This window comes from Sphingopyxis sp., assembly GCF_019459305.1.
In the GTDB taxonomy this organism is placed as follows: domain Bacteria; phylum Pseudomonadota; class Alphaproteobacteria; order Sphingomonadales; family Sphingomonadaceae; genus Sphingopyxis.
Genome location: NZ_JAIBES010000106.1, coordinates 1 through 50,169, shown reverse-complemented (window position 1 = coordinate 50,169; position 50,169 = coordinate 1). Strand labels below are relative to the sequence as shown.

Sequence of the window (50,169 nt, the reverse complement as noted above, 5' to 3'; positions counted from 1 at the left end):
CGCGGCGCGGCCGCCGCCAAAGCTGATCCGTTGCTGGTTCGACCCGTCGATGTTCATCGTATAGATTTGCTGGCTGCCCGAGCGGTCGCTTTCGAACACGATCTTGCGCCCGTCGGGCGAGAAGCTGCCGCCGACGTCGATGCCCGGGGTGCTGGTCAGCCGAACCGGAGTGCCGCCGCTGGACGAGATGCGGTAGATGTCGGTGTTGCCGCCGACCGCCATCGAATAGAGGATCTGGGTGCCGTCGGGCGACCAGCGCGGCGCAAAGGTGGCGTTGCCGCTCTCAGTGACGAGCTTCTGCGACCCTGTAGCAACGTCGTAGATGAACACGCGAACGCGATTGTTCAGATAGCTGACGTACACGATCTTTTTATAGTCGGGCGAGAATCGCGGTGAAATCGCCAGCGCCTGACCATTGGTGATAAAGCGGTGGTTGCCGCCGTCGCTGTCCATGATCGCGAGGCGCTTGATGCGGTTCCCTTTGGGCCCGCTCTCGGCGATATAGGCGACGCGGCTGTCAAAGAAGGGCGCCTCGCCTGACAGGCGCGAATAGATGGCATCGGCGCATTTGTGCGCGGCGCGGCGCCAGTCCGACGGCTGGATCTCGAACCCCTTGCGGACCAGTTCGCTGCCCAGCGCGGTGTCATAGAGGTAACAGCCGACGACCAGCCCACCCGTACCGCTGGCATCGACGAAGCCATGCACGACATTTTCGGCATTGCGCGCTTGCCAGTCGGCAAAACGCGGCGCCTGCACCTCGGCGCGGGTGATCGCGCGGACGCCGCCGGGGCCGACGGGTTCGTACAGACCGCTGCGTTCCAGGTCGGCGGCAATGACTTCGGCGATCTGACGGCCAAGGCTGTCGGTGCGCAGGCCCGCGACGGTCTGCACCGATGAGGTTGCGAGCGAGGGGATGGCGATAACGGTGCGCTCGTTCGACAGCGTGCCTTCGATCGTCTCACGCGGCTCGGTCAGCGCGACCGCAGGCGGCGTCGGTGCGGTCGTCGTTTGCGCGGCAACCGGTGTGGCAGTGAGCAGCAGGGCGAGCGAGAGGCTGATCGGACGGAGGAACATTGGCTTACCTCTTGATGAAATCGAGCGTATAATTCTGCCAGAAGCTGTAATTGTCCTCGGGCAGATCGAAGGGCGCGGCGAGTTCGACGGCGCGTTTGGCGCATTCCTGATGGCGTTGGACCAGATTCTTGTTGCTGTCATTCTGTCCAGTTGTGGTGACGCTGGTGAATCCGCCCAAGGCTCCCGAAGTTGTAAGGCGAAACTTGACTTCGGTCTCCAGTTTATCGGCATCAAAGCCGCTAACCTGGCATCTGTCCCAGCGCGGCCGGACCGCCGATTTGATACTGACGTCGATCGAGCGTTTGACCTCGGCCGCGGTCGCGGCGGCGGGGGCGCCCTTGCTCGCGGGAGTCTTGGGCTGCGACTTCGAAAGCCCCTCGGCGATGCCGTCGAGGCGCCCGGTCGGGCGCGCTGGGCGGTTTTTGGCCGGCGGCGCCTTGGGCGCGGCCTTGGGCTGCGCCTTGGCCGCTGCGGGCGGGGTCTGTTTGGGCTGCGCCTTCGGCCGCGCCACCTGCTTCGGGGTCGGGGCAGGCGTCGGGCGGACGATCGGTTCGGGCAGCGGTGGTGCGGGCGTCGGTTCGGGCGCGGCGATGTCGGTCAGATCCTCTTCGCCCAGCCGCGCCGCGGGCGGGTTTTCGCTGATCACCGGCGCGGTCGATTGCACCGCGGTTTCGGCGATCAGGTCGACCTCCATTGGCGGGTTGTCGAAACGCCGTTCGCCCGCAGTCCACTGCACGGAAAGCAGGGCGATGATCACGACATGCGCCGCCACGGCGATGGCGATGCCGCGTCCCTCGTTCCCCCTCATTGCCCGTGTTGCGGCCATGATGCGACCCTATTGCCCCGTTTCTGAACCGTCGGTGACCGCGGCTGCGGCGGTGGGCGCGCTTTCGGCGGCGCCCTCGGCGCCCGTCGTTACCAGCGAAATGCGGGTCAGGCCGGCGCGGTTGAGCTCGCCCATAACGCGCATCACGCGGCCATAATCGAGCCCCTTGTCGGCGCGCAGCATAATCTGGCGCGGCTTGTCCTCGCCCTGCCGTTCGCGCGCGATCGCGTCGAGCCGCGCCGGAAGCTCGGCCTCGGGCACCACCTCTTCGCCGATATACAGCGTGTCGTCGGCGTTGATCGACAGCTGCACCGGCTCCTGTTCCTCGGTCTCGACCGGCTTGGCGCGGCTTTCGGGCAGGTCGATCGGCACGGCGGAGGCGAGCAGCGGCGCGGTGATCATGAATATGATCAGCAGCACCAGCATGACGTCAACGAGCGGGGTAACATTGATGTCGGCGATCGGGGCGCGGCGGTGGCCGCGACCGCGCCGCCCGCCAATGCCGCCCGAGGGACCGGTCATCGCCATCAGGCGTCCACCTCAAGCTCGCGGCTGAAGGTCGCGTGCAGTCCGTCGGCGAAGCGGCCGAGGCGCGATTCAAGCCGGTTCAGCCGCTGCGAGAAAGCGTTGTAGGCGATGACCGCGGGAATCGCGGCAAACAGGCCGATCGCGGTCGCAAACAGCGCCTCGGCAATGCCGGGCGCGACGACCGCAAGGCTGCTGTTATTCTCGGCCGCAATCGCGGTGAAGCTGCGCATGATGCCCCACACGGTGCCGAACAGCCCGACGAAGGGCGCGACCGATCCGATCGTCGCCAGCGTGCCGATCTTTTCGGCGAGCCGGTCGACTTCGCCCGCGACCGCGCTGTTCATCGCGATGCCGAGACGCTCGCGCGTACCATCACGATCGACATTTTTGGTCTTGGTTGAGCGGCGCCATTCGCTGATCCCAGCGCCCAGCACCTTCGCACTTGGCAGTTCCTCGCTGCCATTCTTGTCGAAAAATTTGTCGATGTTGTCGGCGCGCCAGAAATCGCGTTCGAAATTTTCGGACGCGCGCATCAATTTGCTGACGCTGCGGCCGTGGGTGAGGATCACCGCCCAGACATAGACTGACGCCAGCAGCAGCCCGATCATCACCGCTTTCACGATGATGTCGGCCTGGAGGAACAGCGCGACCGGGGACAAAGTCGCCGCGTCGGCGGCCAGCGAGATATTGTCTAGCAAGGGATTTTCTCTCCATTCATGATGGCAGTAAAGCGGTCGGCCCAGCCCCCGGGCTGGCGGCGCGGCCGACCCTCGGGCGACAGGAAGGCGGCAGTGACGTGCCCGTCGGTCAATGTCTCGCCGCTTAACGTGTCAGTTCCGCGAAGGATGCGCTGCGCGATGATCACGCTGGCGCCGCGCACCGCTTCGACCGTGCTGACGACAAGCAGGTCGTCGTCGAGCCGCGCGGGGCGACGATATTTGATCGTCAGGTCGGTGACCGCCCAGCTGCCGTCGCCCGCGTCCATCGCGGCGCGCTGGTCAATGCCGGCGATCCGCAGCATGTCCGATCGCGCGCGCTCCATATAGCGCAGGTAATTGGCGTGATAGACGATACCCGACAGGTCAGTGTCCTCGAAATAGACGCGCGCCCGATAGTGATGCTCCGCTCCGACGAAAGCGCCGGGGATGAAGGGGGGCGGGGCGTTTACCATGAGGTTGATCGATAGCGGGCCTTCGACTCGTCGCAAACCCCTAACCAACGGTTTGTCGCAGATGGGGGCCGTTTTGTGCGAGTTGAGCGCGGGAATGCGCTACATTCCCGAGTGTTTCATGCCCCTGCGAAGACAGGGGGCCATCACCCGATGGCGCGCCCTGACGCGAACGGCTGGGTTAATCCGGATAGCAGGTGATTGGTCCCTGCCTTTGCAGGTACGCGGCTATTTTCCGTTGTCGAACAAACCGTCCTGCGACCCCGCAGGCGGATTGAGCCCCAGATGCTTCCACGCGCTGGGGTTGAGCATCCGCCCGCGCGCCGTCCGCGCGATCAGGCCGACCTGGAGCAGATAGGGTTCGATCACATCCTCGATCGTGTCGCGCGGTTCGGACAAGCCCGCCGCCATCGTCTCGACCCCGACCGGGCCGCCGCGGTAAATATCGGCGATCATCGTCAGGTAGCGCCGGTCCATCGCGTCGAGCCCCAGCGCATCGACTTCGAGCCGGTTGAGCGCGGCGTCGGCGGCTTTTGCATCGACAATCTCATTCCCTGCAACGGTTGCGAAATCGCGCACGCGTCGGAGCAGTCGCCCGGCGATGCGTGGCGTGCCGCGCGAGCGCTTGGCGATCTCGAGTGCGCCGTCGGACGCGATTGGCAGCGCGAGCAGCCGCGCGGCGCGGGTAATGACCTGTTCCAGCTCACCATGCGTATAGAAATTGAGCCGCACCGGGATGCCGAAGCGGTCGCGGAGCGGCGTCGTTAGCAACCCTTGCCGCGTCGTCGCGCCGACCAGCGTGAATTTGGGCAGGTCGATGCGCACGCTGCGCGCCGACGGCCCTTCGCCGATCATGATGTCGAGCGCGCGGTCCTCCATCGCGGGGTAGAGGATTTCCTCGACCGCGGGCGACAGCCGGTGGATCTCGTCGATGAACAACACGTCGCCGTCTTCAAGATTGGTGAGCAGCGCGGCAAGGTCACCCGCCTTGGCGATCACCGGGCCGCTGGTTGAACGGAAACCAACGCCCAGCTCACGCGCGACGATCTGCGCGAGCGTCGTCTTGCCAAGGCCGGGCGGGCCATAAAACAGCACATGGTCGAGCGCATCCGAGCGCGACTTGGCGGCCTCGATAAAGATGCGCAGATTCTCGCGCGCCGCCGCCTGCCCGACGAACTCCGCCAACGTCTTGGGCCGCAGCGCCGCGTCGGCGTCCTCGGGGGTGCGGATCGGGGTGGTGAGGTCGGTCAAATCAGCATCCCATTTGCGCCGCCAATGCGGTCAGGCTGTCCGCACTAAAGTCCCAATCCTGCGCCGCGTCGGCATCGGGCGCGCGGGCACCGCCATATTCCATGGGCCGGTCGATATAGGCGGAGATCAGCCCGCAACCGCGCGCGGCGGCCAGATCGCTGTGATGCGAAGCGACAAGGCAAAGCTCCCGCGGCGCCAGCCCCAGCGCATCGGCGGTCGCGCGATAGGCGGCAGGTTGCGGCTTGTACGCGCGGGCATATTCGGCGCCGAGGATCGCGTCCCAAATGATCCCGGCGCGGCGCGCCATATCGATCATCAGCGACACATTGCCGTTCGACAGCGTGACGACGGGAAAGGCGGTGCGCAGCCGCGCGATGCCCGCGACGCTATCGGGCCAGGGGTCGAGCCGGTGCCAGGCGTTGGCCCAGTCGGCGAGCAAGGCCGGATCGAGCGCCGCGGGGTCGATGTCCAAATCGTGCAGCAACGCGTCCAGCATCTCGCGGTGCAGGATGTCGAGCTTGACGAAGCCGCGCTGGCCGCCGCTGACGCCTGCCATGGCGGGCAAATAGCGGCGGCGCCACTGGTCGGCGAAATCATGTGGTTCGATGTCGCTGCGGTCGATCTTTGCGAGAAAGGTCGCGGATTCGCGGGCGATGCTGGTGCGCCAGTCAACGACGGTGCCAAAGACGTCGAAGGCAAGGGCTTTGGGGCGGCGGGTGGCAGCGGGCTCAGTCATGATGGTCTATTGCATCGCCAGTGATCGAAACCCAAGGCTCCTTGCGGTCCTCGTACACCGAATAGTCGGGGACGAAGCCGTGGTCCGGCGCGAAATTGCCGAGCGGAATGGCATAGGCGTCATAATAGGGCCGCGCGCGGTACCAGACGCCCGAACCGCAAGTGCCGCAAAAGAAGAAGTCGGCGGTGTTGCCGCTGCCGCCGGTATATTGCCACACCCGCGCATTCGCTTCGCCCTCGATGCGGACCTGCTCGGCGGGGAAACGGACCTGTGCGGCAAATGCACTGCCGCTCCGCGCCTTACACTCGCGGCAATGGCAGACCGACACGCGGATCGGCTCGCCGGTGCAGACGATACGGATCTGGCCGCAGCGGCAGCAGGCGTTGCGGACGCGGTCGGTCACTTCGCAGCTTTCTTGAGCGCCACGCGGACCAGCGCATCGAGCCCGACATCTACACCCAATTCCTCGCTCGCCGCCGCAACGGCGGCGCTCGCTTCGCCGGGTTTGAATCCAAGGCCGGTGAGCGCGGTGACCGCGTCGGCGAGGGGGCCGGGAGTGGCGGATATGTAGGACGCGCCGCTGCCCGCTATGCCGCCAAGCGCGCCGGCCTTGTCCTTCAGCTCGTGCGTGATCCGCTGTGCCAGTTTCGGGCCGACGCCGTTGGCGCGCGCGATCATCGCGCTGTCGCCGCTCGCGAGCGCGCGCTGCAGGTCGGTGATTTCGAGCGCTGAGAGGATCGCGAGGGCGACCTTCGCACCGACGCCCTGGACGCTGGTGAGCAGGCGGAACCAGTCGCGTTCCTCGGCCTTGGCGAAGCCGAGCAGGCGGAGGAAATCCTCGCCGACCAGCATTTCGGTGTGGATGGTGACCTCGCCGCCGGTGGGTCCGAGCGCATCGAGGGTGCGCGCCGATGCCTCGACCAGATAACCGACGCCGCCGACGTCGATCACGGCATGGCCTGCGCCGCTGGAGTCCAGCCGTCCGGTGAGTTTTGCGATCATCTTGCCTGCCTAGCGCGGTGAGAATGAAAAGGGAACAGGGAAGGGAAAGGGGCCTCACGCGAAGGCACAAAGGCGCGAAGAAGGAAGCGAAAGAACTTCTCACACAACGACACAAAGAAGGTCTTTTTCTGTCCTGCAGTTATGCTTTGGCGCGAGCTTGGCATTTGCAGGCGGGACGAAGTCCGGCAGCTCATTCAGCTCCGACCGAGTGGAAGACGCGGACCCGCGGTCGAAATCGCCATCTTTGTGTCTTTATGTGAGCCCTCTTCTTCTCCGCGTCTTCGCGCCTTTGCGTGAGATTCCTCTAATAGCGCGGCCGATGGTTCGCGTGGCAGATAGCGACCGCCAGCGCATCGGCTGCATCGGCGCCCACGACCTTGGCACCCGGGAGCAGCACGCGCAGCATCGTCTGCACCTGTTCTTTGGCGGCGGTGCCCGTGCCGACGATCGCTTTCTTCACCAGCCGCGGCGCATATTCGCCGACCGTCAGCCTGGCGCGGGCGCAGCCGAGGAGGACGACTCCGCGCGCGTGGGCGAGTTTCAGCGTCGATTGGGGATTGTCGTTGACGAACACCTCCTCGACCGCGGCGCACTGCGGCGCATGATCGACAATGACTGCGGCAAGCACCGTGTCGAGATGCGCAAGGCGGTCGGGCAGGGGGGCTTTGGCGTCGGTCTTGATCTGGCCGTTGGCGATGTGGCTGATCCGGCTCCCTTCGACGCGGATGATGCCCCAGCCGGTGCAGCTGAGCGAGGGGTCGAGTCCGAGGATGATCATCGTCCCTCCCCGGAACGGGGAGGGGGAGCGAGCGATAAGGAACGCGCGGGGCGCGTTGCTTCTCGCGAGGCCGAAGGGTGGTGGAGAGGGCTCGCGGCCTCAAGCGAGGTTGCAGGTCGCACCCCCCCTCCGTCAGCGCTTTGCGCTGCCACCTCCCCACAAGTGGGGAGGATTGGGTTCAACCCAATTTCTCCATCACCGCGTCGGGGATCTCGTAATTGCCCCATACGGTCTGGACATCATCGTCGTCGTCGAGCGTATCGATGAGCTTGAACAGCGTCTGCGCGGTCGCTTCGTCGGTGATTTCGCTTTTCAGCGTCGGGCGCCATGCCAGCTTCACGCCTTCGGCCTCGCCCAGCTTGGCTTCGAGTGCCTTGGCAACTTCGTGCAGGCCGTCAATTTCGGTCCAGATGTCGTGACCGTCCTCGGACGATTCGACGTCGCTGGCGCCCGCGTCGAGCGCGGCTTCGAACACCGTGTCGGCGTCGCCTGCCTTGGCGGGATAGCTGATCAGCCCCAAGCGATCGAAGCCGTGCGCGACGCTGCCCGAGGTGCCGAGGTTGCCGCCGTTCTTGGCAAAGGCGGTGCGCACGTTGGTGGCGGTGCGATTGCGGTTGTCGGTCAGCGCTTCGACAATCAGCGACACGCCGCCGGGGCCATAGCCCTCGTAACGGATTTCTTCGTAATTATCGCCGTCGCCGCCGGACGCCTTGTCGATCGCGCGCTGGATATTGTCCTTGGGCATCGACTGCGCCTTGGCGGCGTTGACCGCGGCGCGCAGGCGCGCGTTCGCGTCGGGATCGGGCAGGCCCATTTTCGCCGCCACGGTGACTTCGCGCGCGAGCTTGGAAAACAATGTGCTGCGCTTTTTGTCCTGCGCACCCTTGCGGTGCATGATGTTCTTGAATTTACTATGGCCGGCCAAGCCACCCTCCATCGGTCAATGTATAAGCTGGCGCCGCCCTACCGCGGGCGCCGCCTAGAGACAACCGCGTCAGATGACGACGGCGGTTCCCGACGCGCTGACCATCAGCATCGATCCATTCTGGCCGAGCACTTCATAGTCGAGGTCGACGCCGATCACGGCGTTGCCGCCAAGGCGCGCCGCTTCGGCTTCCATCTCGCCGATCGCTTCCTTGCGGGCGCGGGCGAGGACATCCTCATATTTGCCCGAGCGACCGCCGACGATGTCGGTGATCGACGCGAAGAGGTCGCGGAACAGGTTCGCGCCGACGATCACCTCGCCGGTGACGATGCCCAGATATTCGCGGGCCGGATGGCCTTCGACGCTATTGGTGGTGGTGCTGAACATCGTCACTCTCCTGTGCTGATCGTTGCGGGGGCTCAGTCGATGCCGAGCGCCGATTTATAGACGTCGAGAATCGCTTCCATTTCCTTGCGGTCGTTGACCGGCAATTTGCGCAGGCGAACGATCTGGCGCATGATTTTCGGGTCGTAACCCTGCGATTTTGCTTCGTTATAGGTGTCGCGAATGTCGTCGGCGACGCCCTTTTTCTCTTCTTCCATCCGTTCGATGCGCTCGATGAAAAGGCGCAGTTGTTCGTCGGATACGGTGGCTTCGCTCATTTTATGCTCCGGTGATTGGGATGATGCGGCGCGAGAATCGCGGTTGGCGCGTCCCTAAAGCCCCGGAGGAATTTTGGCCATGTTTTCTTGGTGGCGGCGCGTCACTCGGGCGGAAAGGCCTGGCGCTTGCCGTCCAGTTTGTGGACGACGCCGCGCCGCATAACAAAGTCGACCTTTTCGAGCGCGGTGACGTCGGCGAGGGGGTCGCCGCCAACGGCAATGATGTCGGCTTCGCGCCCCGGCAGGATCGCGCCGATCGGCCGGTCGAGTTCGGCCGCATTGTCGCTGGTCGCAGCCTTGATCGCTTGCTCCGGAGTCATCCCGGCCTTGACCATCAGCGCAAATTCCTTGGCGTTGTCGCCGTGCGGCGCAACGCCGGAGTCGGTGCCGAACAGGATGCGGACATTGCCCTTGATCGCGCGCGCCACGCTTGCGGCGTGCGAGGCCGCTGCTTCCTCGGCCTTGGCCAGCTGCGGACCCGGCGCGTCGCCGCGGCGCGCCTGTGCGAGCGCAGCGATTGGCGCGACCGCGGTCGGCACCAGCGCCGCGTTCGACACCTTGAACAGCTTGACGGTCTCATCGTCGATGAAGCTGCCATGTTCGATCGAATCGACCCCGGCGCGCAGCGCGGCGTCGATCCCCTCCTTGCCATGAGCATGAGCGGTGACCTTGCGGCCGAAGCTGTGCGCGGTGTCGACGACCGACTTCATCTCGGCATCGGACATCTGCTTGCCCAGCCCGCCCGCGACATTGGAGCGCACCCCGCCGGTGGCGGCAAACTTGATGACCTCTGCACCCAGCGAGATCTGCGCGCGGACCGCGCTGGCACAGCCATCCGGCCCGTCGCAGATGTTGGTGCGCTCGGCCGCGACCGCATGCGTCAGGGTGCGGTTGAGGCCGTTGACTCCGCCATGGCCGCCGGTCACCGAAATCATCGTCCCCGCGGGGATGACGGTGGGGCCGACGATCACACCATTGTTGATCGCATCGCGCAGCGTCGTCGTGGTGCGGCCATCGCCGCCCAGGTCGCGCACGGTCGTAAAGCCCGCTTCGAGGGTGCGGCGCGCGTTCCCTTGGGCAATGACGAACACATCCTCGACATCGCGACCCGAGCTTTCGAGGCGGCTGCGCAGCAGATTGTCGTCGCTGGAGATATGGACGTGCATGTCGATCAGGCCAGGGAGTACAAAGGCGTTCTTCAGGTCGACGACCTTTGCGCCGTCTTCGGGCGTGGCAAAGCCGTCGCGTACTTCGGCGATCTTGCCGTTGCGGACGATGATCGTCGATTGCCCGCGCGGCTCGCGGCCCGGCTGGTCGAGCAAACGCCCGGCATGGATATAGGTGGTGGCGGACGGTTGTGCGGCAAGTGGGCCACTGGTCAACATTCCCGCGCCCAGCACGGTTGCGGTCCATAACATGCGCATCGCCCAATTCTCCCCATTTTCCGTGCCCCAGTGGCTGTTGCCAACGTCATGTCCGCAAAGCGCGACCGGAGCAAGATCAGTGATGCGGGTTCTTCGCCATGCTCGCTTCCATCCGCGCGAGCTGTTCGGGCGTCGCGGCGGTGTGATGCAGGGCTTTCCACTCTGCGGTCGGCATGCCGTGGACGATCGTCCGGCCGGCTTCCTTGTCCGTGCCGCCCGCCTCAGCGATCCAGTCGCCCAGGCAGTTGCGGCAGAAACCGGCGAGGCCCATCAGGTCGATGTTTGCAGCGTCGCTGCGATGCTGGAGCAGCCGGACGAGGCGGCGGAAGGCCGCGGCAGCGACCGCATCGTCGAGCGTGTCGAGCCCGTCATTTGGGGCGGCCTGATCGTCGCTACAGGACATGGGGATTTCCTTCTGGTGATGGCATGAATAGCTATACGCAGCTTGCCTTGCCGGGGGCAACGCGCCTACGCAAGCGGCCCCAGCTTTTTATCGGTTCGGAGCATTTGTGGTCCAGAGTTTTACCCCCCGCCAGCGCAAGGTGCGCATCCTGGCGACGCTTGGTCCTGCCAGCGCGAATCCTGAGATGATCGCCGCGCTGCACCGCGCCGGTGCCGACGCCTTTCGCGTTAATATGAGCCATGGTGATCACGCCGGCCATGCCAAGGTGATCGCCGCGATCCGCGCGCTGGAGAAGGAAACCGGGCGTCCGACGACGATCTTGGTCGACTTGCAGGGGCCGAAACTGCGCGTTGGGACATTTGCCGATGGGCCGGTCGAGCTGATCAAGGGCGCGCCGTTCGCGCTTGATGCCGACACGGCACCGGGCGATGCGACGCGGGTTCACCTGCCGCACCCCGAATTATACGCTGCGCTCGAGGCGGGCACCCGGCTGCTGATTGATGACGGCAAGCTGGTGCTGCGCGTGCAGGCGGTGTCGCCGAGGCGGATCGACACGGTGGTCGAGGTTGGCGGCAAGATTTCGGATCGCAAAGGAGTGAATGTCCCCGACGTCGTCGTTCCGCTCGCGGCGCTGACCGAAAAGGACCGCAAGGATCTGACCTTTGCGCTCGAACAGCATGTCGACTGGATCGCGCTGTCGTTCGTGCAGCGGCCCGAGGACGTCGCCGAGGCGCGCACCCTGATCGGCGGCAAGGCTGCGCTGCTGGTCAAATTCGAAAAGCCGTCGGGGGTGCAGCGGATCGAGGAGATCCTTGAGCTCGCCGATGCGGCGATGGTCGCGCGTGGCGACCTGGGGGTCGAATTGCCGCCCGAGGCGGTGCCGCCGCTGCAGAAACGCATCGTCGCCACCGCGCGGCGGATGGGCAAGCCGGTGGTCGTCGCGACCCAGATGCTCGAATCGATGATCGTCTCGCCCTCGCCGACGCGCGCAGAAGTGAGCGATGTCGCCACCGCGATCTACGACGGCGCCGATGCGATCATGCTGTCGGCCGAGACTGCCGCGGGCGCCTGGCCGATTGAGGCAGTGACGATGATGGACAGCATCGCGCGCTCGGTCGAAAGCGACCCCGATTATTTCCGCCGCCTGCACTTTACCGAAACGCTGCCCGACGCGACCACCGCCGACGCGCTGGCCGAAGCAGCGGGCAGCATTATCGCGACGATCGCCGCCGATGCGATCATCTGTTTCACCGCATCGGGATCGACCGCGCGCCGTGTCGCGCGTGAGCGGCCTAACGCACCTTTGCTGGTGCTGACCCCGAAAAAGGAAGCCGCGCGGCGGCTTGGGCTATTGTGGGGCGCGCATGCGGTGCCGACGAAGGACATCGGCAGCTTTGAAGAGATGATCGCCAAGGGCAAGCGCATGGCGCTGCGCCACGGCATCGGCAAGGCGGGCGCCAAGCTGGTGATGATGGCGGGGGTGCCGTTCGGCACCCCGGGTTCGACCAACGTGCTGCACGTCGCGACGCTGACCGGCGACGAGCTGCGCGGGTATAGCTGACTGGAGATTCCTCGCTGTCGCGCAGCGATGGGGAGGAGGACCGCTTGCGAAGCAAGTGGTGGAGGGGCCGCACCGGTTGCGCTATCGCCTCTCCGTCAGCGGCTTCGCCGCTGCCACCTACCCATGGCTTCGCCACAGGGAGGATCATTGAGACCATAGTCGATTCAAAACGGCACAATCCTTACTGCGCGATTCAGATAATTTTTGACCTGAGTCAGAACGGCACGACTAAAAATGGTAAACAGACTTTGCACCATTGACGCCGCGCGGCATAGTTGGTGGGTGGTGAGCGTCGGACCCGCGTTGGGGGGATTCCGCATCGCCGATCTGGAGGTCCAAACCGCGTGTCCGCACCGTTCCGTTTTCCGCGCTTTTTCGTCACCAGCCCGGCGCCTTGCCCCTATCTGGCGGGCAAGACCGAGCGCAAGGTGTTCACCGAACTCAGCGGGAATACTGCGAACGAGCTGAACGACGCGCTGGGCCGCATCGGGTTTCGACGCAGCCAGTCGGTCGCCTATCGCCCGAGTTGCGCCGATTGTTCGGCCTGTGTTTCGGTGCGCGTCTGCGCGAGCGAATTTGTCCCGAGCAGTTCGCAAAAACGCACTATCCGCCGCAACAGCGACCTGGTCGCCACCGCGTGCAAGCCGTGGGCGACCGAAGAACAATATAGCCTGCTGCGCTCCTATCTCGGCGCGCGCCATCCCAATGGTGGTATGGCCGATATGGACGAGCAGGATTTCGCTGACATGGTCGAGCAGACCCCGGTCGATAGCTACATGATCGAATATCGCGAGCCGACCACCGACGGCAGCAAGGGCCGCCTGATTGGCTGCTGCCTGACCGACCGGCAGGGCGACGGGCTGTCGATGATCTACAGCTTCTTCGACGCCGCGCATCCCATGCGCGAAGGTCTCGGCACCTATATCATCTCCGACCATGTCCAGCGCGCCGCGCGCGCCGGGCTGGCCTATGTGTACCTGGGCTACTGGATCGAAGGGTCGGCGCGGATGGCGTATAAGGCGCGCTTCCGCCCGATCGAGCGTCTCGGCCCCGACGGCTGGTCGCGGTTCGAACCCGCCGCGCAGAGCGGACTTGCGGCGATGTTCGAACTCGCCTGACCCGTCGGGCGCGTAACCGCCAGTTTCTTGCCTCCACCGGTTGACCTTTCCCCGCTTTCAAGGGCATAGCTTTGCGTCCAGGACATTAGTCCGGGTCGCATCCGTTATGTATTCGCCGGGGGGCTGGCGAGAGGGGGGTAGGATGCCCGTGCGCGCGTTCGTCAGCATCACGTCCAGCGATTGCGATAGTGGCCTTTGCCGCCGCTTGGCCGCGCGCGCATGAGCGAGGCGGTAAAGGTTGCGATCATCGGGTCGGGGCCGGCGGGGCTGAGCGCCGCATCGCGCGCCGCGCAGCTGGGGCTCAGCCATATCCTGCTTGAAAAGACCGACCATCTGTCGGACACTATCTTTAAATATCAAAAGGGTAAGCGCGTGCTGGCGACGCCCGAGCGGCTCGACCTGCGCTCCGACTGCCGTTTCGCCGAGGGCGCGCGCGAATATATCCTGGGCAATTGGGACGAGGATGCCGCGAACAACAAGGTGAATGTCGCCTATCACGCCGAGGTTGCCGAGGTGACCGGCGAAAAAGGCTCGTTCGCGATCAAAACTGCCAAGGGCGATGTCTACCACGCCGAAAATATCGTGCTGGCCATCGGGACGCAGGGCAATCCGAACCGGATGCGCTGCGGGGGCGCCGACCTGCCGCACATCATCTATCAGGTCGATGACCCGGAGGATTTCAAGGACAAGCATATCACCGTCGTCGGGTCTGGCGACGCGGGGATCGAAAATGCCCTGGGGGTCGCCGAAGAGGCGCTCGAGAACACCGTCACGATCCTGAACCGATCAAAGGATTTTGCGCGCGCTAAGGCGAAGAACGTCGCCGACATGATGGAGGCGGGCGAGAACGGCTTTATGTCGATCCGCACCGAAACCCAGCCGAAGCTGGTCGAGCCCGGCTGGCTGACGCTAGAAACCCCCAATGGCGATGAGAAAATCCAGTGCGACGTGATCGTCGCACGATTGGGATCGGTGGCGCCGCGCGGCTTTGTCGAATCGATGGGGATCGAGTTTACCGGACCCGACCGCGAGGCCTTTCCGAAACTATCGCCGACGTTTGAGACCACGGTCCCCGGCCTCTATGTTATCGGCGCGCTCGCGGGTTATCCGCTGATCAAGCATTGCATGAATCAGGGCTATGACGTCGTCGAGTTCCTGAATGGCAATACGGCGCTCACCCCCGCCGACGAGAAGGATTTGGCGGCGGTTTTCGCGGACCTGCCACAAAAGAAATCGGTCAGCGAGTGGCTGGAATATCTGCGCCAGCGCGCCACGATCTTTGGCGATGTCTCGCCGCTCCAGATGCGCGAATTCATGCTCGATTCGAAGGTCGCTTTTTATCGGAAGGGCGACGTCGTGTTCGAAAAGGGCGATCCTGGATCGTCGCTGTTCGCGATTGCCGATGGTCATGCGGTGGTCGAGGTGGGCCCCGATTTCACCGTGCCGATCGAGCAAGGATCGATCTTTGGCGAGGTCGGGCTGATTTCGGGCCGCAAGCGCGGCGCGACGATCCGCGCCGGCGAGGACAGCGTTTTTGTCGAGGTGTCGCGCACTGCGGCGCTCAAGCTGATGGCGTCGGTGCCGGGTGCGAAGCGCGTGATCAACCGCATCTCGCTCGAACGGCAATTGCTCCAGATTTTCAAAGGCGGGCTGACGGTCGAGGACCTGAGGCCGGTGGTCGATACGGCCGAGGTCGAGCGCGTCCCGGCGGGGAAGGTCGTGCTGACCGAGGGCGAACAAGGCGACGATGTTTATGTGATCCGGTCGGGGTCAATGGTGGTCGAGAAGGACATCGGCGGTAAACCGATCTTCCTGCGGTATTTGCCCGCGGGCAGCTTTTTCGGTGAAATGGGGGTGCTGAGCGGGCAGCCAAGAAATGCCACGGTGAAGGCGGCGGTCGGTGCCGAATTGATCAAACTGACCGGTGAAAGCTTCCGCAAGATGCTCGCCTCGCGCCCGCAAGTGCGCGCCGCGACCGAGGCCGCGGTTGCCGAGCGCGCGCAGATGAACGATTTCATCGAATCGCGCAAAGCCACCTATTCGAGTGCGGTCGACCTTTATTCGGACACCGCGAGCTTCATCATGAAGGAGGGGCTGGGCGAGGCGACGGACGCGCTGCTGATCGACGAGAATCTGTGCGTCGGCTGCGACAATTGCGAAAAGGCGTGCGCCGACAGCCACGAAGGCCTGTCGCGGCTCGATCGCGAGGCGGGAAAGACTTTTGCCCATCTGCACGTCCCGACCAGCTGCCGTCACTGCGAGCATCCGCATTGCATGGCCGACTGCCCGCCGAACGTCATCCACCGCGGCCCCGACGGCGAGGTGTTCATGGAGCCGGGCTGCATCGGCTGCGGCAATTGCATGCGCAACTGCCCCTATGGCGTGATCCGCATGGAGGCGGCGCCGCCCGAAAAGCCGAGCCTGCTGCGATGGCTGCTCACCGGTTTCGGCCCCGGTCCAGGCGAACCGTCGCCCAAATGGACCAAGAAGCAATTGGGTGACGAGAAGCCCAAGAAGATCGCGGTCAAATGCGACATGTGCAAGGGCATCGCCGGCGGTCCGGCGTGCGTCCGCGCGTGTCCGACGGGGGCTGCGATCCGCGTGTCGCCCGAAGAATTCCTGTCGATCGCGCGGCTCGAAGAGGGGACCGACTGATGGCCTCGCTCTTTCAACGGCGGCGCAAAAAGGCGACCCAGACCGAGCGGGTGCGCGAGCGCAAGCATGAGGGATTCCTGCGTTACGCGGGCTTTCGTTGGGCGAAAATTTCGGGCGGGCTGTGCCTGCTGATCATCATCTCTTACGCGCTGGTCGACGTGACGCCGCGGCACAATGGCGGCAGCTGGTATGGCTATACGCTGGGGACGATCGGCGCGGGGCTGATCCTGTGGCTGACCGCGCTCGGCTATCGCAAGCGCAAGATGACGAACGATTACTGGTCGCTGAAAGCGTGGACGTCGGCGCATGTCTATCTGGGAATCAGCCTGATCGTCATCGGCACCTGGCACACCGGGTTCCAGCTGGGCTGGAATGTCCACACGCTGGCGTGGGCGCTGATGATGCTGGTGATCCTGTCGGGGCTGTATGGCGTGATCGTCTATGCGACCTTGCCCGCGGCGCTGTCGAACAACCGCGACGAGATGACGCAGATGCAGATGCTGGAGGCGATCCGTGCCTTCGACCGCCAGCTGCATAGCGCCGCGCAGCCGCTGACTCCCGCGGACACCGCACCGGTGCTGGCGGCGCTCGACGAAGACCCGTTCGCGGGCGGTATCGGCGCGCGGCTGAGCGGGCGCTATCCGAACTGCGCGACTGCCGCGGCGCTCCGTACCCTCGCGGCATCGCAGAGCAGCGATGCGGCGGCGCGCGAGAAGGTCGTCGGATTGCTCAGGCAGAAGGTTGCGGCGCTGGCGCGGCTGCGCGCGCATCTGCGGCTGCGCGCACTGCTCGAAATCTGGCTCTATGTGCATGTGCCGCTGACCTTTGCGCTGATCGCGGCGCTGTCGGCGCACATCATCAGCGTCTTCTTCTACTGGTGAGGCGGGGATCATGAGCTTCATCCTGCGCCGCATTTCGACGACGAAGACGGGCAAGCAGATCGTCCGTGATCAGCCGCTGCCGGGTGATACGATCACGCTCGGCCGAGATAGTAGCAATATCATTCACGTCGCCGACCTCGCGGTGAACCCGCATCACGCAACGATCAGCAGCACGCACGGCCGCCATGTCCGCGTCGCGGCGAATGAAGGGCTGGGGTTCGACCTCAACGGTCGCAGCGAGACCGTCGCCGACATCGACAGCGGCGCGGGCGGCGAACTGCGTTTCGGCGGGCACCGGCTGACGATCGCGCGCGAGGGGGAGAATATCATCCTGCTCGTCGAACGGATCGACGAGCTGTCGCAGTCGTCGAAGGATGTCGATGAGGCCAAGGCCTTCTCGCTGCAGGGCGTAATGCTGGGCAAGCGGATGGGGGCGTGGGCGTTGGGCGTGCTGATGCTGCTCGCCTTTCTCGTCGGCCCGATCTGGGCGTGGCACAGCTACAAGAACGTCAATGAGCGACCCGACGGTTTTCACGCCGACAGCAGTTGGCTGTCGGGGCCGCTGTCGAGCCCGCACGCCAGCCTGAAGGACGACTGCCAGTCGTGCCATGTCGAACCGTTTGTCGCGGTGACCGACAAGGCCTGCGTCAGCTGCCACACCGGCGAGCACAAGGCGATGAGCGCCGCCCATGCCAATGCACCGACTGCGATGCTGCTGGCGGCGCGTGCGCCGGCGGGCGGGTTCGACAAATTTCTGGCGAATGTCGGCGAGGCGTTGAACAAGCCGCAGGGGCGCTGCGTCGATTGCCATACCGAGCATGAGGGCGCGGGACCGATGCCCGCGACGCCGCAAAAATTCTGCGCGGATTGCCACGAGGGAATGCAGGGCAGGCTGAAGACCGCAGGACATCCGACGATGCTGGCCGACGCCGCCGATTTCGGCACCGGCCATCCCGAATTCCGCCCGCTCGTCCGCGCGGCCCCGGGTGCCAATCCGGCGCGCGCCGCGCCCGGCAAGGGGACGGTCGACTATAATGGGTTGAAATTCCCGCACGATGTGCACCTTCAGGCAACCGGCGGGGTCGCGCGGATGGCGGCGAGTTTCCGCGGGCGTTATGATTTCGGACAAAAGCTGGAATGCGAGAATTGCCACCGGGTCGAGGCCGACGGGGTGCGCGTCAAACCGGTCGAGATGGAGCGCGATTGCGCGATGTGCCACAGTCTCGCGTTCGAGACTGTCGGCGGTACGACGCGCACGCTGCGCCATGGTGAACCCGATCAGGTCGTTGCGGACCTGACCGCTTATTATCGTTCGACCCCGCCCGCGCGGCCGCTCCAGCTGGGCGGGATGCAGCGGCGGCGTCCGGGCGCCTATGCCGAGGGGCAGGTGTACAACATCTATTTCAACGAGGTGGCGGTGCGGCCGGGCCGGGCGCAGGATGCGGTGCGCGCGGTGTTCTCGAAAGGCGGCGCCTGTTATGATTGCCACACGATCTTTGCCCCGCAGGCTGGAAACAGCTGGCGCGTTGCGGAGGTAAACCAGACCGCGCGCTACCTGCAAAAAGGGTGGTTCGACCATGACGCGCACAAGGAAACCGACTGCGCCGACTGTCACACCGCCGCAACGGGTTCGAAAACGTCAACCGACCTGCTCGTTCCGGGGCTACGCCAGTGTCGCGACTGTCACGTCGGAGAAAGTGGCGCGCGGTTGGTGAAGGTCGAAACCGCGACCGAATCGCCGTGTGCGATGTGCCACGAATATCACTCCGACGGCGGTCAGCCGTGGGTTCCGAACCGTCAGCGGAAGGTAAACGCCGCGGCAATCACAAATAAACCCCTGCGTGGTACCTATGGTGTGAGCCTGATCACAGGAACCACGGGGGCGAACCTGTACAAAGTGACGTGGCGCACACCTGTCTGGCACGGGGCAAGACGGGGCGGATAGATTTTGGGGGTCGGCGACCGCTGACCGCAGCAGGGGACGGATGTGCTGATCGCCCAGATCACCGATATCCATTTGGGATTCGATCCGGACAATCCGGCCGAATATAACCGCAAGCGGCTCGACGAGGTGCTCGATGTGCTGATCGACGGGCCGAACCGCCCCGATCTGTTGCTAGCGACCGGCGACATCACCGATCGCGGCGACGAAGAAAGCTATCGCCGCCTCGCCACCGCCTTTTCGCGCTGCCCCTTTCCAGTGTGGGCCAGCGTCGGCAACCATGATCTGCGCGACAATTTTCACGCGCGCTTCCCCGGCCTCGACGACGGCAGTGGCTTTGTTCAATATGCGATCGACCTGCCCGAGTTGCGGCTGGTGACGATCGATACGCTGGAGGAAGGACGCCATGGCGGCGCCTTTTGCGACGCCCGCGCGGCGTGGCTTGACGCCGAACTGGCGAAAGCGCCGACCAAGCCGACCTATATCGTGATGCACCACCCGCCGATCGAAAGCGGCATCGAATGGATGAACACCCATCCCGATGAGCCGTGGGTCAAGACCTTCACCGATGTCGTAAATCGTCACCGCCAGGTGCGCGGGCTGATCTGTGGTCACCTGCACCGCAGCGTCACTGTGGCGTGGGAAGGGCGCACCGTCGCCATCTGCTCGTCGACCGCGCCGCAGGTCTCGCTCGACCTGCGGCCGATCGACGAGAACCGTCCGGATGACCGACCGATGATCGTTGCGGAAGACCCGGCCTACGCGCTCCACCGCTGGAACGGGCGCGAACTGGTCAGCTTTTACGACTTCGCCGGGGCGCACACGATGCTGGCGAAATATGACGCGAACTTGCAGCCGTTGGTGCGCGAGTTGAAGGCTGAGCGGCCGAAGTAAAAGCTGTCGCCCCCCGCGAAGGCGGGTGCCACCGGCGGCATTACTCTTCGCTGCTGCGTAAGCCTCATCGGGCCCCCGCCTCCGCGGGGGCGACGGTATCGTCAATACCCCAGTGTCAAATCCACCCGCGGCTCGACCGCCTCACCCTTGTTCCAGCGCCCCAGATTTTCCATGAAACGCTGCGCTGACCGCACGAACATCTTGTCCTGCGCGCGGCCCGACAAGTGCATGGTAATGTGCGCGTTGTCGAGGCTCCACAGCGGGTCATCGGCAGGCAGCGGTTCGGGGGTGGTGACGTCGAGGAACGCGGCGGCAATCTGCTGTTCGTTCAGCGCCGCGACCAGCGCGTCCTGATTGACGACGCTGCCGCGCGCGATGTTGATCAGCGTCGCGGTCGGTTTCATCGCCGTGAGTTCGGCGGCGCCGATCATACCGTCGGTCTCGGGGGTGGCGGGGACCGCGAGGATCACCCAGTCGAAATCTCCCAGCTGGGCGCGCCACTGGTCGGGAGTCAGCATGTTGGGTCCGGGTGAGCGGCGCACCACGGTCACGTCGACGGCAAACGCCTTCAGCCGCTCCTCGATCAGTTTGCCGATCGCGCCATAGCCGAGCAGCAGCGCTTTCGATCCGAACAGCTCGACCTTGCCCGGCGAGTCCATCAACCATTCGCGGCGTTCCTGCGCGCGGACGACGTCGCGATACCCCTTGGCGACTGTCAGCATCCCCATCACGACATACTCGGCGATGGTGACCGCGTTGATCCCGGCGCCGTTGGTGACCACGGTGCCGCGCTGCGCGAGCAGGTCGAGCGGCATGCCGTCGACCCCGGCGTAGATCGAATTCAGCCATTTGAGGTTCGTCGCGGCGGTGATGACCGCGGCCATTTCCTTTTTATCGTACATGTCGAACCAGCCGATCTCGGCTTCGGGGGCGAGTGCGAGCGCCTCGTCCTTCGACTGGAAAAAGCGCGGTTCGATCCAGTCGGGCAGGCGGTTTTCAACGAGCGGACGGATGAGGCCCGACAGGACGGTGACGGTCTTGGTCATAAATCTCCCCTCCCGCTCGCGGGAGGGGCCGGGGGGTGGGCCTGTCCATGCGCGGCGGGTCGGCCATTCATGCCCACCCTTAGCCCCTCCCGCAAGCGGGAGGGGACTTAATTGTCCAGCCGCCAGTCCCAGCCGAGCGGATCGCCGTCCATCACCTCGACTCCCGCGGCGGTGAGATCGTCGCGCAGTTTGTCGGAGGTCGTGAAGTCCTTTGCGGCGCGTGCTTCCTTGCGGCGGATGAGGGCGGCTTCGATTTCGGCTTCGGTGATGGTGGCGGATTTGGGGCGAACGCGGGGGAGGCCCGCAACATCGTGGAAGAATTTAAGCCCGAGCACATCGCCGAAATCCGCAACAGCGTCGGATCTCTGCCACATGTCGATATGTTTGGCGGCGAACGTGCGTTCGACAACCGTCAGGGCTTGCGGCGTGTTGAGATCGTTTGACATGGCTTCGTCAAACTCCCTGCGAAGTGTCACTATTTCGGGACTATCCGTGCGCTCCTCGCGGCTACGGCGCTCGATCTCGCATTCAAGCGCGGCAGCCGCGTTGCGAAGTCTTTTCAATCGCGTGAATGCTGCGCCGAGCCCCTCCCACGAAAACTCCAGCTCGCTACGATAATGTGCCTGCAGGCACATCAGGCGATAGGCGAGGGGGTGGTAGCCTTTGTCGATCAGCACCTGCAGGCGCAGGAATTCGCCTGCGCTCTTGCTCATCTTGCCGCTGCGTTCGATCAGGAAATTATTGTGCATCCAGATGCGCGCGCCGCTGGCGTCGCTGCAGCTGTGCGCCTGGTTCTGGGCGATTTCGTTCGGGTGGTGGATTTCGCGATGGTCTATGCCGCCGGTGTGGATGTCGAAGGGGAAGCCCAGCAGCGCTTCCGACATCACCGAGCATTCGAGGTGCCAGCCGGGGGCGCCGCGGCCCCAGGGCGAGTCCCATTCCATCTGGCGCGTCTCGCCCGTCGGGGTCTTGCGCCAGATCGCGAAGTCTGCGGCGTGGCGCTTGCCCTCGACCTCTTCGATCCGGCCTTCGCCCTCGTCGGTTTTTGCGCGTGCCAGCGCGCCGTAATCGGTCACCGTTGACGTGTCGAAATAGAGGCCGCCATCCAACTCGTAGCAGTGATTGGCCGCAATCGCCTTCGCAAATTCGATCATCTGCGGCACATAGTCTGTGGCGATCGACCAGTGCGCTGGCTGGCGGATGTTGAGCGCCTTTACATCGGCCCAATAGGCCTCGGTGTAATGGCGCGCGATGTCCCAGATCGACTGCGCCTTTTCGGCCGCCATCTTTTCCATCTTGTCCTCGCCAGCATCGGCGTCGTCGGTCAGGTGACCGACGTCGGTAATGTTGATGACGTGGGTGACCTTGTACCCCTTGAACGACAGCGTACGGCCCAGCGTGTCGGCAAAGACATAGGCGCGCATGTTGCCGATGTGCGGGTAGTTATAGACCGTCGGGCCGCAGCTATAGACGCGCGCCTCGCCGGGGTGGACGGGCTGGAATTCTTCCAGCTGGCGCGTCAGGCTGTTGAACAGCATCAGCGGCTGCGAGGCAAGGGCGTCGGTCATGTCCGCGCCCATGCCCCGCCCCAAGCGGCTCCGTCAACCGAAAGCCTTACGGCTGCTCGGTCGGCGTCCACAGATCGTCGTTGCCCGCGCCGGTGACCGGATCGTCGAGCAGCGGCTCGCCGCTCAGCGGATCGAGTTCGCGCATCGTGATCAGCGGAGAGACGGGCAGGCTCTGGCCATCGCTATCTTCGCCATCGGCGGCGATTTCTTCTTCGATGACATCCTGAACCGGAAAGCTGCTTTCGAAATCAAAGCTGACCGACGTGGTGCAGCCGGCGACGTTGCCGATCAGACAGCCGTTGATGGTCGATTGGGCGTTGAAGCCGGTCTGGGTCACCGTGCTCGATCCTGACGGCGCGTTGATGTTGATGAGCGGGATGACGTCGAGCCCTGTCACCAGCCCGCCGCTGGCATTGCGATGCACGGCGTTGATGACCAGGCTGTCCTGATTTCCCGGGCCATTGATGAGCAGCCCGCCGGTGCCGAAGGTGATGCCGCGCCTCTCTTCAAAGGCGGTACCGGTGCCGCTGTTTTGGATATAGACGCTGTCGTCCAGATTATGGTTGAGCGTGATGCGGTTCGCCGCCAGCGCACCGATGTCGCTGGTGATGCCGTCATTCTGTGCCAGGCGCGCGTCAATCGCGGCGGTCGAGGTCATCGTCGATATGTCCGAAATGGCCTGGGTGGAGGCGACGACAATGTCGTCGGCCTCGATCGTCAGGTTGCCCGCCAGCTGGTCGGGCGACGAACCGCTGAGATGGATCGACCCGCTGCCCATGATGATCTCGACACTGTCGCGCCCGAACAGGTTGACGCCCTGGCTGTCGGTCATGCCGGTAAAGCGCACGTCGCCGTTGACGCGCATCTTGCCGGGGGTAGTGATGAGGAAGGTGCCATTGCCGCCCAGTTGTTGCGCGGCATTGATCGTGAAATCGTCGACAAAGACGTCGGGGCTGCGCGAAGAACCGACCGAAGTTCCTTGCGAAAACTCCAGCCGCTCGCCGCGGACGGTGATGTCGTTGCCATAAATACGGGTGATTTCGTCGGCGTCCAGATGCCAGCCGTTACGCGTCCCGGTCCCGCCGATGAAGGTCGGGTCTTCGGTACTGATATTAGTGACCAGCACCGATGTGCTTGTTCCTAGCTGGCCGATGCGGCCGGTGCTGGCGATGTTGATATCACCCGATGCCACGATCAGATTGGGGCCGGTGATGGCGCCATTGATCGTCGCAGTGCCGAGGGCGCCCGCGTACAGCGAACCCACCGTCGTAACATTGTTCAGCGTCATGTCCTGGTCGGCTTCCAGATTGACGTTACCGGCCGACAATTGATCGACCGACAGGTCGTTGCCGGCGCGAAGATCGGCAAGCCCCGCAACCGTGGCGGTGGCGACCGCCAGATTGCCGCTGGTACGGACGCTGGCATCGCCGCCGGTAGCCGTGAGATTGGTGAAATTGAGGCTGTTCTGCCCGATAATCTGGATGGTTCGAGCGGTCGCGCTGATTGCCTCATCCGCGTCGAGGGCGTTGATGACAATGCCGCCATCGGTGCTCGACAGGCCGGTCGTACTGCCGCTGCGCAGCGTGTTGATCAACATGCCGTCGGTTGTCGCCACCAAGACATTGCCCGCTGCGGTGCTGACTTCGACGAGGTTGGCCGTCGACCCGGCGGTGATGCCGATATCGCCGCCTGCGCGAACAACGCCGCCGGTCACGGAATCGGTCACCGCGATCGTGATATCGCCGCTGGCATTGAGCGTGGCGATGCGGTCGCCGACTGGCGTCACCAGCGTTGCAAGGTCGGCACTAGTCGCGGTCAGCGCGATGTCGCCGCCGGCCTGCAACGGGCCAGTTGCCGAAATCTGCCCGGAGGCCGCGGCGGTGAGATTGGCGGCGGCGTTGAGGTTGCTGGCGGTGATGTCGCCTGCCGCGGCGGTCAGTACGATATTCGACTGGTCGGGTGGCGACCCGACGATCTGGAACATGGCGGGCGACGACGGGCTGAACGGCGCAAAGATCAGCGACCGGTCGTCGGGGCCGGACCCGGTCGTTACCACGCCACTGGCAAGGATTCCGTCCGGTGCCGTGATCATCACATCGTCGCCGGCGGTGACGTCGGAGATTGTTGCGATCGTCCCCGCGAGCACAAACAAGTCCTCGCCGATATCGCCACCTGCCATCGTCACGGCGCCACCGGCGTTCACGCCGAACATGCCGGTTGCACTGTTGTCGTTCAGATTGACATCGCCGACGGCGTTGATCAACACGGTCGATGCGATCGGTGGCCCGCTGCTCGAGCTCTCGAAGCCGGTCGCGTTCGCCGATGCGTTGATGTTCGCGGTCGAGGTCAAGTTGATATTGCCCTCGGCATTATAGGTGCCGCTGAGGTCGCCGCCCGCAAAGATCGAGATATCGTCCTCGGCCTCGGCCAATGCGATCGCGACGGGGCCGGCGCTCCCAACCGCGAACAGCGACCCGACGGTCGTCAGCGTTCCCGCAATGTCGATGCGTGTCGCATTGAGGTTGATGCTGCCGCCCGCATCAATCGATCCGCCGGTGATCCCCTCGGCTCCCGCCGTGTTGCCGGTCGCGGTCAGGGATACCGACCCGCCTGCGCCGATAGTGTTGAACAGGATCGACTGGCCATTGGCCTCAACGAAACCGCCCGCGGTCGAATTGCCCAGATCGACCGCGCCCGGCGAGGTGACCAGGATGTCGCCGCCGGTGACGATCGAATTGAGCCCGGTGCGAAAACTGGCGCCGCTGGCGGTAAAATCATTGACGGCTTCGGCATGTTCGACCGAAACTGCGCCTGCGGCGGTGATGAAAATATCGTTGCCGTCGAGTTGGTCGACCCCGATACCGCCGAGTGTTGACGTCAGGGAAAGCGTCCCCCCCGTGCTGAGCAGGCTGCCCGGCGCGCTGCTAATTCCGGCCGCCGTCGCGGTGAAATTGCCACCCGCAGCGATCGTCGGTGCGGTGCCCTCGCGGAAATCGTGCCGGATATCGATCTGGTCGGCGGCGTTGATGGTGAGGTCGCCGCCAACGGTCACGGTGCCGTTCGATTGGGCATAGGTGCCGAACGAACTGTCGGTGGTCAGCGTCATGTTGCTCGACGTCGTGATGGCGCCGCCAGTTGCAGCGAAGAAAATCCCTGCAGGCGCCTCGTCGGTGTCGTTGTTGGTCGGCGGCGCCGATCCCAACGCTTCGGCCGTCAGGCTGGTGAAGCTGACGTCACCCGTGTTGCGGATCTCGATCCGGCCAGCGGCGTCGCCGTTCGCGGCGATCGTCGTAGAGCCAAGCGCAATCGCACCCACGCCTGGCGAGGTCCCCGAAGCGTCGATGATGGCGCGCCCGCCCGCGGTACCCAGCACGCCGCCCGCGGTGCCGTCGCCCGCAGTTCCGGTGCCGCCACTGCCACCCGCGCCTGACGCGCCGCTGACCGTGATATCGACGGCGCTGCCGTTTGAGGTGAGGGTGCCGCCATTGGCCGACAGGCGCACCGTGCCGCCGGTTCCGCCGCCGCCGGTGCCGCCATCGCCCCCAATCCGCATGCCGCCAAAGCCGTTGAACGCGCCGCTGCCGCCACTGCCGCCGGTCCCCGCGCTGCTGAGCGATATGATGCCGCTGGTGTCGGGACCGATCGCCACCGTTGCGCCATTGCTCGCGGCGATTGCCAGCGTACCGCCGGTTGCATCGCCGCCGTTGCCGCCCGCCGCGCCGACGAGTTCTTCCGACAAGAAACTGGAATTGGCACTGCCGCCGCCACCGCCGGTGGCCGCCGTGACAAAATTCGCCTGGGTGACAAGGATGTTGGCGTTTGCGCCGTCGGCCTCGATCCGGCTGGTGCCGCCATTCGCAGTCCCGCCGTTGCCGCCCGCACCATCGTCGCCAACGCCGCCATCGCCGCCGTCGGCCGATGCGTCCACTGTCACCGCCAGCGCGCCGGCATCAAAATTGGTGACGATGATCTGCGCCAGCCCGCCGATTCCGCCGCCACCGTCGCCGCCAACCGTTCCGAATCCACCAACGCCGCCGTTGCCGGTCGAGTCGCTGATAACCGTTCCGGTCGCCGTGAAGCTGGTCGCAAAATCGATCGTGGCGGTGCCGCCTTGCCCGGTCCCGCCGGTCCCGCCGACGCCGATCCCGGTAACCGACCCCGAACTGCTCGACGCAAACACATTGCCGCCGTCGCCGCCGATGCTGCCTGCATCGGCGATCAGGTCGGCCGTGGTCAGCGTACCCGATGTGATATTGATCGTTGCGGTTCCGCCGATGCCGTCCCCCGCGTCACCGCCATCGCCAGCGACACCATTAAAGGCGAAATAGGCGCCGCCTTCGCCGCCCTCGCCATTGGCATAGGCAGCAAGCGTCGCCGTTTGGATCACCGCCGTGCCATCGATGTTGATCGTCGCGTCGCCGCCTTGGCCGATGCCTCCCGCACCGGTCGGGGTCGGGTTGGCTGGATCATCATCGTTTCCGTTTGCGCCGAACCCGCCGACACCATCGGCGGACACCGAAACATCGCCGCCGGTCAGGGTGCCGCCAAACAGGTTGATCGTTGCCGTGCCGCCGATCCCCATGCCAGAAACAGCGGGATCGAAGCCGCCCTCGCCTGATGCCGACACCGACAGTGTGCCAGCCGTGATTGTGCCGCCCGTTTGGGTAAAGGTAGCAGTGCCGCCGCGCCCCGTGCCGGCCACGCTGCCGCCAAATCCGTCGGCGCTGACACTCAGCTCGTCTGCGGTGAAGGTGCCACTCTGCATGTCAAAGGTCGCGGTCCCACCAACGGCCCCAGCGGCACCGTCGCCAGCGTTGATGCCTTCGGAGAAGCTGTTGGTGGCGCCGGTGGCGTCGAGAAAAATATCGTCGAACGTCATGCTTCCGGTGCCGGTGGTGCTGTTGCGCACCCGGATCAAAACGGTGCCACCGATCCCCGATTCGAGCGGCGAGGCTCCCGCAGTCAAATTGCCTCCGGACACGCCGCTGGCCGAAAAGCTGGCATAGTTGGCCATGGCGATCGTGCCGCCATCGGCGATTACCTGGATCGTGCCGCCGGTGGTCAGGGCGTCATTAGGTGCCGCGCCGCTGGACGCCGACGCCGAAAATTCATTGAAACCGCCGCTGTCGGTTGCACTTAGGGAGCCATTGTTGGTCGTCAGCAGGTCGATGGTCCCGCCACTAACCGCACCCCCGCCATTGTCGGCGTTCGGCCGCTGCGCGTTGGTACTAACAAAAAAGGATCCCGCGGTGATCGTCCCGCCATCGGCGGTCAGGTCGACGTTGCCCCCGACCGCCGCACCAGCGTTAAACGTCCCAGACGAAACGAAGTTACCGCCCGCGGCATTGACGCTGACACTGCCGTCGGTTGAAAAAAGACCGCCCGTCGTTGCGCTGATCACAACGTCGCCGCCGGTGCCATTCCCGACACTGTCGCCAAACCCGCTCAGGCCGCTGACGTTGATCGACGTATTGCCGTCATTGATGATGCCGCTGCCGTTCGCAACGGCAATGGAGACGGTTCCACCAAGGCTGTCGCCCGATGTTGCCGATATATTGCTGGGGGACCGGGCGGCGCCGCTGCGCGCCTCGGCACTGAGTAGCAGATCGCTCATATCGACCGCGACGCCGCCGTCGACCGCCAGTCCGACCGTCCCGCCGGTGCCGTCTCCGCCCGTCGAACCTTCAAATTCGCTGCTGTCGCCGCCGATGCCATTGGCGGACATCGCCAAGCCGCCAAGGTCGATTGCCGTGGTGTCATTGCCGTCGATCGCGATCACGGCGCTGCCGCCGGTGCCTGAGCCGCCGCTTTGCGTCGTCACATCGACGGATGACTGCGACAGCTGAGCGCCGCCGATTCCGTCGGCGCTAACGCTGGTGATCAACGCATCGACCGCTGTCGCCGCGCCCGTGATCGCAATCCGTGCGATCCCGCCCGTTCCGTTACCCGACAGGATATTGCCTGTCTGGCCGATGCCGGTCGAGGCCACGCTGATCGATCCGTTCACCGACAGCGCGCCGCCGTTTTCGACGGTCAGCGTCGCGTCGCCGCCGTTGCCGTTGCCGCTGTTGTCGACGGCGGTGGCCAGTCCCCCGGAATCAAGGGTGACGCCGCCCCCAATACCGGTCGATTGAATATTCAAACCGTTGGTGGTGAGCGTGCTGCCGGTACCCGAGATCAGGACGACCGCGTCGCCGCCGGCTCCATCGCCGCCATCCCCGCTGGTTCCGATGTCCCCGGCGCCGATCGACGCGACGGTGATGAATCCCGCCGTGACCGAGCCGCCAAGGACCGACAACGTTGCATTGCCGCCCTGCCGCGATCCGTCTGTTTGTAACTGGCCCAGCGACTGGAGCGTCAAAGCGCCATCGACTTCGATCGCCTGATCAGCCCCGGCGGTCAGCGTGGCGCCCGCATCGCCGCTGAAATCGGCGTCGCCCCGGACGATAATCTTGCCCGTTTGCGGGGTCGGGGGAGTGCTGGGCGGGATCATATTGTCGGGCCGGCCGGCAAGGGTACCGCTGGCGTGTGTAACCACACTGCTGCTGAACAATGTATCGCCGACGGTCATGTTCGCGGCGGTGGCGTTCACCGGCGTATCGTTGAGCTCGCCATTGGTGATATTGTAGCCCGCCGACAGGCGCACCGCGCCGTTGGGATCGACCTGCGCTGATACGGCGTCATAACCGATCTGCCCCGACACCAGCATCGTGACCGCCAGATTTTTCGGGATCGCGACCATATAGACGCGGCTGTCGTTCGGGTTGCTGTCGAGATGCCCGGGGCCGCCGGTGGTACCGGTATGCGTGATGACGTTGCCGCCTTCGGCCCCGACCTGCACATTGATGTCGAACAGCCCGCTGTTAATGCGGATGTCAGCCTGTTCGGCGGCGACATAGCCGACCGAACCATCGACGCGGACGGCGCCTGCCTGCACAACGCGCGGCGCGACCAACGCGACGTAACTGCTGCCGGGGCTGAACGCATTGTTGGCATTGATTGCTGCACCGGCCGAGACCGTCACGTTCGATGTGCTGCCCGGCGCGCCGCGGAAGCGGATTTCGCCTGACGGACCGAGCAGGCCGCCGGTGGTCAGGACATCGTTTGCCGTTAGCACCAGGCTACCGACGTTCATGACCCCGGTCGCGCCGATCAGGATGCCACCGGTGTTGTAGAACCAGATATTCCCGCCGCGCCCGCCCGAAGTGGCGAAGTCGATGCTATTGACGGTGCCGTTGATCGCAATCTGATCGGCGATCGGCAGGCCCGCGCCCGATACGAACCGGTTGAGCACGATATATTGGCCGTTGCCGGTAAAGTTTAGCGAATTGCCGGTGGGCAGAAAGTCGATCACCCCGCCGACCGGTGCGTTCGACGGCGTCCAGTTGATGATCGTCTGATCGCCCGTGGTGTTGACGACCGTCGGCCCCGGACCGGGCGCAGAAATTGTCGGGCTGCTGAGCCCTGGGCCAGTCACGGCCTGTCCCGTACCGGCCACCTGGGCGAGCGCAGGCCCGCCATAGGCGAGCGCGGCGAGCCCCGCCACGATCGCGCAGCTTTCGAGCAGTCGGCGCTTGCCCTTCCAGGTCGGTGCGAGATTGGCCGTGTCACGCATGTCTGTGGTCCTCGATGAAATCGTCATGGGTCAGCGCGCCTTCACGCCAAATTGGGTCGTCAGCGACACCAGCAATCTGGGATCGGGCCTTTGCGCCAGGAAACCGCCGCGGTTGAGCGGCACCGCCAACGTCACGTCGAGCCGCGCGACATCGCCATAAGCGACGCGGACGCCGCCCCCCGCCGAAAAGAGCTTCTGCGGACTGAGACCATTGAATGCCGCGTCCTTGTTCCACACCCACGCCGCGTCGAAAAAGGCGAAGGGCTGGAGCGCGAACGCCTTGGTATTGGCGGGGACGAAAGAACCGTAGCGCGCCTCAAGCGCTACGCCGACGCCGCTGTCGCCGATGATCGTACCCGGATCAAAGCCGCGCCCGACCGTGAAATTCCCGCCCGAAAATTCCTCATATGCGAGCAGCGGATCGCTGGCCCATTGCGCGCGAGGCGCGGCGGACAGGGTGAATAATTTGTGCGGCCGCCATTCGGTGAGCGCATTGGCGCGAACCAGGAAAGCGTCGGGTTTGCCATCGACGCGGGTCAGCGGCACGGCGCCGGGCAGAAAACAGGCCGCGCCGCCGGGACCGCAGTCGTTGCTGGCGCCGAGGAAGCTGACGCCCTGGCGTGCTTCTAGCGCGGTCGACACCGCCCAGCGCGGTTCGCTGGGGCTGAAGCCGCTGCGGCCCGCGACCGAGCCCGGATCGATCCAGCTCGCGTCGGCGCGCAGGTTGAACACGCGCAGGCGGTCGCGGTTGATCGGCACGCCGCCAAGGCCGATATCCTGATCGATCAGGTCGAGCCCGCCGCCGATGGTCAAGCGGTGCGCTTGCGTCAGCGTAACCGGGTATGCTGCAAACAGGCTGGCGATCTGCGTTTTCGACTTGATCGGAAAGGCGGCGATGTCGGGGCGGGTCCAGGCATAGGTATAGCTGGCGCCGAAACGCAGGCCTTCGCCGCCGACGCGGAATTCATGCGCCAGCTGTACCACTTGTTGTTCGTCGAAATCGGGGGTCGAATAGAAGCTGGCGGTGGTTAGATCGCCCATGCCTGTCAGTCCGGCAAAACGGACGCGCGCGACCCCGCCCCAGCGCCCGACATCGCGCGAACCAAAATTCTGGATATTGGTATCGAAGACGAAGGCGGTGCGCGCCACCAGGACTTCGCCGACGACCTCGCCGGGTACATTGCCGGGACGAAGGGTCAGCCGCGCGTCCAGTCCGGGAATGTCGCGCGCCAGCAACAGGTAACGCTCTGCGTCGATGACGTTGAACACCAGCTGGTCGTCGAGGCGCGAGAGATAGCGTTGCAGCAGTCGTTCACTGCGCCCGGCGTCGCCGCGCACTTCGATCCGCGACATGCGAGCGGCGAGAATATCAAGTCGCACGATACCGTCGTCGATCGTTTGCGGCGGAACGCGGACCGCGGCGAGATAGCCCTGCGCGCGCAGCGTCGTCGCGGCGCGATCACGGATGTCGCAGACCACCGAAATCGGCAGATCCTGCCCGACGTGATCGGACCAGCTGGACGCCAGCGTCGCATTATCAATACCCTCGACGCTCGAAAATTCGACGCCGCGCAGCGTGATGCGGACGTTGGCGAATTCGGGATTGGCTAGCGGGCAGGGGGCGCGCTCGATGCCGTCGTCGGCGGACACCACCTGTTCATTGGGCGGGGTCAGCGGCGCCAGCGTCGGTTGCTGGATTTCCTCGCGGGTCGGGATCTGCGGCGTAGCCTGCGCCAGCGCCGCGGCGGGCATCGCAACCGCGATCAACGCAGCCGACCCTATCAAGTTTCGGCGCAGCGCGACCCGTTTTGGACGCACGCGGGCAATATACCCTAAATCCCCCGTAAACATCACCACCCCTTAAGAACGAACGCGGCCGCGAAATCGCGGTGCGGAAATTCATAAAGCTCTGCCGGAGACCGGCAGCGCGAATTGTTCGACCCAAGGAAAGGTTCTGCCGTTCGGATCGGCAGATTTTCTTCTGATTGCTACCAGATGGACTTGGCAGGTTCAATGCCTGCCCGAATCCGTTTACCTCACCCCGCTTCGGCATCCGACAGCGCATCAACGAGCCGGTTGAGCTGCGGCGCGCAGCCCTTTGCCATCAGCATATCGACCGATCCTTCGACCGTGTCGGGGGCATTTTCCAGCGGTGTGAAGCGAACCGTCACGGGTGCGGTGAGGCCACCGCCCGAGAGGCGATAGTCGACCCCATATTGTACTGGCAGCACATCGGTCGGCCATTTGCGGAAATTGGCGCCGTCGACGATCGCAACGGTCGATTTTTTGCCGGCGCTTTCGATCTCCAGCGCGGTGTCGCCCTCCATATTGGGACGCCACAGCATCAGCGTGGCGGGATTGGCCACGCAAAAGGTGCCGGATTCGCGATAGTCGAGCAGCCACAGGTTCGGCGCGCGCGCTTCGACGGGGACCGGATCGTTCGGCCCGCGCGAAAATCCGCCGCGTGAGCGCACCGTCGGCCCCTTGGCGAGCATACGCGTTACTGTGCCGCTCATCGACTGGCTGGCCTGGATCGTCCCGCTGGCGCCAAAGGTGCCGGGGCCGGAAAGGGTGCGCGTCTTACCCGCCTGCATCAGCACGACCTTGTCGCCTGAGACGAGGGTCAGCTTGTCGGTAGATTTCAGCTTGGCGCCGGTCGGATATTTGCTCGCCGAAGGCCCGGTCGAGCGCACGACCATCGATTGCGCGGCAGCAGTACCGACGACCGCGACCGCCATGATTGCGGCGGCGGCGGTGAGGGCCAGACGGCCCTTTGGCAGATCAGGAAAGGACATAGCTTTCTCCATTTTTCGTATTGTTCAGACGTTCTATCAGAAACATGATGGCGGGATCCTGACCGAATTCCGCCTGTATTGCTGTGGCACAGGTCACATAGACATTTTTATCGTCGGCAGTGTGCGCGGCGACCATTGCGGCGATGCGGGCACGCTGTTCGGGGTCGAGATCGGGACGCGGGCTGAACACATCGACCGGCTGCGCGCGGCCGCGCAAGGTCACCCGTCCCATCGGCGCCAGATCGTCGCGATCGGAGCGCGCCGCAGCCTCGGCCGAGATTAGGACGCCGGTCTTCAGCGCCTTGTTGGCTGCCTCGAGCCTTGACGCCGTATTCATGGCGTCACCGAGCGCGGTGTACTGGATGCGGCCCTCACCACCGAAATTGCCGACGATCGCGTCGCCGACGTGCAGCCCGACGCGCGTCATGCCAAGCGGCGGGACCCCTTCGGCCATGTCGATGCGAAATTTTTCGCCTGCTTCATACATGGCGAGTGCGGCGGCCGCGGCCTTTGGCCCGTCGTCGGGACGACTGAGCGGCGCGCCCCAAAAAGCAACAACGGCATCGCCGACGAATTTGTCGATCGTCCCGCCATGGTCGAGCACGATGTCGGAAAGGCGGTCGAGATATTCGTTGAGCAGCCGCGCGACGGTTTCCGGGGTGACCGCATGGCTGAGCTTGGTGAACCCCTCGAGGTCGGTGAAGACGCAGAAGATATTACGGCGTTCACCGTGGAGCGACAACTGGTCGGGGTCGCGCATGATCTGCGCCGCGACGTCCGCGGGCAGATATTTGCCGAGCGCCGACTGGGCAAAGGCGCGCTGCCGCGACCCGACGGTGCGCGCCGCGGTGCCGACCGCGGCATAGCCGAATAACCATCCGATCGCCCAGCCAAAGGTCGGCAGGGTGGTGGTATCGACCCCGCGGCCCTGCAACCAGAAGGGGAAGGCGATGAAAAACGCCATTTGCCCCAAAAATGCGAGCGCGACCCAGCGCGCGCGCAGGTCGATCAGGCTCGTCAGCCCGCCCGCGAGCACGATCAGGAAGGCGAGAATCCACAGCACCGGTCCGGCGAGCGGCCGCGACCACGCATTGTCGAGTTGCTGCGCCAGCATATGTGCGTGGACCTCCAGCCCGATCATCGTCTCGTGCTGGCCGGTGATCGGATCGAGAAAGCGACTGAGCGGGGTATTGAACTGGTCGTTGTCGATAATGTCGCCGCCGATCAGGACGTATCGGCCCTTGATCCCTTCGGCGAAGGCCGCGCGCGTCTGATCGTCCATCGGAATCGCGAAGCTGTCGATCGGAATGTTAGAGAAGACGGGCTCCTCTTGCCCCTTCGCGGCACGCGCGGGGACGAGGAAGCGAATATTGCCTTGGAAATTGCCGAAAGCCGGATCGACCGGCGCCATGGCGTTCGACATCAGTGGCGGCAAATTCTTGGGCCGGCCGGGCCATTTGCGGATCACGCTGTCGTCGTCGGTTTGGAACAGCACGCTCGTCGGCTTGGTTTTGTCGGTCGCGACGTCGGCGATGAAAGCTTCGAGAAATTTCTGCTGTTCGTAAAAGATCGTGTTCGGGTTGCTCGCCTGCTCGGCATAGGCGAGCCAGGTCGGCGTCGTCATCGCGCGCAGCTGGGTTTTCAGCACCTCGTCGTCGGGGCGCGGCGAGTCGAACGCGATATCGATCCCGATCGCTTTGGCGCCCATCTGGTCGATATTGCCGAGCGCATTGGCGAGCAGGGTGCGGTCGAGCGGCGACCGGATGCCGGTGTTGAACAGGGTTTCGTCGTTATAGGTGATCAGGACGACGCGTTTGTCCTGTTCGACATGCGGCGCCATCAGCGTCGCGCGTGCGTCGTATAAGGCGCGTTCGGCGGCATCGATCAGCGGCATCTGCCAGCTGAAGCGCGCGATCAGGATCGCAACGACCAGGAACAGGATCGTCGCCGCCAACCGTGACGGGCCGAGCTGCATGACCAATCGGCGCACGCGCTTGCCCAGCGGGACGGCGGGGCGCTGATCGTCCGGCGCAACCGGATCAGTCGCGGATATGCTGGCTTCGGACAGGGGCATGGTATTAGCGGGCAGCGCGGCCGACACCTTCCTGTGCGGGTACGGCGTCGGCGGTGGCCGTCGTGCCGTGCAGCAGCGGCTGGCCGCCGTCGCCGATGATCGCAAACCCGGCCCAATAATAAGGATGCGACGTCTGCTTGTCGTCCATCAGCCGCATCTGCGTCCCCCACATCGCATCGGCGACGCTGGTGCCTTGATTGGCGCTGAACAGGCCGCCGATCAGGCGCTTGGTGGCGTCGAAATCGTCGGGCGCAGGCCAGTGGCTGGCGATCACCGAACGGCCGCCGGCGCCGATAAAGCTGCGCACCAGCCCGTCGAGCGCATTGCCGCCGCCCGACAGCCCCGCCTCGCGCGTCGCCGCGACCGATGCCGCCCCCGCGGTGTCGCACGCCGACAGAATGACCAGATCGGCGTTGATCTTGAGGTCGAAGATTTCCTGGAACGTCAACAGCCCGTCCGAATCGCCGTCGCCGAACGAGGTGACCAGCGCGGGGCGCGCGGGGCAGGCGGGGCGCGGCGCGGTCACGAGCCCGTGGGTGGCAAAATGGATGATGCGATAGTCATTGAGGTCGGTGCGGGTCTTGACCGCGCTGTCGGTGAAGGCGCCACCAGTGAGCAGTGTCCCGGCATCGCCGCCCATCGCATTGCGCGCGGTCACCAGCTCGTCGGCGGAAATCGGGCGCGCCCATTGCGAGACGTCCCACTGGCAGCTTCCGTCGACGGTACCGCCCGCCGCGCCGCGGGTGCCGAGCGAGGGCAGGGTGGTACCGTTGATCGGCAGATTCTGGCCCAGCCCGAAATATTGGTTAGCCGCCGTCGACGGTGCCGCCTGCCGCGCATTGCGGAACGCGAGCGTCGACACCGCGGTGCTCGGCCGCGTCGTGCGCCCGAGCCAGGCGACCTGGCGCATGTCGAACGGATCGGCATCGGGATCGAGCAGCCGCTGGTCATAGGCGGCAAGCCCGGTGTCGGCGGTGATCAGCAGGTTGATCGGCAGCCGTAGCATAGCTCCGTCGGGTTCGAAGATCAGATGCGCAATGTTCGGCAGGCGCGCCGCAACCGGGGCGAACAACTGACCGTACAGCTTGTACGCAGTCGCCGCATCGAAGGGATAGGTAACGCGGCGGCCATTTTCGACGATCGAGATCGTTGAGCGGATCGTATCAACCGCGGTCTCGAGCGCCGCGGCGCTGATGTCCGATTTCCACAGCTGGGCGCCGGTCGGCTCGATCAGCATCGCATAGACGGAATCGCCGACAACCAGCATCTTCAGATAGGCTTCGTCGGCGTGCAGCACCTGCTGCAGTTCGGGCAGGTCGAGCTTGCCCGGCGCGACGACGCGATATTGGGGAAAGGCGCCCAGTGCGACGATCGTTTCGGCTTGCTGGAACGACAGATTGTCGAGCTGCGTCTTCAGATCGGCGCGCAGCGCGTTGATCTCGGGCGAAACCGGCAATTGACCAAGCCGCGCATCCTCGATCCGCGCACGTTCGATATCGCGGTTCAGCGTCGTCGCCTGGCGGAACAGCCGCGCGCCATCGTCGCTGCCACTCGACAATTCGCGCGCCAGCACCGCCTGGGTGTCGGCAACACCGGGGCGAACTTGCAACTGGCTGGCGACGAAGAAATCGCTGACTGCGGTGGGATCGGTCGCGGCGCGGCTGGCGAGCAGCCGGTAATAGGGCGCCATCATATTCGCCATGCCGGTTGTTGAGCGCTGCGACACGGCTAGCGCGGTGACGACGTCGCGATAGATGGTCAGCGCCTTGTCGTCCTGACCATGGCGGGTCAGGAAGGCGGCGTAGCGCGCCCGCGCCGAAGCGAGCGCGTTGGTTTCGGGATATTCGACCGCGAGCGCGTTCATCGATTCCAGAAAACGTGCGTCGGCGGCGGCGATGTCGCCGAGCGCCTCTTCCGCGACGGCGAGTTCTCCCAGCATTTGCGAGCGCAAGCGGACGATCGAGGTAACGCGGCCTTCGCGGACTGCGAGTGCATCGGACAGGCCTTTGATCTGCGCCGCCTTGGCCGCCGCGCCATTGCCGCGCAGCCGTTCGACTGTGCCGAGCAGATGGACCGCCTGTGCATCGATGATCTGGGCGCGTTCGAGCGGGGTCAGCCGTTCGCGATCCGACCCTTGCTGGACGGCGCGGGCATTGCTGCCGCTGTTGACCCCGGCGACGATTGTCGGGGTCAAGGTGACGCTGGAACCCTCAACCGTGATCGCAGTGGTCAGCGGGGCAATCGGTCGCTGCAACAACTCGGCCGCGCCGTCATAATCGCGCTGGTTCAGGGCGTGGATCGCGCGGAAATTGCGGCGCAGGCGCAGCTGGACCGGGTCGCTCGTCGGTACCGCCTCGGCCTCGGAAAACAGGCGTTCAGCCTCGCCGAACTCACCGAGGTTCGAGCGTTGCAGCGCGCGGTTCAGGGTGAATTCGGTCGGGTCGATGTCGGCGGCGGCTTGGTCGTCTTGGGTGCGGCGTGACAGGGTTTCGAAAAATTCGGCGGCTTCGGCATAATCGCCGCTGTGATTGCGCCGATAGCCCTCGGCGAGTGCCTTATCGACGTCGATTGCGCCCGCCAGGGTACGGGCGAAACCGTCATTGCCACCGACCGACGTCGTTGCGACCTTGATGACGCCGGGGATGACTTTGCGCTGGCGGATCGATTCGAGCGCCAGGTTGAGCGCGTCGCCATAGGCGGCGAAACCTTCGACCGTGTAGGCAGTGTTGCCGTCCGTTTCGATCCGGGTTTGCCACACAACGCTGCTGTCATTGACCGTGCAGGTTCCGTCGGCGGCGCAAGTGACGGTGTCGGCGCGACCGCGTTCGATCCGGGCGAGAGCTTGATCGGGGCTGGCGCGCAGCATGCGAACATATCCGACCGGCTGGCTGGTGTCGCGGCACAGGATCACCCAGGCGCGATCGAACATGCCGTCGATGATGGCATCGCGCACCGTAGCCTGCACCGCGCACAGCGAGCCGCCCTGATCGCCGATCGAAAAGCTGTCGCGCAGCGTGGGATCGGTGCCCTGCGCCTGCGCGGCTCCGGGCGCCGCCAAGGCGATCGCCGCCAGAATCGGCAGGCAAAACGGACGTCGAACGGTCATCACCAATCCCCCAAACCCAAGGCCAGAGGCGCCGTGCCGACGCATTTGCGGCAAGGCGCAGTCTTCATTGCTGCGGTACGACCCATTCCCTGATCCGGAGCCTAACCCCTTCGCCTGCAAAAGGGAAGTGATCAGCCGCACAGGTCGCTTGCACCCATCGGGCGCGCAACCTATCTGCAAAGCGACAGTTTCAAACCCGTGAGGACAATATGAGCGGATTCGACGATCGTGAACGCGCCTTTGAGGCCCAATTTGCCCGTGATCAGGACGCACAGTTCCGCATCACCGCGCGCCGCAACCGGCTGGTCGGCGAATGGGCCGCCGAACGGATGGGGCTGACCCCCGAAGAAACCGATGCCTATGCCAAGGCGGTGGTGCAGGCCGATTTCGAGGAAGCTGGCGACGAAGACGTGATTCGCAAGCTCGCGGGCGACCTGACCGCAGCGCAGGTCGAGATCAGCGATGCCGAAATCCGCGCCGCGCTAAATGACAAGGCGGTCGAAGCACGACGCCAGTTCATGGACAAGCAGGGCTGAGCCAATGGGTATTCGCGAAGATGATCTGCGGGCGATGATCGTCACGGCGTTTCCCGATGCCGAGGTCGCGATTACCGATCTTGCGGGCGACAACGACCATTATGCCGCGCATGTCGTCAGCGAATCGTTTCGCGGCATGACGCGCGTCGCGCAGCACAAGGCGGTCTATGCAGCGCTTGGCGGACGCATGGGCGGCGAACTTCATGCCTTGCAATTGACGACTGCCGTTCCTTCATAGGGACCAGCATCAAATTTCTGGCGCCAGGCGCTACCGGAGACGATTATGACCGAACCCACGCATGACCGCATCGCCAAGCTGGTCGCCGACAATCCCGTGCTGCTGTTCATGAAGGGCACGCCGCTGTTCCCGCAATGCGGCTTTTCGTCGCGCGCGATCGCGATGCTCGACCGGCTCGGGGTCGAATATGAGACTGTCGACGTGCTGCAGGACATGGAAGTTCGGCAGGGCATCAAGGAATTTTCCGACTGGCCCACGATTCCCCAGCTGTATGTGAAGGGTGAGTTTGTCGGCGGATCGGACATCATGATGGAAATGTGGGAAGCGGGTGAGCTGCACACGCTGATGACCGGGATCCCTGCGCGGGCGGAGTGAACGCGGCCGGCTAGCTACCCATGATCGGTGGCGTTACGCGGCCAGCGCTGCATCCCAACAGTTCGATCCTGCGCTGAAATGCGAAGGGCTCGCCGGCCTCGCCGACGAGCCCTTGTGTATTGGGATCAGGCGGGCCGGTGCGACGCGCGTCGAACGCGTCCGGCCCGGTAGGCTGCCCTATGGCGCGAGGATTGCGACAGCGAGGTACAGCAGCAGCGGCAGGCCAAAGCCCAGCAGCGTCAAGGCGACAAAGCCGACGCGCGTCCACAAGACGTCGAAGCCGAACTGGTCTGCCATCCCGGCGCAGACACCGAAAATGACACCATCGCGACGATTCTTGCGAAAACCCTGTTTCATTTCATTCCTTTCCATCCCGGCCTTGCGGCCGGCGTTTTTGGGCATCGAATCCGATCAGACGATCAAGCTGTTCGAGCTGGCAATGCCGAGCAGCATTACCGAGGCGTAGAGCGAAGCAACGGCGGCAATGGCGTAGCTTTTGAACGAGTCGACATTGAAATGGGCCATGATATTTTCCTTCCTTGAACCTTCCACTCGGACCGTTCCGGTGGATGCCGACACTTATGCAGAGACCGTGCCAACTGCGTTCATCGACGGTTAAGTGGGGTTTTTGGGTTCGTGACAGATTATTCTGGTGCAAAATATGCGGTGAGATGGTGAAAATTACCGCAAGTTGGAAAAAATTGCAGGGTCATTTCCGATTTGTCGCCTCGGGCCGCTCTTTGCCTTTGTCGCACGCGGCGTCGAGAACGCAGTATTTGCCGCGTCAACGTGGGAAGGCTGCGGGGTGGCGTGACGGGAAGAGCTGCGGTAGGCGCCCTATGAGATGACGCTGACCCGCCTTTCGCTGACCGATTTTCGCAATCATTCCGCGGCGGAGCTGGTCGCCGGGCCGGGCCTGGTGGCGCTGCACGGCGACAATGGCGCGGGCAAGACCAATATATTGGAAGCGATCTCGTTGCTCGCGCCGGGCCGCGGACTGCGCCGCGCCGCGCTGGCCGATATGGTGCGCGATGGCGCGAGCGGCGGTTTTGCAGTCTTTGCCGAAGTGCTGGCGGGCGATGCCCTGCCCCCAGTATCGCTTGGCACCGGTATTGAGCCAGCGCAGCCGGGACGTCGGCTGGTGCGGATCAACGGCAGCGCCGCCGCCGCCGCATCGATGGGGGAGTGGCTGGGCGTGCTGTGGCTGACCCCGGCGATGGACCGGCTATTCGTCGAAACCGCCGGGAACCGCCGCCGCTTTCTCGACCGGCTCGTCCTCGCGCTCGATCCGCGTCACGCCCAGCACAGCAATCGCTATGAAGCGGCGTTGCGCGCGCGCGGCAAGTTGCTGGCCGATCCCGGCGTGACCGATATGCAATGGCTGGCCAGCCTTGAGGCGCAGCTGGCCGAGCACGGCGCGGCGCTGGACGCCGCGCGTCAGCAAATGCTGAAAGCCTTATCGACCGAACTCGCCGGTCAGCCTGACACGCCCTTTGCGCGGCCGTTGCTGACGCTGATTGACGGCGATGGTGTGGTGCGCGCCGAACCGCATCGGGCGGATTCGCTGAAAGCGTTGTTCGCGGGGCGGCGACGGATCGATGCTGCCGCCGGGCGCGCAACGGCGGGGCCGCATCGCGACGACCTCAACGCGGTGCATGCGGCGACCGGTCGGATGGCGGCGCGATGTTCGACCGGCGAGCAAAAGGCGATGCTGCTGTCGCTTGTTCTTGCCCACAGCGACTGTGTCGCACGGGCGCGTGGGCAGCGACCGGTCCTGCTGCTCGACGAGGTGGCGGCGCACCTGGATCCGCAGCGCCGCGCAGCGCTTTACGCCCGGCTGGCGGACCAGGGGGGGCAGGCATGGCTGACCGGGACCGAGGCGGGGCTGTTCGGCGATATGCCGGGGCCAGTGACGCGATTCGCGATCTCGAGCGGCAGGATCATGGCGGGCTAGTACATTTTACCGACGAAGTTTGCGCCAATCTGGCGGCTTTTTACGGCAGTACGCATGCGCCGACCCATTGCATTCCCCCTCTTCAACGCGCTATGAATATCAAGGCAGAACAATATCGTAGCGTAATGCCGCGCAAAACCTCGTCAGGCATAACGACAGGGAGTATTTTATGAATTTGTTGAAAAAGGCGGCGATCAGCCTCGCTGCAACGTCGCTGGTCGCGGCGCCCGTGGCTGCATCGGCGGCGCAGAGTGTTCGCGCGGCATCGACCGTCGAAGGTCAGAGCGAGCTGGAAGGCGAAACCAGCTGGATCGTTCTGGCGCTGGCAGCTGTTGGTATCATCGCAGCGATCGTCCTGCTCACCGACGGCGACGACGAACCAACCAGCCCGTAATCGGTCTGCGATTCGAGTTTTAGCGAGGGGCTGCGGACATTGTCCGTGGCCCCTTTGCTTTCAGGAGATGGGTGTTACGGTCAAGCTACGACCGAAGGGGCCTAGAGAATCTCGCGGACCACTTCCTGCGGGCGGCACAGACGGACGCCTTTTTCGGTCTCGACGATCGGACGTTCGACATAGGCGGGGTGCGTTGCCATCGCGGCGATGATCGCGTCCTCTTGGGCATCGGTCAGTCCGCGCTCTTCGGCGTCGGTCCCGCGAAGCCGTAATGCGTCGCGTGCCTTCAGTCCGGCATCGGTAAACAGCTGGCGCAGCTTGTCAGCGGTGTAGGGCTGTTTCAGATATTCTATGACGGTCAGCTCAATGCCGGGTGTCGCTTCCAGGATCGCGAGCGTCTTGCGCGAGGTGCCGCAGGCGGGGTTATGCCAGATGATTGCGTTCATGCGCAGTGTCCTAATCACCGCTTACGGGACCGTAAACCCGCTATTCATAGCATATATGGCACATTTGCCCGCATGACAGGGAACCAACTGCTTGCCTTTCACAGCGAACGCACGACTTATGCAATGTCGAAGGATCGCCAAAGGCGGCCAATGCGGGGTAGGGTAGCACGTGAGTAAATTGATCGATCGCAGGGCGATGCTGGCCGGACTGGCCGGGGCAGGCGCCATGGCTGCAGCGCCAGCGCGCGCGCAGATGCCGGACTGGATTCGGCAGCCAATGACAACGACCGCGCCGCCGGTCGACTATCTTGCGGTCGCCCGCAAACAGATCGCGATGCAAAGCCGCTTTATTCCGCAGACTGACCGCGTCGGAATTGTCGATTTCGGCCTGCCGTCATCGCGTCCGCGTTTCGCGCTGGTCGATATGGTCGCGGGCAAGGTCGAGATGTTCCCGGTGACGCACGGCCGTGGATCGGATCCGCAGCATGACGGGTGGCTGAAAAACTTCTCGAACCGCGTCGGAAGTCTCGCGACGTCGCGCGGTGCCTATCGCACCAGCGATTATTACTGGGGCGCGAACGGATCGTCGATGCGGCTTGCGGGGCTGGAGCCCGACAACAATAATGCCGATGTGCGTGCCATCGTCGTGCATGGCGCCTGGTATGCCGATCCGTCGCTGATCGCGACGCAGGGCAAGCTGGGCCGTAGCGAAGGCTGTTTTGTGTTCGGCGAAGATTTGCTGCCGATGATTCTCTATAAGCTGGGGCCGGGGCGCCTGATCTTTGCGGACCGCCTGACCGAACTGCCGCCGATGCCGGCGCCGTTCCAGCTGCCACCGGTCGCCGACAATATCCGCCGCGCCGGGGCGAACAGTGGAACCTTTCCCACTACCGCGGACTGATCCCCGCCTTCATTATATGCGGTAATTTAGCGAGTGGGTAAGCGTCCGGGGGGCGGGGCCTTTCGGCCGCTCCGCCCCCCGTCTGCGTCGGGGGCAAGTGGGGATTTCCCGGTGGGGGCAGGAGGCATCAGGGACCAGACCGATGCCCCCCACCGCTCCAATTGAGCGGAACACTCGGGAACATCTGATACTATTCAATTGCCGTGCCAATTTGGCGCGGCGACGGATAAGCGCGGGCGACGGTGGTTAGCGATTCCTTACCGCCGCCAGAGCTTGTAAAAAATTCCGACAATGCGCCGTTCAGCTTTGTTCATCGACCATTCAGTCCCTTGACTACATCTGTAGTCGCATCGCAGATGAGCGGTGCCAATGGGAGGGGTTCTGATGGCAGAAAGAGCAAGTGAGTCGGAGATGCAGGTGCTGTCGGCCCTATGGGACGACGCGCCGCAGACCGCGGCCGACCTGACCACTCGCATCGGCAAGGCGAACGGCTGGACGCAGGCGACGGTCAAAACGTTGCTGGCGCGGCTGGTCCAGAAAGGCGCGGTGACCGCCGAGGCCGACGGCCGCCGCTACCTTTATAGCCCCGCGATCGAACGCGCCGACGCCGTTGGCGAAGAATCGCAGCGGTTCGTCGACCGCCTGTTCGGTGGCCGCGTCAGCCCGCTGATCGCGCATCTTGCCGATCGCGAGGCGCTGAGCGACACCGATATTGCCGAGATCGAAGCGCTGCTGCGGAGGCTCAAGTCATGAGCGCCGCGACATGGATGCAGGTGTGGGGCGATACAATGCTCACCACTGCGCTGCTCGTCCTCGCGGTACTGCTGGTCCGCAAACCCTTTGCGCGCCATTTCGGGCCGCGGCTGACGTATAGCTTGTGGCTGATCCCGGCACTGCGGCTGGTGTTACCGCCGCTGCCGTTGGCGGATCCGGTTGCTGCGTCCGATAGCGTCGACGTCATGCTGGTCGCGGTCGACACGCCGATGACGGTTCCGGCCACGCCCGCGTGGTCGTTTACCGATGCCGCGCCTTATGTCTTCGTCATATGGGCGATGGGCATGGCGGTGGTGCTCGTGATGGCGCTGCTGTCGCATCGCCGCTTCCGCACCGCAGTGCTGGCCGAGGCGGTCGAGCTCGAGCCGATCGGGACGATCCGGCTGGTGATGACCGATGCGGTTGATGGTCCGGTCGCCTTTGGTCTGTGGCACCGCATCGTCGCCGTGCCGCAGGACTTCTTTGCACGCTTTGCCGCCGAAGAACGCGCGCTCGCGGTCGATCACGAACTGGCGCACCACCGTCATGGCGATCTGTGGGCAAATGCCGCGGCGCTCGTGCTGCTGGCGTCGCAATGGTTCAACCCCTTTGCCTGGCGCGCGATCCGCGCCTTTCGCTTCGATCAGGAGGCTGCGTGCGATGCGCGCGTGCTGACGATGGCCGACGCGGACATGCGCGGCGAGCGGACCGCGCGCTACGCAACCGCGATCGCCAAGGCCGCCGTCGGTTCGCGGTTGTCGTTGGCGGCGCCGATGGCGGTTCACGATAATTTGCAGGAGAGGCTGACGATGTTGATGCGGAGGGATATTTCGAAACAGCGCGGGCTGGCGGGCCGGTTGCTGATCGGCGGCGCGACGCTGGCAGTGCTGGCGGCGACGGCGACGCTGGTGCCGGCGGGTGTTGTGACCGCGACGGCGCAGACGGTTGATTTGGCTGAACCGCCAGCACCGCCGTTGCCGCCCGAGCCGCCGCTGCCCGCCGACGCGCCCGATGCGCCTGACGCCCCCGGAGTGATGGTCTTCACCGATCACAGCGCGGACGTCACGACCGGCAAGGATGGCAAGAAACGCGAAGTGCATCGCATCGTTATCCGCCGCGATGGCGACGATGCGGGCAAGGCGCCGACGGTGATGTTCGCTCCCGCCGACGGCAAGGACAAGCTGCGCCGCATCGACGTCCGCATGCCGGGCAGCCTGTCGCGCGACGATGTGCTCGCGACGCTGAAGGAACAGGGTGTCACTGGCCAGCAGGCCGACTCGATCGCCGACAAGCTGGAAGCGAAACGCAAGGAACGCCTGCGCACCGTGCTGGCACCTATGCCGCCGATGCCCCCTATGCCGCCCCTGCCCCACGGCACATGGTCGTCGGTCCATGGCCAGACGATGGTGCTCGGCAAGTGCGGTGACAGCAAAAAGGCGGCGCCGATCGTCAACCGCGACGAGAGCGACGGCAACAAGCGCACCCGCGTCCATATGTTTGCGTGCAGCGACAGCGCCGAAGGAAAGGCTGCGCGGTTGTCGGCGCTCAAAAAAGCGCGCGCGGCCTTTGCCGAGGGCGAACGCGCGCGCGGCCTGTCCGACGACATGCGCGCCAAGGTCGCCGCCGATCTGGACAAGGCGATCACCGCCATCGAGAAATCGGACCACTAGGCCCGACCAGCTTCGGCGCCAGCCTTTGCTCCCCGGTGGGGCTGGCGGCAGGGGCGGGGAAAGGGAGCGGGCGACCGCTCCCTTTTTCGCGTGGGTGGAAAGCGGATTCTGCCGATCCTCCCCCGTTGGGGGAGGATCGCTTAAGACCGCAAACCCGCCACTATCGCCAAATGATCGCCGCCACCCCTTTCGTTCCGCCCCCCGCAATGCCACATGATACTCATGAGCGAAGACAAGCCCTGGCCCGACAGCATCCGCGCCGGCGATTGCGAGCAGCATGAGCGGCTTGTGCGGCGTGTGCTGGCGCCGAACCCGTCGCCCTATACCTTCACCGGTACCCAGACATGGATTGTCGGTGCGGGCAGCGATGTTGCGGTGATCGACCCCGGCCCGACCGGGAGCGGCATGAGCATTGGCGATCCGCCCGATGCCAATGGGCAGGGGCATGTCGATGCGATCCTGCGCGCCGTCGCGGGGCAGCGCGTTGCCGCGATCCTGTGTACGCACACCCACCGTGATCACAGCCCCGCCGCGGCGCCGCTGAGAGCCGCGACCGGCGCCCCGATCATCGGCTGTGCGCCGCTGGCATTGAAGGATGACGGGCCGCGCGCCGATTCGGCATTCGATCCCGATTATGCGCCCGACCGGGTGCTGACCGACGGCGAACGCCTGTCGGGCGATGGCTGGACGATCGAGGCGGTCGCGACGCCCGGGCATACGTCGAACCATCTTTGCTATGGCCTGATCGAAAGCGGCGCGCTGTTCACCGGCGATCATGTCATGGCGTGGTCGACCAGCGTGGTGAGCCCGCCCGACGGCGATATGGCAGCCTATATGGCCAGTCTGTCGAAACTGTATGCGCGCGAGGACCGCATTTATTATCCGGCGCACGGCCCCGCGGTGACAAAGCCGCGGCAGCTCGTCCGCGGAATGCTGGGGCATCGCAAGCAGCGCGAACGGCAAATATTGCGCGAGCTGGAAAAGGGAACCCGGGTCATACCGGTCATGGTCGCGCATATGTACAAGGGGCTAGACCCGCGGCTGACCGGCGCCGCCGGGCGCTCGGTGCTGGCGCACCTGTTCGACCTGCGCGCGCGCGGGGTGGTGCGCGAACGTAATGACGAATGGGAACTCGCCTGACATGCTTTTGACGATGCTGCTCGCCGCCGCGCAGCCCGCCGCCGACACCGCGCCCGCCGCCAATTCGCGCATTCTTGACCTCACCGCCCACGAAGGCGGCCAGCAGTGCCTGCCCGATGGCCAGATATGCTTTGAACTGTCGGACAATGTTGATGCAGGCGAGGGACCGGCCCATCTGCTCTTCTCTTTTCCGGGGTCGGGCGATACCGATAAAACCCCGCTGACGCTCCCGGTCTTTGCGGACGAGCCGCAGGGTTTACGGCTGTGGCAGCATGTCGTTTTGGTGCGCAGCGGCGATGAAGGCGATGGCCAACAAGGGCTGGAGATGCTGGTCGGGATGCTCGGCGAACGGCGCGCGATACTCGCTGTCGACTGGGATAGCGCGCTGATGATCCGCGCCTGTTTTTCCGAGCAGGATGCAAAAGACAGGCTCGACGCCTGCCACGACGAATATGAGTATAAGGCGGTGCTGAAACCTGGCCCCGATGATGGCAGCGAATTGCCGATCTTGACCTATCGCAGCTTTGCCACCGCCTTTCCGCGGACATCGCGGCGGAGTGAGGACATTAGCCGGCAGAATCTGAAAGCCAGCGATCTCGCCGATTGGAAAGACCCCGAGTGCAGCTACGAACGCGTGCTGCGATACAATGGGGCGACGGGTCGTTATGAAATGGATCGACCTGCGCCCGACTGTTCGAGCTATACAGTGCCATGACCACGAATCTCTCCGCACCCCCGCCGCGCCTTGCCGGGCGCCTGATCCTGCTCGCCGCCACGGCGATGCTGCTGCTCGCCGTCTGGTGGGCGGTGTCGGCATGGCGCGACTGGCAAAAGGGCTATGACCCCGAAACCGTTGTCGCGGCGAGCCTGCAAGGATTGCAGGAACAAAATGTCCTGGTGCCGTTCACCGCGCGCTACGTCGCGGTGGTGACATCGACCGAGAGCCGGATGGGGCTGAGCGCGAAGAAGACGCTGATCATGCCCGGAACAGTGCGGTATGAGGTCGATCTGGGCAAACTCAAGCAGTCGGACCTTGACTGGGATGCAGCGACGGGCGCGCTGACCGTCACCCTGCCGCCGCTGCGGCTTGCTGGACCTGAAATCGACCTCAACGCGATCAGCGAGTTTCGCGACGGGACGATCCTGTTGGCCTTGACCGACGCCGAAGCCTCGCTCGACGCCGCCAACCGCAAGGCGGCGCAGGATGAGCTGATCAGGCAGGCCAAGGGGACCACCCCGATGCGGCTGGCGCAAGGCGCAGCGCGAGCGGCGATCGAGCAGAGTTTCGCGATGCCGCTCAAGGCCGCCGGGATCGATGCGAAGGTGACCGCGCGCTTCGCCAATACACCTGCCGACTAGCAGGCTTTCGCGCGCCGCCGTCCTGCGCTAGTCTCGACCCGATTCCAGCCGGCTGGGGGGTATGGTATGGCAACGACGCGCGAGGGGGCGATGCGCCCCGAAGTTTTCTGGCAGCGCATGGCGATCGGCCTGGCGCTGTTCATCGTTTTTGGCTTCCTGCAGTTTGCGCTGCGCGGTTTTGTCGATCCCGTCGCGGCGCCGTTCTGGGTGCATCTGCACGGCGTGCTGATGCTTGCGTGGCTCGGCCTGCTGATTGTGCAGCCGACGCTCGCTTCGCAGGGCAATTTCGCCCGGCATCGCCAGCTCGGCCGCATTGGCGGGCTGCTTGCGCTGTTCATCACCTGCCTTGGCATTTTTACCGGCGTTGCGTCGTTGATGCTGAACCGTTTTCCGCCATTCTTCTCCCCGCCTTATTTCCTGGCGCTGACGGTCACCGAGTCGCTTGTTTTCGGCGGGTTGGTCGCGTGGGCGATCCGGCGGCGCCGCGCGACCGACTGGCACAGGCGGTTGATGATCGGCGCGACTATTATTATCCTCGAACCTGCGTTGGGGCGCTTACTTCCGATCCCGCTGATGGGACCATGGGCCGAGCCTGCGGTGGCGCTCTGCCAGCTGGCGGTGGTTGTGATTATCGCGAGCTATGACCGGCGCAGCCGCGGCGCCGTGCATCCTGCGACATGGGCCGTCGCTGCCATTGTCATCGCGACGCGCGTCGCCATATCGCTGCTGTCGATGGCGCCTCCCGTCATTGCTCTTGCGACGCGCCTCGCCAGTTGATGCGGCGAATTGCTCTGCCGGGGGGGGCGGTGTAGGGGGACCGGCAAGGCAAAAGCCAGATAAGGAAATGCGATGACTGCTCCCATTCGCGAGAATCTCTCGGGTCTCGACCTGCGCGCTGAAATCGAGCGCCTCCGCAAAGACCGCAACGCGGTGATTTTGGCGCATTATTACCAAAAGCCCGAGATTCAGGATCTCGCTGATTTTGTCGGCGATTCGCTTGAGTTGTCGCGCAAGGCGGCGGACACCGACGCCGATGTCATTGCTTTCTGCGGCGTGAAGTTCATGGCCGAGACTGCAAAAATCCTGAGTCCGGAAAAGATTGTGATCCTGCCCGACATGGACGCGGGGTGCAGTCTGGAAGACAGCTGCCCGCCCGAACAGTTCAAGCGCTTTCGCGAGAAGCATCCCGATCATATCGCGCTGACCTACATCAACTGCTCGGCGGCGGTGAAGGCATTGAGCGACGTCATCGTCACCTCGTCGAGCGCCGAGACGATCATCAGCCAGATTCCCGAAAACCAGCCGATCATCTTCGGCCCCGATCGGCATCTCGGTGGCTATCTCAACCGCAAGTTCGGGCGCGAGATGCTGCTCTGGCCCGGCGTGTGCATCGTCCATGAAGCGTTCAGCGAAACCGAGCTCATCAAGCTGAAGGCGCAGCACCCCGGCGCGCCGGTTGCCGCGCATCCCGAATGCCCACCACACATCGTCGACCACGCCGATTATGTCGGATCGACCAGCGGCATCCTGCAATTCGCCAAGACCTTCCCCGGCGACACGTTGATCGTCGCGACCGAACCGCACATCATTCACCAGATGGAACTGGCTATCCCCGAAAAGACCTTCATTGGGGCGCCAGGGGCGGACGGCAACTGCAACTGCAACATCTGCCCGTACATGGCGCTCAACACGATGGAAAAGCTCTACCTCGCGCTGCGCGACCTGAAGCCGCAGATCGAGATGGAGGAAGGCCTGCGGCTGGCAGCACGCAAGAGCCTCGACCGGATGCTCGAGATGGCGTCGGGAACGATCGGCAAAGGTGATTTGGGGCGGGCTTAGTCCCCAAGCGAATCGGATTGGCGACTCGCCCTTACGAGTCGGCGGACGACCGGCCACCGATGGAGCGGCAAATCCGAATCCGAAAATGCTGCAGCCTTGTTACAAAAATGCTGCGCCGAATCCGCTTGTTGCTAATGCCGGACTTATCCACAGAGACCGACGTTCGGACACGGCATTTGAACGTTTTTCTGTTGGCGCCCGGAAAGCTTCATGTCAGCTTCAAATCATCGGACGAGAGAGACGAAAGACCGCCGGGACATCAAGGGTAGTTGCAAGACTAGCCAGAAGAGAACGGGCCGGACTTACGATGAAATCGACCGATAGCCTGGTCACGGAACGTAGCGATTCCCACGAGTTGATGCGGACCCGATCAGGTACAGGAAATGCAGACCATCGCTTGGACAGCGACTGCTTCGGCAGACGCGGGAAGAGATGATGAAGGGCTTTCCAGGTGCGGCCGGCCCCCCAAACTGGGGCCCCCAAACCGGCGCCGGGGGGTTGGGGGGGGCGCCGCCCACCACGGGTTTTGGGG

At 64.5% G+C, this 50,169-nt stretch carries 43 protein-coding genes; 19 read left to right on the top strand and 24 right to left on the bottom strand.

Annotated elements, in window-relative coordinates; translation table 11 throughout:
* From tolB to K0M74_RS12845, 15 genes are all read right to left on the bottom strand, one after another.
* The coding region (tolB, locus tag K0M74_RS12915; protein ID WP_293972983.1) for a Tol-Pal system protein TolB at window positions 1-1,074 on the bottom strand (1,074 nt) is incomplete at its 3' end.
* 4 nt (window positions 1,075-1,078) lie between these two features.
* Window positions 1,079-1,882, bottom strand: coding sequence for a hypothetical protein (locus tag K0M74_RS12910; protein WP_293972980.1), 804 nt, complete (start codon window positions 1,880-1,882; stop codon window positions 1,079-1,081).
* A 27-nt stretch (window positions 1,883-1,909) separates the two neighbouring features.
* Window positions 1,910-2,428, bottom strand: a complete 519-nt coding sequence (tolR, locus tag K0M74_RS12905) for a protein TolR (RefSeq protein WP_293972977.1) — start codon at window positions 2,426-2,428, stop codon at window positions 1,910-1,912.
* Window positions 2,428-3,126, bottom strand: a complete 699-nt coding sequence (gene tolQ / locus K0M74_RS12900; RefSeq protein WP_293972975.1) for a protein TolQ — start codon at window positions 3,124-3,126, stop codon at window positions 2,428-2,430. The genes tolR and tolQ overlap by 1 nt, the downstream gene beginning before the upstream one ends.
* Window positions 3,120-3,599, bottom strand: a complete 480-nt coding sequence (locus tag K0M74_RS12895; RefSeq protein ID WP_293972972.1) for a YbgC/FadM family acyl-CoA thioesterase — start codon at window positions 3,597-3,599, stop codon at window positions 3,120-3,122. The genes tolQ and K0M74_RS12895 overlap by 7 nt, the downstream gene beginning before the upstream one ends.
* Before the next feature lie 225 nt (window positions 3,600-3,824).
* A complete protein-coding gene (ruvB, locus tag K0M74_RS12890; protein WP_293972969.1) occupies window positions 3,825-4,847 on the bottom strand; it encodes a Holliday junction branch migration DNA helicase RuvB in 1,023 nt (340 codons plus the stop codon).
* A 1-nt stretch (window position 4,848) separates the two neighbouring features.
* Entirely contained in the window at window positions 4,849-5,583 is a 735-nt protein-coding gene (locus K0M74_RS12885) for a haloacid dehalogenase type II (protein ID WP_293972966.1), read from the bottom strand.
* Complete coding sequence (locus tag K0M74_RS12880; RefSeq protein WP_293972963.1) at window positions 5,576-5,986, bottom strand: GFA family protein; 411 nt, start codon at window positions 5,984-5,986, stop codon at window positions 5,576-5,578. The genes K0M74_RS12885 and K0M74_RS12880 overlap by 8 nt, the downstream gene beginning before the upstream one ends.
* The gene (ruvA, locus tag K0M74_RS12875) at window positions 5,983-6,585 is read right to left on the bottom strand and encodes a Holliday junction branch migration protein RuvA (protein WP_293972960.1); all 603 of its coding nucleotides are present in this window, start codon (window positions 6,583-6,585) and stop codon (window positions 5,983-5,985) included. Before ruvA ends, K0M74_RS12880 begins: the two co-directional genes overlap by 4 nt.
* 304 nt (window positions 6,586-6,889) lie before the next feature.
* Window positions 6,890-7,363: a crossover junction endodeoxyribonuclease RuvC gene (ruvC, locus tag K0M74_RS12870; protein WP_293972957.1), complete on the bottom strand. Its 474-nt coding sequence runs from the start codon at window positions 7,361-7,363 to the stop codon at window positions 6,890-6,892.
* Window positions 7,364-7,541: 178 nt separating this feature from the next.
* Entirely contained in the window at window positions 7,542-8,288 is a 747-nt protein-coding gene (locus K0M74_RS12865; RefSeq protein ID WP_088441532.1) for a YebC/PmpR family DNA-binding transcriptional regulator, read from the bottom strand.
* A gap of 69 nt (window positions 8,289-8,357) precedes the next feature.
* On the bottom strand, window positions 8,358-8,675 hold the full coding sequence (locus K0M74_RS12860) for a YbjQ family protein (protein ID WP_293972951.1): 318 nt from the start codon (window positions 8,673-8,675) through the stop codon (window positions 8,358-8,360).
* A gap of 32 nt (window positions 8,676-8,707) precedes the next feature.
* Entirely contained in the window at window positions 8,708-8,950 is a 243-nt protein-coding gene (locus K0M74_RS12855; RefSeq protein ID WP_088441254.1) for a DUF2312 domain-containing protein, read from the bottom strand.
* A gap of 101 nt (window positions 8,951-9,051) precedes the next feature.
* On the bottom strand, window positions 9,052-10,374 hold the full coding sequence (locus K0M74_RS12850) for an amidohydrolase family protein (RefSeq protein WP_293972948.1): 1,323 nt from the start codon (window positions 10,372-10,374) through the stop codon (window positions 9,052-9,054).
* A gap of 76 nt (window positions 10,375-10,450) precedes the next feature.
* Window positions 10,451-10,777, bottom strand: coding sequence for a DUF1244 domain-containing protein (locus K0M74_RS12845; RefSeq protein WP_293972945.1), 327 nt, complete (start codon window positions 10,775-10,777; stop codon window positions 10,451-10,453).
* Window positions 10,778-10,883: 106 nt separating this feature from the next.
* Here K0M74_RS12845 and pyk point away from each other — a divergent pair, with 106 nt between their 5' ends.
* The 6 genes from pyk to K0M74_RS12815 all read left to right on the top strand — a co-directional run bounded on the left by pyk (window position 10,884) and on the right by K0M74_RS12815 (window position 19,828).
* Entirely contained in the window at window positions 10,884-12,338 is a 1,455-nt protein-coding gene (gene pyk, locus K0M74_RS12840; protein WP_293972942.1) for a pyruvate kinase, read from the top strand.
* A gap of 344 nt (window positions 12,339-12,682) precedes the next feature.
* Entirely contained in the window at window positions 12,683-13,456 is a 774-nt protein-coding gene (locus tag K0M74_RS12835) for an arginyltransferase (protein ID WP_293972939.1), read from the top strand.
* A 219-nt stretch (window positions 13,457-13,675) separates the two neighbouring features.
* Window positions 13,676-16,111, top strand: a complete 2,436-nt coding sequence (locus tag K0M74_RS12830) for a cyclic nucleotide-binding domain-containing protein (protein WP_293972936.1) — start codon at window positions 13,676-13,678, stop codon at window positions 16,109-16,111.
* A complete protein-coding gene (locus K0M74_RS12825) occupies window positions 16,111-16,992 on the top strand; it encodes a hypothetical protein (protein WP_293972934.1) in 882 nt (293 codons plus the stop codon). Before K0M74_RS12830 ends, K0M74_RS12825 begins: the two co-directional genes overlap by 1 nt.
* Before the next feature lie 10 nt (window positions 16,993-17,002).
* Window positions 17,003-18,937 (top strand): cytochrome c3 family protein, encoded by a 1,935-nt coding sequence (locus K0M74_RS12820; protein ID WP_293972931.1) that lies wholly within the window; start codon window positions 17,003-17,005, stop codon window positions 18,935-18,937.
* Window positions 18,938-18,979: 42 nt separating this feature from the next.
* Window positions 18,980-19,828: a phosphodiesterase gene (locus K0M74_RS12815; RefSeq protein ID WP_293972928.1), complete on the top strand. Its 849-nt coding sequence runs from the start codon at window positions 18,980-18,982 to the stop codon at window positions 19,826-19,828.
* Between the two features lie 101 nt (window positions 19,829-19,929).
* On the opposite strand, the gene K0M74_RS12810 is transcribed toward K0M74_RS12815, so the two are convergent.
* From K0M74_RS12810 to K0M74_RS12780, 7 genes are all read right to left on the bottom strand, one after another.
* Window positions 19,930-20,874, bottom strand: a complete 945-nt coding sequence (locus K0M74_RS12810) for a D-2-hydroxyacid dehydrogenase (RefSeq protein WP_293972925.1) — start codon at window positions 20,872-20,874, stop codon at window positions 19,930-19,932.
* 107 nt (window positions 20,875-20,981) lie between these two features.
* Window positions 20,982-22,442 (bottom strand): cysteine--tRNA ligase, encoded by a 1,461-nt coding sequence (gene cysS / locus K0M74_RS12805; protein ID WP_293972922.1) that lies wholly within the window; start codon window positions 22,440-22,442, stop codon window positions 20,982-20,984.
* A 46-nt stretch (window positions 22,443-22,488) separates the two neighbouring features.
* On the bottom strand, window positions 22,489-30,057 hold the full coding sequence (locus K0M74_RS12800) for a hypothetical protein (RefSeq protein WP_293972919.1): 7,569 nt from the start codon (window positions 30,055-30,057) through the stop codon (window positions 22,489-22,491).
* Window positions 30,058-30,087: 30 nt separating this feature from the next.
* On the bottom strand, window positions 30,088-31,824 hold the full coding sequence (locus K0M74_RS12795) for a ShlB/FhaC/HecB family hemolysin secretion/activation protein (protein ID WP_293972916.1): 1,737 nt from the start codon (window positions 31,822-31,824) through the stop codon (window positions 30,088-30,090).
* Between the two features lie 269 nt (window positions 31,825-32,093).
* Window positions 32,094-32,852, bottom strand: a complete 759-nt coding sequence (locus K0M74_RS12790; RefSeq protein ID WP_293972913.1) for a hypothetical protein — start codon at window positions 32,850-32,852, stop codon at window positions 32,094-32,096.
* Complete coding sequence (locus K0M74_RS12785) at window positions 32,839-34,926, bottom strand: adenylate/guanylate cyclase domain-containing protein (protein ID WP_293972910.1); 2,088 nt, start codon at window positions 34,924-34,926, stop codon at window positions 32,839-32,841. The genes K0M74_RS12790 and K0M74_RS12785 overlap by 14 nt, the downstream gene beginning before the upstream one ends.
* A 4-nt stretch (window positions 34,927-34,930) precedes the next feature.
* Window positions 34,931-38,032 carry a CHAT domain-containing protein gene (locus K0M74_RS12780; protein ID WP_293972907.1) on the bottom strand — a complete coding sequence of 1,034 codons (3,102 nt, stop codon included), beginning with the start codon at window positions 38,030-38,032 and terminating at the stop codon, window positions 34,931-34,933.
* 209 nt (window positions 38,033-38,241) lie between these two features.
* Here K0M74_RS12780 and K0M74_RS12775 point away from each other — a divergent pair, with 209 nt between their 5' ends.
* From K0M74_RS12775 to grxD, 3 genes are read left to right on the top strand one after another with little or no spacing between them, the layout of a single operon-like run.
* On the top strand, window positions 38,242-38,568 hold the full coding sequence (locus K0M74_RS12775) for a DUF1476 domain-containing protein (RefSeq protein ID WP_088441241.1): 327 nt from the start codon (window positions 38,242-38,244) through the stop codon (window positions 38,566-38,568).
* A gap of 4 nt (window positions 38,569-38,572) precedes the next feature.
* A complete protein-coding gene (locus K0M74_RS12770) occupies window positions 38,573-38,806 on the top strand; it encodes a BolA family transcriptional regulator (protein WP_293972900.1) in 234 nt (77 codons plus the stop codon).
* Window positions 38,807-38,851: 45 nt separating this feature from the next.
* Complete coding sequence (gene grxD, locus K0M74_RS12765; RefSeq protein WP_088441239.1) at window positions 38,852-39,181, top strand: Grx4 family monothiol glutaredoxin; 330 nt, start codon at window positions 38,852-38,854, stop codon at window positions 39,179-39,181.
* A 177-nt stretch (window positions 39,182-39,358) separates the two neighbouring features.
* On the opposite strand, the gene K0M74_RS12760 is transcribed toward grxD, so the two are convergent.
* Window positions 39,359-39,583: a PspC domain-containing protein gene (locus K0M74_RS12760; protein WP_293972895.1), complete on the bottom strand. Its 225-nt coding sequence runs from the start codon at window positions 39,581-39,583 to the stop codon at window positions 39,359-39,361.
* Window positions 39,584-40,025: 442 nt separating this feature from the next.
* On the opposite strand from K0M74_RS12760, the gene recF reads away from it, so the two are divergent.
* Together recF and K0M74_RS12750 are read left to right on the top strand one after the other, a co-directional pair.
* Window positions 40,026-41,135 carry a DNA replication/repair protein RecF gene (recF, locus tag K0M74_RS12755; RefSeq protein WP_293972892.1) on the top strand — a complete coding sequence of 370 codons (1,110 nt, stop codon included), beginning with the start codon at window positions 40,026-40,028 and terminating at the stop codon, window positions 41,133-41,135.
* 169 nt (window positions 41,136-41,304) lie between these two features.
* A complete protein-coding gene (locus K0M74_RS12750; protein ID WP_293972889.1) occupies window positions 41,305-41,529 on the top strand; it encodes a hypothetical protein in 225 nt (74 codons plus the stop codon).
* 101 nt (window positions 41,530-41,630) lie between these two features.
* Here K0M74_RS12750 and K0M74_RS12745 read toward each other — a convergent pair whose 3' ends face one another.
* A complete protein-coding gene (locus tag K0M74_RS12745) occupies window positions 41,631-41,975 on the bottom strand; it encodes an arsenate reductase family protein (RefSeq protein ID WP_293972886.1) in 345 nt (114 codons plus the stop codon).
* A 169-nt stretch (window positions 41,976-42,144) separates the two neighbouring features.
* Between K0M74_RS12745 and K0M74_RS12740 the strand changes: the two genes are divergently transcribed.
* From K0M74_RS12740 to nadA, 8 genes are all read left to right on the top strand, one after another.
* A complete protein-coding gene (locus K0M74_RS12740; RefSeq protein ID WP_293972883.1) occupies window positions 42,145-42,876 on the top strand; it encodes a murein L,D-transpeptidase catalytic domain family protein in 732 nt (243 codons plus the stop codon).
* Between the two features lie 384 nt (window positions 42,877-43,260).
* On the top strand, window positions 43,261-43,629 hold the full coding sequence (locus K0M74_RS12735; RefSeq protein WP_293972880.1) for a BlaI/MecI/CopY family transcriptional regulator: 369 nt from the start codon (window positions 43,261-43,263) through the stop codon (window positions 43,627-43,629).
* Entirely contained in the window at window positions 43,626-45,299 is a 1,674-nt protein-coding gene (locus K0M74_RS12730; protein WP_293972877.1) for a M56 family metallopeptidase, read from the top strand. Before K0M74_RS12735 ends, K0M74_RS12730 begins: the two co-directional genes overlap by 4 nt.
* A 222-nt stretch (window positions 45,300-45,521) precedes the next feature.
* A complete protein-coding gene (locus K0M74_RS12725) occupies window positions 45,522-46,439 on the top strand; it encodes an MBL fold metallo-hydrolase (protein WP_293972874.1) in 918 nt (305 codons plus the stop codon).
* The gene (locus K0M74_RS12720) at window positions 46,417-47,154 is read left to right on the top strand and encodes a hypothetical protein (protein ID WP_293972871.1); all 738 of its coding nucleotides are present in this window, start codon (window positions 46,417-46,419) and stop codon (window positions 47,152-47,154) included. Before K0M74_RS12725 ends, K0M74_RS12720 begins: the two co-directional genes overlap by 23 nt.
* Window positions 47,151-47,798: a DUF4230 domain-containing protein gene (locus tag K0M74_RS12715; RefSeq protein WP_293972868.1), complete on the top strand. Its 648-nt coding sequence runs from the start codon at window positions 47,151-47,153 to the stop codon at window positions 47,796-47,798. The genes K0M74_RS12720 and K0M74_RS12715 overlap by 4 nt, the downstream gene beginning before the upstream one ends.
* Before the next feature lie 66 nt (window positions 47,799-47,864).
* The gene (locus K0M74_RS12710) at window positions 47,865-48,575 is read left to right on the top strand and encodes an adenylate cyclase (protein WP_293972865.1); all 711 of its coding nucleotides are present in this window, start codon (window positions 47,865-47,867) and stop codon (window positions 48,573-48,575) included.
* Window positions 48,576-48,647: 72 nt separating this feature from the next.
* Window positions 48,648-49,637 (top strand): quinolinate synthase NadA, encoded by a 990-nt coding sequence (gene nadA, locus K0M74_RS12705; RefSeq protein WP_293972862.1) that lies wholly within the window; start codon window positions 48,648-48,650, stop codon window positions 49,635-49,637.
* The last annotated feature ends 532 nt before the right edge of the window (window positions 49,638-50,169 follow it).

Coding starts and splice junctions, on each gene's coding strand:
- ruvA (WP_293972960.1), bottom strand. CDS start 6,585: ATGATCGCAAAACTCACCGGACGGCTGGACTCCAGCGGCGCAGGCCAT.
- K0M74_RS12775 (WP_088441241.1), top strand. CDS start 38,242: ATGAGCGGATTCGACGATCGTGAACGCGCCTTTGAGGCCCAATTTGCC.
- K0M74_RS12745 (WP_293972886.1), bottom strand. CDS start 41,975: ATGAACGCAATCATCTGGCATAACCCCGCCTGCGGCACCTCGCGCAAG.
- grxD (WP_088441239.1), top strand. CDS start 38,852: ATGACCGAACCCACGCATGACCGCATCGCCAAGCTGGTCGCCGACAAT.
- K0M74_RS12750 (WP_293972889.1), top strand. CDS start 41,305: ATGAATTTGTTGAAAAAGGCGGCGATCAGCCTCGCTGCAACGTCGCTG.
- K0M74_RS12825 (WP_293972934.1), top strand. CDS start 16,111: ATGGCCTCGCTCTTTCAACGGCGGCGCAAAAAGGCGACCCAGACCGAG.
- K0M74_RS12895 (WP_293972972.1), bottom strand. CDS start 3,599: ATGGTAAACGCCCCGCCCCCCTTCATCCCCGGCGCTTTCGTCGGAGCG.
- nadA (WP_293972862.1), top strand. CDS start 48,648: ATGACTGCTCCCATTCGCGAGAATCTCTCGGGTCTCGACCTGCGCGCT.
- K0M74_RS12885 (WP_293972966.1), bottom strand. CDS start 5,583: ATGACTGAGCCCGCTGCCACCCGCCGCCCCAAAGCCCTTGCCTTCGAC.
- K0M74_RS12860 (WP_293972951.1), bottom strand. CDS start 8,675: ATGTTCAGCACCACCACCAATAGCGTCGAAGGCCATCCGGCCCGCGAA.
- K0M74_RS12830 (WP_293972936.1), top strand. CDS start 13,676: ATGAGCGAGGCGGTAAAGGTTGCGATCATCGGGTCGGGGCCGGCGGGG.
- ruvC (WP_293972957.1), bottom strand. CDS start 7,363: ATGATCATCCTCGGACTCGACCCCTCGCTCAGCTGCACCGGCTGGGGC.
- K0M74_RS12770 (WP_293972900.1), top strand. CDS start 38,573: ATGGGTATTCGCGAAGATGATCTGCGGGCGATGATCGTCACGGCGTTT.
- K0M74_RS12715 (WP_293972868.1), top strand. CDS start 47,151: ATGACCACGAATCTCTCCGCACCCCCGCCGCGCCTTGCCGGGCGCCTG.
- K0M74_RS12910 (WP_293972980.1), bottom strand. CDS start 1,882: ATGAGGGGGAACGAGGGACGCGGCATCGCCATCGCCGTGGCGGCGCAT.
- K0M74_RS12710 (WP_293972865.1), top strand. CDS start 47,865: ATGGCAACGACGCGCGAGGGGGCGATGCGCCCCGAAGTTTTCTGGCAG.
- K0M74_RS12850 (WP_293972948.1), bottom strand. CDS start 10,374: ATGCGCATGTTATGGACCGCAACCGTGCTGGGCGCGGGAATGTTGACC.
- recF (WP_293972892.1), top strand. CDS start 40,026: ATGACGCTGACCCGCCTTTCGCTGACCGATTTTCGCAATCATTCCGCG.
- cysS (WP_293972922.1), bottom strand. CDS start 22,442: ATGACCGACGCCCTTGCCTCGCAGCCGCTGATGCTGTTCAACAGCCTG.
- K0M74_RS12785 (WP_293972910.1), bottom strand. CDS start 34,926: ATGCCCCTGTCCGAAGCCAGCATATCCGCGACTGATCCGGTTGCGCCG.
- K0M74_RS12735 (WP_293972880.1), top strand. CDS start 43,261: ATGGCAGAAAGAGCAAGTGAGTCGGAGATGCAGGTGCTGTCGGCCCTA.
- K0M74_RS12800 (WP_293972919.1), bottom strand. CDS start 30,057: ATGCGTGACACGGCCAATCTCGCACCGACCTGGAAGGGCAAGCGCCGA.
- K0M74_RS12725 (WP_293972874.1), top strand. CDS start 45,522: ATGAGCGAAGACAAGCCCTGGCCCGACAGCATCCGCGCCGGCGATTGC.
- K0M74_RS12855 (WP_088441254.1), bottom strand. CDS start 8,950: ATGAGCGAAGCCACCGTATCCGACGAACAACTGCGCCTTTTCATCGAG.
- K0M74_RS12820 (WP_293972931.1), top strand. CDS start 17,003: ATGAGCTTCATCCTGCGCCGCATTTCGACGACGAAGACGGGCAAGCAG.
- K0M74_RS12720 (WP_293972871.1), top strand. CDS start 46,417: ATGACGAATGGGAACTCGCCTGACATGCTTTTGACGATGCTGCTCGCC.
- K0M74_RS12845 (WP_293972945.1), bottom strand. CDS start 10,777: ATGTCCTGTAGCGACGATCAGGCCGCCCCAAATGACGGGCTCGACACG.
- K0M74_RS12790 (WP_293972913.1), bottom strand. CDS start 32,852: ATGTCCTTTCCTGATCTGCCAAAGGGCCGTCTGGCCCTCACCGCCGCC.
- K0M74_RS12780 (WP_293972907.1), bottom strand. CDS start 38,032: ATGACCGTTCGACGTCCGTTTTGCCTGCCGATTCTGGCGGCGATCGCC.
- K0M74_RS12810 (WP_293972925.1), bottom strand. CDS start 20,874: ATGACCAAGACCGTCACCGTCCTGTCGGGCCTCATCCGTCCGCTCGTT.
- K0M74_RS12760 (WP_293972895.1), bottom strand. CDS start 39,583: ATGCCCAAAAACGCCGGCCGCAAGGCCGGGATGGAAAGGAATGAAATG.
- tolR (WP_293972977.1), bottom strand. CDS start 2,428: ATGGCGATGACCGGTCCCTCGGGCGGCATTGGCGGGCGGCGCGGTCGC.
- K0M74_RS12730 (WP_293972877.1), top strand. CDS start 43,626: ATGAGCGCCGCGACATGGATGCAGGTGTGGGGCGATACAATGCTCACC.